This window comes from Vreelandella lutescens, from assembly GCF_014640815.1.
GTDB lineage: Bacteria > Pseudomonadota > Gammaproteobacteria > Pseudomonadales > Halomonadaceae > Vreelandella > Vreelandella lutescens.
This window is the reverse complement of record NZ_BMHM01000004.1, coordinates 283760-341243: the sequence shown is the minus strand read 5'-3', so window position 1 is coordinate 341243 and position 57484 is coordinate 283760. Positions and strand designations below refer to the sequence as shown.

Below are 57484 nucleotides of genomic sequence, written 5' to 3'. Positions count from 1 at the left end.
CACCGCCCCCTGATCCAGTAATTCCCGCGCCTGGCGTTTTGACCTTACCAAACTGCCTTTTACCAGCACCGCGTCCATGGATTCTTCGGGCGAGACTGCCACGCAAGGCAGGCCATCAAGCGCTAACTGCTCCAGCTCATCCAGCGTAAGCGTCGCGACCTTGCCGCTAAACAGCGCTTGAGAGATACGCCGAGCGGCAGTAGGGCCTTCTTCGCCATGCACAAAACGAGTGATCGACTCCGCCAGTATGCGCTGCGCCTGTGGTTTTGCGGTTGAAAGCGTGTCGCTCGCCTCAATCGCCGCTATCTCCTCGCAGCCTAAAAAGGTGTAGTAACGCAGAAAACGGTAAACGTCGCTGTCGTCGGTATTTAGCCAAAACTGGTAAAAGTGATAGGGAGAAGTGTGCTCCGGGTCGAGCCACACGGTGCCACTTTCGGTTTTGCCGAACTTAGTGCCATCCGACTTGGTGATAAGCGGCAGCGTCATACCCATCACCTGCTCACCGTTCAGGCGGCGGGTTAAATCGATACCACTGACAATGTTTCCCCATTGGTCATTACCGCCAATTTGTAGACGGCAGCCCAGCGTGCGGTTGAGGTGAGCAAAATCGTAGGATTGCAGCAGAGCGTAGCTAAACTCGGTAAACGACATTCCTTGGTCGGGTCGTTCCAAGCGCTGTTTCACGGACTCGCGATTGATCATGGCATTCATGGAAAAGTGCTTGCCTACATCGCGGAAGAAGTCGATCACATTGATCTCACCGATCCACTCTGCGTTATTGACCACGCTAAACGGCGCGTCTAAATGGGGTGCCATTAGCCAGTAGATCTGTTCGTGCAGCGCTTGTACCCAACCTTCTACCGTTGCCGATGAGTTCAACGAGCGCTCAGTGGCTTTGAAACTTGGGTCACCAATCATCCCAGTCGCGCCGCCTACCAGCGCCACGCCTTGATGGCCCGCATCCTGAAAGCGTTTGAGCATCAGCAGCGGCACGAGATGGCCAATATGCAGGCTCCCTGCAGTGGGGTCGAAACCGCAGTAAACCGTTTGCGGCGTGCTGAGCAGCTCGCAGAGTTCTTGCTCGTGGGTGGATTGGGCGATTAACCCGCGTTGTTGCAAGTCGTTAAGTAATGCCGTTGCCTTCATGGTGCTCTCCCTTAGCCTTGAGGTGATGCTGTGGGCGTAAGGCTAAGGGGCGCAAAGGAACAGCGCGATATCCCTAAAGGGATAGAGAGGAACATCAATGGGCAGCGGGCGGAGTGCCTGCGGCCATGCTGTGAGTAAGAAACACACCGAACAGCCCACTTAAGGAGTTAACGCCTAGCGCGGCATAGATGCGCTTACGATGATTTTTCACGGTGCCGTGACCAATGCCTAGATGTTCGGCAATCTCATGAGAATCCAGCCCTTGCACCATCAACGCAGCCACCTGCTGTTCGCGTTCGGTTAACAACATTTTGCCAAAGTTTGCCACCGTCTGACGCAGGTGCTCCCCCATACCGCTATCAAGCGGCAGCAAAGACACATGCAGCGGCGCTTGGCCCCAGTGCTGGCGGCAAAGCGCTGCAGCAACATTCAAATAGCGCATTAACGTATCGCGATGGTCATCGGAAAAACGTGTTTGGTCTTGAAGCATGCCAAGATACACCACGATCCAGCGCTCCTCAGTCAGACGCAGCGTGAGGCATAGCTCGTCTCGCCAACCGGTTTGTTGATAAAAATCTTGAAGGTATCGCTGGCTCACCTCGTCCATCGATTGGGCATGCCCAATGTGAAATACACCCTCTTCTCGCTGCTGTTCCAACTGCACTAAAAAAGGGTCTTGTTGATAGGCATACAGCAAATAACGCTGAAACAGCAGCTCCCGCTGTTGTTGAAGAGAGTCGTAAAGATAAATAGGGTGCTTACCAGGGCGATAGCCAACGATGACCGCACAGTCAAATGCCACCAGCGAATGCAACAGCTTGATTAAACGAGAGGTGAAGTGGGCAGCGCCCAACGAATCAATACAATCGGCAAGCATCTGAGGGGTCAGCGAATGGGCTGGCGTGATCGTGGTGGTTGTCATTGGACTACTCTATGTTTCAGCACGCTTTAAACATTTTTAGCAGGGAACGCTTGCGGGGAAGCAGGATGACTTCCAGGCCTAGCGGTCGGTAGACACGGTTTTTCACCTCTAGGGGCAACATTACTCTTGTCGCCTTCTATGTCCGACAGGGTCCGTCGGCTAATGCCCACCAAAGTGGCATAGCGGGTTTAGTTTACCCTACACGCCGCACCGTCAGGCACGTAGCAGCTGTCCGCCGGTTAGCTCGCCCGCATAAAAACGTTTCACCAGCGCTTGAACCGAGCATCAAGAGTACGCAGGCCTACGCATCGCACGTCGGATATTCTGGGGCAGGTAAAAATAATTCAGTAGCATCGTGTCCAGTCTGATCACAATGAATCTTTACCGTCAATTTCAAGAGCCACCTGTGCGCAGAATAGTGCTTAAAATATCTAGATAGATATCCAACATGGGCAGCTTAGCGCACAAAACAAACCCTCGTCACTTCAAAGCGCTAAATGCTATTTAACGCTTATAACCGCGCTTTTATTCACTCAATAAAGGGTTTAAACTTATGCAGGCCAGCAATATATTCTAGGTAGGCCATATAGCAAGCGTACTGACGGCTCAGTGAGAATAGCAACGCTGCGTATTAATCCGACACTTGTTTCGATAAACTCATGGTGCAGACCACTGCTGAATGGTAACGTCGCTTGCATACTGAACGACTTCAGGCATATTGCTATTCCCCTCCTGACTAAGCTGTAAGCTACTTCCCCCCATCTGAATAATAGTGGCCTGGTTTGCGTTACCCGCCTGCTGCAGGTTCGCTGCATTGTCGTTACCATACTGCTGCACATCTGCTGTGTTATAACTTCCAAACTGGCCAACCGTCGTTATGTTGTTAACGCCGTACTGAGTAAGCGACATAGCGTTTTCCAAGCCCTGCTGGCTAACAAAAGCGTGATTGCGCACTCCTTCCTGATCAATAAACATCCAATTAGCGTCCCCAGACTGCAAAGCGGGGCCTTCATCAAGTCCAACAATCATATTATTGGAACCTAGCTGTTGGAAACGTGCACTATTGCCGTCACTCTCTTGATAAAGCTCTGCCTTCAACCCTGAACCTTTCTGCATCATCCAAGCATTGTTATCCTCTCCAACCTGTTCAATATGCGCCAGATTGTTGTCGGCCTGAGTCGTGGCGCTTGCCATCAAAGACATGAATGCACTGTATATTATCAGTGTCTTAGCATTCATCGTCACTCTCCTTACCGAACGACTTCGTCTACACAATACGGGAGGGGCTAACGCCCCTCCCGAAGTGGCAAATTTTATATTGCCATCGACTTTTGATTACTTTAGTACTGGACCTGGGTGCCAGTATTGTTATTGCCCGTCTGAACCATAGTGGCAGTGTTACTGGATTGATACTGAGAAATAGAACCCGTATTGCCAGTACCAGTCTGTGTGAGGGTAGCAAGATGATAATAGCCCTCTTGAGTGACAGTGGCCGTATTACCATCGCCATACTGGCTGACGTAAGCAGTGTTATCGACCCCATCTTGCATAACGGTCGATACGTTGCTATCGCCTTCTTGGTACTGCTCTGACACATTCCCGTAACCAGACTGGGTAGCCATCGCATTATTCCAGTCACCCACTTGTTCTTGCGTAGCCGTGTTGCCGAATGTGACATCAGAACTGAACCATCCTGCGTCACTCACCTGAGTAATGCTGGCAATATTGGCATCGCCAGTTTGAGTCTGCTCAGCGGTATTGAGAGTAGTCAAAGCTCCAGAGAAGATTCCTTGGGCGCTGGAGTTTTGCTCGATCATAGCGTCGTTATCATCACCCATCTGGTCTTGGGTGGCTGTATTAAACGACGTGACTGCTCCTGTGAAAAGGCCAGAAGCATCGCTATTTTGTTGGATATTCGCAGTGTTATCATCGCCTACTTGGTCTTGCGTGGCGCTATTATTGAAGGAGGCCGCTGAACCAGAGCCTATCTGCTCAATGTCCGCGACGTTCACATTACCGTCTTGAAACTGGTTTGCGGTATTAAGATCGCCTTGCTGCATGATGTCAGCAAGGTTGTCATTAGCAAAAGCCGAACCCGCGGCCAGTGTAAATCCTGCTGCGATGCTTGCTGCCAGTAGTGTTTTGTTCAATTTCATGATACACCTCACCATTGCAGTGTCCCTTGGGACTTGGGTTTGGTTACGGCCCTATGCCGCAGCCAACTTGGATGTGACGGCGTTCATCCCGCCAAGGTGGTCCGTCACGCCCAATTCTTGAGCTCAAGCGGTTGTGCCCTGTCTTGCGTCAGCCCGCTGTAGATGAGCTTGCTATAACAGCTGCCATGCCAGGAATGGCCTCATCGGTTTGGCCGGAGCGCTTATTGCACCAGCACACCTTGCTTATCACGGTAGGCAGCTAGCGCTGCTGCCCCCTCTGCTGCGTTAGCGAAATTCCACAACCCACGTTCAGAGCCTTCCATAATCATGGCATGTACCGCCTGCTCAACCGCTTCGCGCAGAGCTACTAATCGAGGTTCGTTGCGGGAAAAACCCGCTTCCAATTCGAGAATCTCATCGGCATCGACGAAGCGAAATACATCGCCCTGGGCTTGCACAGAATAAATGCGCTTAGAGGCAACCACGGTTCTCCACACTTCGCCCGTTTGGCTACTAATGGCACGTAGAAACACGGTGATTACATCCTCGCGGTACCGAGAACTCGCGCCAATGCCGAGAAAGCGTGCCCCGGCCCCACCGGTCAGTGTGTTAGTGTCGTAACCGATAATGCCACCTTCCAAAATAACACCCGCATAGAGCAGTGGAGACGGCGGTGGAAGCGGGCGACCATTCGCATCGGCATAACTTTGACGCTGGTCGCGAATGATCTGCCGCTCGGTAAGCACACTGGAGAGCCGGTTACGCTCAAGCACCCTGAACCACCTGCCTCCGCCTGCGTCCTGTAGCGCACGAATGAGCACCGCCGCTCCGCCCTGGGAGACGGCCTTGGAGTAGTGAGGTGCTCCGGCTTCCGTTTCGCGGTGCTGTCCGGTCATGTCAGGAAAGTCATAGACCGCGGCAACCACAGGCTCAGCGGGAAGCGGGAGCGAGGCAAGACTGGGGGTTGTGCGAGTCTCAGGATTAAAGGGCTGTGAACGTTGCGGCGAAGCGCAACCAGCAAGCGCGACGGTCAGCGCCAATGCCAGCATGAACCCTGGTGTCAGTTGCAATTTCGACATGTTGACGTCCTGTTCCTTTCGCACTCGGCTGAATGATCGGGGCCGCTAAGCGGCTCACTGCCGTTGTTTTATTTTTATGATTACTGCACTTGGAGTGTCGGAACCGTGATTTCGGTTTGACTACCGTCAGCAGTGTTCTCGATTACAAGATGAACACCTTCTAAGCCACGATTGAAAGAAATCACTTGATCACCAAAGACAATTCTTCCGGCTTCCGCCGCATTTTCACCGAAGATTGCTTCGTTAACCTGCTGGGAAAGGCTGCTTAACATACGATTTTGGAGCTGACGCACAAACTGATCCGCAGGGGTATTGCCGTACCGAGAAGCGGCGGAGGAGCCGGTATCCTTGTGCTTGTTTTGTCGTTCGGCTAGGCCCAATAGATGAGCCGAATTGAACGCATCTCCACCGAATGAGGGGTTATTAGGACGATATACAAAATCTGAACTCTTAGCGCTAACTCCCCAAAGCATCGTGGCTAAACTAAAGACAACAAGCCAAGCGGGGCGCTTACTGAGTTTTTTTGGTAACTTGGAAAAAATATTATTACTCACGCTCACACCCTCATGGTAATTATATTTTTATACTGCATTACTAATAGTGTTGGCATAATAACAACCTCCACGATTAGGGCTCATGACGCCCCCACAACTTCCACCATCATAGACAAGGGCTTAGCTCACAGAAGAGCCGCCGCTTTTCATGTGCCAGAATCAATAATGCTATCTAGCTGAGATATTAAGAAACGACCATTTAAATAGGCATTTATCTATTCAAATAACGGCAACATCCAAAAATTCACCGCAGCCATATTATTTTCAACAGACATCACCTGCCTAAAGCCTAGTAATGTTCAAAATATCTCAACTTGAAACAATTTGTATTTTTTTGTTTACGATGTTTATTTTGGATAATTTGAGAATTTTAACTATAAGGCTTAATTATTATTCTAGGCGTTCATTTTCACCGCACTTGAGCACATAAAAATAATTAAAAAAACAATCAAACTAAATTAACCAGCTACTCTCTCATAGACAAATCGAGCATCATCTCCACAAATTCTCAGCACTTTACCTAAGACCAAACATGCTTCTCAATTAACCTATAGTTAAACCAATGTCTTTATTAGCAATAAATATAAAGATGGGTGACAGAATGCCCCATCCCAAGTGAACACAAAAAAGGGCCTGCGATTTCTCGCAGGCCCTTTTCAACACAAATTCTGGCGCGCCCGGCAGGAATTGAACCTGCGACCTTCGGCTTCGGAGGCCGACACTCTATCCAACTGAGCTACGGGCGCTTTGGGTGCGTATCGTACCCGTGTGGGCGGGCTGTGTCTAGCGGCGGGGCGGTTTTAGGCCGCCTTGTGATTGACCGTTTTCCCTGCGGTGGTGCATGCTCTGGGGGCACTTTTGCACCTCTTAACCACCCTTGGTTCGATTGGGAACATAATAAATGAAAACATTTGCACGTAGTACGCTGGCACTGGGCATCTCACTGGCGCTGGTTAGCGCCGCGAACGCCAACGATTTTGCGGATATGGACCCCGTTACTCTGCGTTTGGCACACGTAGTCAACGAGCAGGATGGCTTCCATATTGCGGCCACCAAGTTTGAAGAGCTGGTGGAAGCACGCACCGATGGCAAGGTGAATATCGAGATCTTCCCCAACGCCTCATTGGGCGATGAGCGCACGCTGCTGGAAGGCATGCAGATCGGCACCGTGGATATGGGCGTGATCACCAACGGGCCGGTGGCCAACTTTGTCGAAGAGATGGCGGTGTTTGAACTGCCGTTCCTGTTCCCCTCCCCGGAAGCCGCTTATAGCGTGTTGGATGGCCCCATCGGCCAGGAGCTTTTAGATAAGCTGGCGGACGTAAACCTGAAAGGCTTGGCTTACGCCGAACGCGGCTTCCGTAACCTGACCAACAGCGAGCGGGCGGTGAACTCCCCAGAAGATCTGGATGGCCTGCGCATTCGCGTGATGGAAAACCCGGTGTACACCGATACCTTCCGCGAGCTGGGTGCCAACGCGATTCCCATGGCATGGACCGAAGCGCTCACCGCCATGCAGCAGGGCACCATCGACGGCCAGGAAAACCCAGTGAACGTGATTCACTCGTTCAAGCTGGATGAAACCCAGGGCTACATGACGCTCTCTCGCCACACCTACGCGCCAGCGATTTTTGTGGTGGGTATGCCCGCCTGGAACCAGCTCCCCGAAGCCGCCCAGGCGGTACTGGAAGAAGCCGCCCAGGAAGCTGCCGAGCATGAGCGCCAGGTGAACGCGGATATGGAAGCCGAGCAACTGGCAGCTCTGCGCGAAGCAGGCATGGAAATTAACGACACCCCGGATATGGAAGCCTTCCAAGCCGCCGTTGCGCCGGTATACGAGAAGTACGGCGAGCAGTTCGGTGACTACCTGCCGCGTATCCAGGAGGCGCTGCAACAGTGATGTCGTTTGCACAGCCTCTTTTGACGCTGCTGCAACGCATTGAACGCGGGCTGGATGCCATCATTCAGCCCGTGGTGTTTGCGGGCATGGCGGCTTTAATTGGCGTAATCACGCTACAGATCGTCTCGCGGGTGCTGTTCAGCGCCGTGGGCTGGACCGAAGAGGTCGCGCGGTTTCTGCTGGTGTGGATCACCTTTTTAGCGGGCACACTGGCGTTTCAGCGTGGGCGGCATATCGCGGTTACCTTTGCGGTGGATGCCCTACCGCTGCCGCTGCGTAAGCTGGCCAGGCTTGCAGCGCTGGCCATTGTGGTGGCGTTTATGATCACGCTGGTGGTGATTGGCTACCGCTATATGCAGGTACAGAGTTTCCAGAAATCCGCCTCGCTGCGGCTCTCGATGACCTATGTGTACGCGGTGATTCCGCTCGCGGCGGGCATCATGGCGTGGTACGCCCTGGTAGATATGCTGGAAGTGCTGGTGAACGGTGAGCCCACTGCCGCCGCCCAGGAGGAGCCGCTATGACGCTGGTACTCTTTGGGCTGTTCTTCCTGTTTATGCTGCTGGGCGTGCCGATTGCCTTTGCGATTGGGGCAAGCTCGCTGTACGCGCTGTATCAATCCGGCGTGCCGCTGATGGTGGTCACCCAGCAGATGTTCCAGGGCATTAACTCGTTTGCCTTGGTGGCTATTCCGATGTTTATCCTGGCCGGGGATTTAATGGCCCAGGGTAAAGTCAGCGAGCGGCTGGTGAGCTTTGCCGATTCGCTGGTGGGCTTTATGCGCGGCGGGCTTTCCGTGGTTTCGGTGATGGCGGGTATGTTCTTTGCGGCCATTTCCGGCTCCGGCGCGGCTACTACCGCAGCGGTGGGTTCAAGCCTAGTGCCAGAGCTTAAGCGCAAAGGCTACGACCCTGCTTCAGCAGCCAGCCTTATTGCCGCCAGCGGTACCATTGGAGTGGTGATTCCCCCGTCGGTGCCGATGATTATTTACGCGGTCATTGCCCAGCAGTCGGTATCGTCGCTGTTCTTGAACGGCTTTTTGCCGGGGCTGGCGATGGGTATAGCACTCATGGCCATTGCGATTACTCAGGCATATAAACGCCAGTACCCGAAAGGTACGCCGCTCTCACTGGCCACTATTTGGCGCACGTTAAAAGCGGCCAGCTGGGGGCTGATGACGCCGGTGATTATTCTGGGGGGTATCTTCTCGGGGATTTTCACGCCGTCGGAAGCGGCCGTGGTGGCAGTGAACTACGCGCTGCTGGTGTCGCTGTTTGTGTATCGGGATTTAACCCTGCCTCAGGTGTATAAGCTGTTGATTCGCTCGGCGATGACCACAGCGGTAATCATGCTGGTGATTGCCATGTCGGCGGTGCTGAGCTGGACGCTCTCTAGCTGGCAGGTGCCCGGCGCGATTGCCCAGGCGGTGCTGTCGCTCTCCACCAACCCTTACGTGATTATGCTGCTGGTGGTGGCGGTGATTCTGCTGACCGGGGTATTTATCGAAACGGCCAGCGCTTTGATCATTCTGACCCCAGTGCTGCTGCCGCTGGTGCTGCAGCTGGGCATCGACCCGATCCACTTCGGGCTGATCATTGTGGTGGGGCTATCGATTGGCATGATTACCCCACCCGTGGCGATCAACCTCTACGTGGCGTCGTCCGTCACCCAACTGCCGCTAGAGCGGATTACCCGCGCCATTATCCCCTACCTGCTAGGGCTAATTGGCGTGCTGCTACTGGTGGTTTACGTGCCCATACTGCTGGGCTGGTCGGGCTGACGCGCCGCGTTAATCACCTCGCGGGCCGTGCGTAGCCCATCTATCGCGGCAGGGAAGCCGCAATAGGGCACGCACTGCAGCAGCACCTCGCGGATTTGCTCTTCGCTACAGCCGTTATTCAGCGCCCCACGTACGTGCACTTTGAGCTCGTGGGGCCTGTTGAGCGCCACCAGCATGGCAATGTTAATTAGGCTGCGGGTGTGCCGCTCAAGGCCAGGACGATTCCAGATATCGTTCCAACACTGCTGCGTCACTAGCTCTTGCATCGGCCAGCCAAACTCATCGGCTTGGGCCAGCGCAGCGTCGACGTACTCATCCCCTAACACTTCCCGGCGGGTGGCTAACCCATCGGGGTTTAACGCCTGCCGTTTGCTCTCTAAAGAACGCTCTGCGTCACTGAGTGAGGTCATGGCTTAGCCCTCCTCCGCCAAGTTACGCCCTGGCGTGCCTGCGTCAAACGCCAGCACGTTCTCAAACGCATCGCCAAAGTAGAGCTCGTAGCTATCTTTCTCTACGTAGCCCAGGTGCGGCGTGGCCAGGAAGTTGGGCAGCGCCAGCAGCGTATGTTCAAGCACTGGCTCCTCATCAAACACATCGACCGCCGCCATGCCGGGGTGCCCGGCTTTTAGCGCGGCCTCTAACGCACCCGCCTCCACTAACGGCGCGCGGCTGGTGTTCACCAGCACCGCCGTGGGCTTCATGCTGGCTAAATTCGCCGCTGTGACGATGCCGCGGGTTTCCGGGTTTAGGCGCAGGTGTAGGCTTAACACGTCGCTGCGTTTGAAGAACTCCTCTTGCGAGGCCGCGACCTCAAGTCCTGCCGCTGCGGCCCGCTGGCGGGTGCCTTCGCGGCCCCATACCAGTACGTTCATTTCAAACGCTTGGCCGTAGCGGGCGACTAACTGGCCAATTTTGCCGTAGCCAAATACGCCCAGCGTGCGCCCTTTCAGGCCGGTGCCCAAGGTGCGCTGCCAGCGGCCTGCTTTAAGGTTTTCCACCTCTTCAGGAATGCGCCGCATGGCAGAGAGCACCAGCCCCCAGGTGAGTTCCGCCGCCGCATAGGGCGAACCGGTGCCTGCCAGCACCACCACGCCGTGCTCGCGGCAGGCAGCCATGTCCACATGCGCCGCGCCGCCGCCGGTTTGGCTGATCAGCTTGAGCTTGGGCAACCGCGCCAGCAAAGACGCGGTGATCGGCGTGCGCTCACGAATCAGCACTAGCGCATCGGCGTCTTTGAAGCGTTCGACCAGTTCGTCTTCATCGCTCACGGTGTCGGTGTAAATCGTGACCTGGTGCCCCGCCAGCTTGGCGAAGGCATCGAGTTCACGCACGCAGTCCTGGTAATCATCGGGGATGACAATGTGCATTAAAGCGGCTCCTTGCTCGGTGAGCGCGCTAAAGGGCGGCCCCCTTTAGCAGCGTGGCTGAAAAACCGCTGCCAGGCGAAGATCCCTACGATCACGGCAATGCCCACCACGTCCGTAATGGCTTGGCCGTTAATCAGCATTAACGCGGCAAACAGCAGCAGGCCGCGCTCTACCCAGGAACAGGGGCGGGCAAAGTAGCCTATCGTAGAGGCCGCCAAGGCAATAATACCCAGCACGCCCGAGGCCACCGCCATGGCGATTTCCAGCGTGGTGCCCTGCCCGAGCAGCGGCGGATGATAGACAAACATAAACGGAATCAGGAAGCCGCCCAAGGAAATTTTCGTCGCCGTCAGTGCGGTACGGAACCAGTGGGAGCCCGCAATCGCGCCGCCAATATAGGCCGCCAGTGCCACCGGAGGCGTTACCCCCGAAAGGATCGCAAAGTAGAGAATAAACAGGTGGGCAGAAAGGCTGGGCAAGCCTGCCTCAACAAACGCCGCCGCCACCACCGATGCCGCCAGCATGTACGCCGCCACGGTGGGTAAGCCCATGCCGAGAATAATCGCCACCACCATCGCCAGCAGCAGAGTCACCAGTACATCACCACCGCTTACCATCAGAATCAGCGAGGACACTTTCAAGCCCAGGCCGGTCAGGCTGATCACGGCCGCGATAATCGCCACGCTGCCGATAATCACCGCAATCATCGCGGCGGTCATTGCGCCTGCTTCCAGCGCGGCCGGTAGCGACTTCACCCGCTCCCAAAGCGTGCCTGGGCTGCGCGGCGACACCAGATACAGCACCATCGCAGTAAAGTACGCTGCCACGGCTGCCGTGGTCGGCGTGTAGCGCAGTACCAGCATGGTAATCAGCACCACCAGCGGCAGCAGCAGGGTTTCCACATTCAGCAGCCCCTCGCGCAGCGTCGGGCGCTGGTCTTTCGGAATCGGATTCAACCCCAGGCGTTTGGCTTCAAAGTGAACGCTCATCCAAATGGCAAGGTAGAACAGCAGCGCAGGGATCAGCGCGGCGCTGATGATATCCAGGTAGCTGGTAGAGATAACATCGGCCATCACGAACGCTGCGGCGCCCATAATCGGTGGCAGAATTTGCCCACCGGTTGAGGCAGAGGCCTCGGTGGCGGCGGCAAAGCGTGCGCTGTAGCCGTTTTTCTTCATCAACGGAATGGTGAAGACGCCCGTGGTCGCAACGTTGGCGGCGGTGCTGCCGCTAATGCTGCCAAACATGGCGCTACACAGCGTGGCCGCTTTTGCAGGGCCGCCCGCCATACCGCCCGTGGCGGCCGTCGAGAGACGCATAAAGGTGTCGCCACCACCAGTGGTCACCAGCAGCGCGCCAAACATAATAAACACCACAATCACGGTGGACGAGGTGCGCATTAAGCTGCCGAAAATGCCGGTTGGGCCTAAATAGAAGGTGGCGACCAGGTCATCCCAGCGGAACCCACCGTGACCCCATACGCCGGGCAGGTGTTGCCCAAAGGCTGCATAAGCCAGCGCAATCAGCACCAGAATCGGAAACGCTAAGCCAATCGCTCGGCGGCAGGCTTCCAGCAGCAGTAGAATCGCGCTAACGCCCAGCACTAAATCCAAGGTGGTGGGCATTAAGTAGCCCAGCTGATAAATGATGCGGTCGAAGTGATAAACGTAATAGGCGCTGATCACCACGCTTAATAGAATCGGGATGATATCGAACCACGGAATGCGCTGGGTATCCCGTACGCGGCAGTGGTAAGCAAGAAAAATCAGTGGCAGTGCAAACAGCAGGTGCACCGCATTTTGGGTATTCACGGGCCCAGTGACGGCGGTATAGAGGTGGAAAATGGCCATTGCCACCGCCGCCGTGCGGGCCACCATAAACCAGAAGCCGGTAAGCTGCCGCTTGCCTGCATCCTCCTGGTATTTTTCAACAACAGACTCTTTTGCGGTTTCCATGGGGGGACTCCCGCGCCGCCTATCAAGGGGAGGCTAGGCAGCGCGTCAGGCTAATAGCAAACCGCCCCGCCGAGCACATCGGCGGGGCGCACGGTCGGGTTACTGCGCTTCAGGCGGAATAATCTCGGCGGGGATCTCCAGCCCTAATTCCTGGTAGTAGCGCAGCGCGCCAGCATGCAGCGGGAAGGTCGCGGTATCGATCACAGTTTGGGGGTCGACACTGCCCGCAGGTTTGAAAGAGGCGGCCACTTGGTCGTGGTTTTCCCAATACGCTTTGGTGAGTTCATACACGGTGTCAGCATCTAGGTCGGTGGTAGCCGCGATGCCCATGTAAATACCCAGCGACTGCGCTTCACTCATGCCGGTGTAGGTGTCGGCAGGAATCACGGTTGGCGAGAGAAACGGCAGTTCAGCAGTCACGCTCGCTACCTGCTCATCAGACAGCGACAGCAGCTGCAGCGGGCGCGAGGAGTGCACTTCCGTAAAGAGTGGAATCGGCGGCACGCCGTTGTAGCTGAAGCCCACGAGTCGGCCATCGGTGACCCCTTCCGCCGCATCGTTCACACGCATGCGCTGGAAATCGGGTTCAATGCCCAGGATGCCAAACACCTGCTCGGTGATGTACTCGCCGCCACCGCCGATGCTGCTGGGGTTAAAGCGCTCACCGTTGAGGTCTTCAAAGGTCTCAATATCGCTATCCTGGCGTACCGCCCAGTGCATGGTGGAAGGCGCAATCCAATACACCAAGCGCACGTTGGGGTTGGGCATATCGGCAAAACGACCTTCACCGTTGTACTGCTCGTAGCCCACCAGCGCTTCGGTAAAGGCCAGGTCTAGCTCGCCGTTGGTGAGGCGAATAGCGTTTTCGCGGGTGCCGCCGGTTTCACGTACGGTAATTTCGTAGGGCGTATTGGCACTGATAACCCGAGCGCCTTCAGAGATACCGAAAAACCAGCCTGTGCCTGTGGGCACCGAGCCCATGTTCAGTGCGGTTTGCGCCTGGGCAGTGGCGGCTGTCAGGGCGCTGACGGCCAGGATTGAAGCGGGAAGCAAGTGGCGTAGTGTTAATTTAGTCATTGTTAGTCCTCAACGCGTCGGGAAGCATGTTGTGATGTTGTGTGCTGTGGGAGGCCTTACCTGCACCTCTCCCGATAACCGAGTAAGCAAGGGGAGTCGCTTAGCGGTGACTAAAGTGATAACGCCAAACCGGAGAGCTGTATATTGGTGATTGATGAACCTGCCTTCTCCAATCGCGAAAGCAGCGCAAGCGGTGTCGCTTTAAGACGGTGAAGAAGCGCCGCTGGCGGCCTGAATAAAATGCTCCACCAGCACCCGCGCCGCCATAGAAAGCCGGTCTAAATCTTTGACATAAATGCTCAGTTTGCGCCGCGCCCACTCGTCTTGAATCGATAGCACATTCACGTTGAGGCCATCCACGTACTGACGAATCGCCCCACGGGGCAGCACGCCTACGCCCAGCCCCGCCTGCACCATCAGGCACAGGGCATCGTAACTGGTGACCTGAATACGAATCCGCAGGGTTTTGTTGGCCATGCTGGCCGCCCGCATAATTTCAAGGTTAATCGCGCTGGCGGTGTGCAGCCCCACGTGGGGGTAGTCTAAGCACTCGCGGAAGAACACCCTCTCCCGTTGCGCCAGCGGGTGCTGCTGCGGCACTACCAGCACCAGGTCATCCACGTGGTAGGGAAATTCCATCAGGTCATAGCCGTGGTGAAGCTGTGCGCACACGCCGATGTCGGCGTTATTGTTCATCACTTCGCGGGTGATGATCGGGCTGACTTTCTCTTCAAGCTGCACGCCAATATCCGGGTGCTGCTCAAAAAAGGCGCGCATCTCCTGGGGCAGGTATTGGGTGATGGCCGACATATTGGCAAACACCCGCACAATGCCCCGCTGGCCGCTGGCGTAGTCGCGCATTTGCAGGTCGAGGTCTTCTAAATTGTGCAGCACGCCCCGAGAAAGATTCAGCAGCGCACTCCCCGCAGGCGTCAGTTCGATGCCTCGATTATTGCGCTTGAGCAGCGGCGTATTGAAGTACGCCTCCAGCTCGCTGAGGCGCTTACTCACGGCCGAAGTGGCCATAAACGAGGCGTCGGCTGCCCCAGTAATGGTACCCAGCTCGGCCACTTTCACGAACAGCTTGAGAGAGGTGGGGTCGAGTTTCATGAGAGCTGCCGCGCCAAGTCGAGGAGGTCTTCTGCGACGAAGTCAAAGCAGGGGTCGATGCTTAAATCTGGCGTGGCGTCTGGCCCAAACTCCAGCGGGCGCTTCACAAAAGCGGTGCGCATGCCCTCCCGGTGGGCAGCCTGTAAATCATCTTGATGGGCGGCCACCATCAGTATTTGCGACGGCTTCAGGCTGAGGAGATTGGCCGCCATGTGGTACACCTGCGGGTCGCGCTTGTAGTGCCCGGCAAGCTCAGAGGAGAGCACGCAGTCCCAGGGCAGCTCGGCATGGCGTGCCATGTTCACCAGCAGCGAGACGTTGCCATTGGAGAGCGTTGCCAATATAAAGCGCTGTTTTAGCTGCAATAGGCCTTCTACGCTGTCTGACCAGGGCGTTAAGCGGTGCCACACGCGGTTCAGGTGCGCTGTTTCATCCTCGTCTAGCTGCTCGGCTATCCCAAAGCTGATCAGCAGCCGGTCGAGGGTCATACGGTGCAGGTCATCCAGCTTGGTCCAGGGCAGCTCCCCCTGGCGCACGCGGTTCATCGCTGGGGCATAGCCTGCCCGCCACTCGTCGGCAAACCGTGCCCAATCGACGCTCAGCCCTTTGGCTTGGCTCAGCTGTTCGCCTTCGCGAATCACGCTGCTGCGCCAGTCTACTACCGTGCCAAACACATCAAAGGTGAGCGCTTTTATTTCGTGGGCGATGCCTGTTGTCATGGGGTCTCTCCTGTTGGGCCTGAGGGGGTTAGCAAGTGGTCGACCAAGTGGCGGGCGACCACGGGCAGAGCCGCGTAGTGGCGCATACCAATCACCAGTTCACGGGTGGCCCACTCGTCAGCGAGCGGGATCATGCGTAATTTGAGGTCGTTCAAGTCGCGGTACAGCGTGCGCTGCGGCAGCACGCCGATGCCCATACCGAAATGAATCATGCGGCAAATAGCGTCGAAGCTGCGCACTTGAATGCGCATGCGCAGGGTTCGGCCCGCCTGGCTTGCCTGCTCATGGAGCAGGGATTGCAGCGAAGTATCCTGCTGCAAGCCGACAAAGTCGTACTCGGCCGCCTGGTGTAAGTAGAGCTTGTCATGCACCGCCAGCGGGTGATCGTAAGGGGTCACTAGCACCAACTGATCACGCCGATAGGGACGCACTTCCAGCTCATCGGCGGCGACATGGCTGGCAAAGATGCCGATATCCGCCACTCCATCGCGCACGGCGGTGATCGCTTCACTGCTGGTGCGCTCCTGCAAATCGATTTTGATTTGCGGGTACTCGACGGCAAAGGCGCTTAAATCCTGGGGCAAAAACGCAATAATGGCCGAGGTGTTGGAGTGAATGCGCACATGCCCGCGCACCCCTTCGCCATACTCGCTGAGCTCCGCCTGTAGCCGCGCCACGTCTTCCAGAATACGCCGGGCGTGGTGCAAAAAAGCGCGCCCCGCCGGGGTTAGCTCTACGCCGCGCGGCCGCCGATACAGAAGCTCGGTACCCACCAGCGTTTCTAAATCGCTCACCCGCTTACTCACCGCTGCCAGCGCCAAATGCTCACGCTCGGCTGCGGCGGTTAAACGCCCTTCGTCGGCAATCGCCACAAACAGTCTCAGCGTTACAAAATCAAATCGCAGCATCGTGGTACCCACATAGTGGTTAGGGTTCGCCACTGACGAACGCGTGGTTCCTGATTGCCTAATTGTGGTGGTGCGCTTGCTCACTGATGCTAAATGGCAAACAAAGCATCCCACCTGCTTGGATGATGGGCGTTACCAGGAGCTTTTATTATGACCACCCGCCAGCTTCCCCTCGATGGACTTAAAGTCGTAGAGCTAGGCCAGCTCATTGCCGGCCCGTTTGCCACCAAACTGCTGGGTGAATTTGGTGCCGATGTGATCAAAATCGAGCCGCCCGGCACTGGCGACCCGCTTCGCAAGTGGCGCATTCTCGAAGAAGGCACCTCGCTGTGGTGGCATGTACAAAGTCGCACAAAACGCTCGGTGACGCTTGATCTTCGCAGCCAAGAGGGCCAAGACGTGGTGCGCCGCTTAGCCGCCGAAGCCGATGTGGTGGTCGAAAATTTCCGCCCTGGCACCCTGGAAAACTGGGGGCTGGGCTATGAGGCGCTGGCGGCGATTAACCCCAAGCTGATCATGGTGCACGTGTCAGGCTTTGGCCAAACCGGACCCTATCGCAATAAACCCGGTTTTGGGGTGATTGGTGAAGCCATGGGCGGGCTGCGCTATTTGACCGGCCACGCGGGCGAGCCTTCGGTACGCGTGGGGGTCAGCATTGGCGATTCGCTCTCGGCGCTCTACGCGGTGATTGGCACGCTGCTGGCCCTGCAAGAGCGCCAGCGCAGCGGTTTAGGGCAAGAGATTGATGTCGCCCTGTATGAATCCGTGTTCGCCATGATGGAGAGCCTGCTGCCAGAGTTTGATGCCACCGGCCACGTGCGCGAGCCCAGCGGCAGCGCCCTGCCCGGCATCACGCCCTCGAATGCTTACCGCACCCGCGAAGGCGAGTACGTGCTGATTGCCGGTAATGGCGACAGCATCTTCAAGCGCTTGATGGGTGTGATTGGCCGAGAGGATTTAGCCAACCACCCCGCCATGGCCCACAACGATGGCCGCAGCCAACACGCCAATGAAATAGACGCTGCTATTGAGGCCTGGACCCAAACCCGCCACCGGGACGACATCCTTAGCGCTTTAGACGACGCCCGCGTACCGGCAGGCTACCCCTACACCGCTGCCGATATTGCCAACGACCCCCACTACCTTGCCCGCGAGATGATTCAAACCGTTACCCGCGCCGATGGCCGCCCGCTCAAAGTGCCGGGCGTGCTGCCTAAACTGAGCGCCACCCCCGGCAGGCTTGGGCAAGGCGGGCCACAGCTGGGCGCGCACACCGATGACGTGCTGGAGGAGCTGGGCATTGATGCCGCCACCCGCGACAAGCTGCGTCAGGCAGGCATTATTTAAGTGGAGAACCCCATGACGACGTTACAAATCAACGAAGTAGCCCCCCGCGATGGCTTTCAGAGCGAAGAGCGCTTTATCCCCACCGAGCCGAAAATCGCGCTGATCGATGCGTTAACCACCACCGGCATTGCCCGTATCGAAGCGACCTCGTTTGTCTCTCCTAAAGCCATACCCAACCTACGCGACGCCGCTGAGGTGGTAAGCGCCATTCAGCGCCGCGAGGGTGTGGACGTCACGGTGCTGGTACCCAACCTAAAAGGTGCCGAGCGGGCGCTGGCCTGCGGCGTGGATGAGATCAATCTGGTGATGTCGGCCAGCAACGCCCACGGCCGTGCGAACCTGCGCATGACACCGGAGGAGTCGCTGACACAGTTTGCCGCCATTATTCAGGCGGTGCGCGGTAGCGGCGTCTTTATCAATGCCTCGCTCTCCACCGCCTTTGGCTGCCCGTTTGAAGGGCAGGTGCCTGAAGCGCGTGTGCTCACCCTCATTGAGCAGCAGCTGGCGCTGGGGGTGGAAGGCGTCACGCTGTGCGATACCACCGGCGTGGCAAACCCCGCCCAGGTAGAGGCGCTGTGCCGCCAAGTGCTGGAACGCTTTCCCGACGTGCCGTTTACGCTGCATTTCCACAACACCCGTGGCATGGGGCTGGCGAATGCTCTTGCGGCGTGGCAAGCGGGCATTACCCGCTTTGACGCCTCGCTAGGTGGCTTGGGCGGCTGCCCGTTTGCCCCCGGTGCCACGGGCAATGTGTGCACCGAAGACTTAGTGCATATGTTCGAACAAATGGGCGTTGCCACCGGCGTAAACCTGCCTGCGCTACTGGACATTTCCGCCACCCTGCCCGAGCTGATCGGCCATGAGACGCCGGGCCAAGTGGTGAAAGCGGGCAGCGCGGACCGCTGTTACGCCCTTCCCTGAAAACGTGTTTCCCGCATCCCTGCATAACCGTGTGATCCATAACAACGATAATCTGGTGATTAACCATGTCTAACTCCTCCCCTGTTCCACCGTTAAACCTTGCCCAGCAATTAATTCAGCGCCATTTGGTCAGCGGCGAGCTAACCCCCGGCAGTGAAATTGCCCTGCGCATTAACCAAGCCCTGCTGCAAGACGTGTTAGGCACCCTCGTGATGCTAGAGCTAGAAGCCATGGGGCTTGACCGGGTGCATACCGAGCCCAGCGTGCAGTACATCGACCATGGCCTTGTACAGGCCGATAACCTAAATGCCGAAACCTACCTGTTTTTAAAGAGCGCCTGCGAGCGCTTTGGGGTGTGGTACTCCGGCCCAGGCAACGGCATTAGCCACCCGGTGCATATGGAAAACTTTGGCGTGCCCGGTGAATCCATCGTGGGTTGCGATAGCCACACCACGGCGGCGGGCGCACTCGGCATGCTGGCGATTGGTGCAGGCGGCATTGAAGTGGCCATGGCGATGGCGGGCGAGCCGCTGTACATCACCATGCCGAAAATCTGGGGTATTAAGCTTGAAGGGCAACTGCCTGACTGGGTCTCAGCCAAGGATATTGTGCTGGAGCTTTTGCGCCGCCACGGCGTGGCAGGCGGCAAAAACACCATGATTGAGTATTACGGGCCGGGGCTTGCGCACCTTTCCGCCATGGACCGCCATGTGCTGGCCAACATGGGCACTGAAATGGGGGCCACGGCCACGGTGTTCCCCAGTGATGACGAGACCCGGCGCTTTTTAGCCTCCCGGGGCCGGGAAGCCGATTGGGTCGCGCTGGCCGCCGAGCCCGGCTGCCACTACGACCTTCACGAGACGCTCGATCTCAGCAAGCTGGAGCCCATGATTGCGCTGCCTTCCAGCCCCGATAACGTGGTCACCGTGCGGGAGGCAGCAGGCCAGCCACTGCATCAGGCGTACATCGGTTCATCAGGCAACCCAGGCTTTCGTGACTTTGCCGTGGTGGCCGAAATCGTGCGCGGCAAGCAGGTGGCCGATGGGGTCTCGCTGGACATCAACCCCTCTTCCCGCCAAGTGCTAACCACGCTGATTGAGCAAGGCTATTTAGCCGACTTGGTCGCCAGCGGCGCACGGCTGCACCAGGCAGGCTGTAACGGCTGTATTGGTATGGGCCAGGCCCCGGCGGTGGGGCTCAACAGCCTGCGCACCGTGCCGCGCAACTTCCCAGGGCGCTCCGGCACGCGGGAGGACAGCGTGTTTTTGTGCAGCCCAGAAACCGCGGCGGCTTCAGCACTGGCGGGGGAGATTACCGACCCGCGCACTCTCGACATGCCCTACCCGCGCCCCCAGGAGCCCGCCAACATCGAAGTGAACCGCGCGCTGTTTAATGCGCCGCTGCCGCCCCATGAGGCAAAGCTAAAAGCGCTGCAAAAAACCGAGAACACCCCGGCCCTGCCAGAGCTTTCCCCTCTGCCTAACCATTTGGATGTACCCGTGCTGCTGGTGGCGGGCGATAACATCTCCACCGACGACATTATGCCTGCCGGGCAGCGGGTGCTGCCGTATTGGAGCAGCGTGTATGCGTCGGCACCGTTCACGTTTGAAGCGGTCGACCCAAGCTATGCCGAGCGCGCAGAAAGCACCCGTACTCAGGGCGGGCACGTGATTATTGGCGGGGCCAACTATGGGCAAGGCTCCAGCCGAGAAAATGCCGCGCTGGTGCCGCGTTACTTAGGGCTACAGGTGGTGGTGGCGAAGAGTTTTGCGCGTATTCACTGGCAAAATTTGATCTGCTTTGGTGCGCTGCCGTTAACCTTTACCCGTGATGAAGATGTCGCACAGCTAGCGCAAGGTGACCGCGTAGTGATCGAGGATCTCTACGCGCAGTTGGAAAGTGGGGCGACGCTCACCGCGCATATCCCCGGTAAGGGGGAGATAACGCTGCATCATGGGCTCAGCTCCCGCCAGCGGGAGCTGATTACCCAAGGTGGTGTGATCAACCACCTGCGTCAGCGTCAGGCTTAAAACGCTTCCCAGTCGTCTTCGCTGCCTTTGGCGGGTGCCGGTTTAGAGGAGAGCGCCGGGCGCTTTAGCTCTTGGCTTGCACCCGCGCTGCTGGTGGGCAGCGCTTGGCGCGATGGGCTTTTTGATTGACGCGGAGCGGGCGCACCTTCCCCCAGCACAAACGAGTTGATCAGCTCGTTCAGATGCTCGGCATGGCGGCGCATATCTGCCGCAGCGGTGGTGGATTCCTGCACCATGGCCGCGTTCTGCTGCGTCATGGTGTCCATTTCGGCAACGGCGGTATTGATCTGCCCGATACCGCTGCTCTGCTCTTTGGCCCCAGCGCTAATTTCTCCAATCACGTCAGTTACTTTCGAGACGCTTTCGACGATCTCACGCATGGTGGCTCCGGCGTTGCGCACCAGCTCCGTGCCGTTATGGGTATGCTGCACCGAGGCATCAATCAGCCCACGGATCTCTTTAGAGGCGTTGCTTGAGCGGCTGGCCAGCGTGCGGACTTCTTCCGCCACCACCGCAAAGCCACGGCCATGTTCACCCGCGCGAGCGGCTTCTACCGAGGCGTTCAAGGCAAGGATATTGGTCTGGAAGGCAATCGCATCAATCATGGTGATGATTTCACTGATGCGCGTGGCAGAGTCGTTGATATCGCGCATGGTGCGCTCAACCTGCTCCATCGCCGCTTCGCCCTGATGGGCCACTTCAGCGGTGGACTGCACTAACTTATTCGCCTGCTGGGCGTTATCCGCGCTGTGGCTCACGGTAGAGGTAATCTCTTCCATCGAGGCCGAGGTTTGCTGCAAATTCGCGGCGGCCTGCTCGGTGCGGGTCGCCAGCTCTTCGGAGCTGTGAGAGATCTCACCCGCCGAGTGATAAACGCTCACCGTGCTGCGACGTACGTCGAGCAGGGTATCCTGCATACGGCCAACGAAGGCGTTGAACTGAACGGCTAGGTTGCCCACTTCATCGTTGCTTTCCACCGAGAGGCGGCGGGTTAAATCACCCCGGCCTTGGGCAATATCGTTCATTGCGCTGGCGGTACGCTTAATGGGCCCAACAATGCGGCGCACGACGCCCACTGCTAACAGAGCGACCACTGCAAACAGAACAGCGCCTAACAGCGCGGCAAAGATAATCGAGTCTCGTAGGTCCGCATTTGCCGCGGCCTCAAGCTCAGCTACCGCGGCGTCTACGTCCGTGACATAAACACCTGCCCCAAGCATCCAGCCCCATTTTTCGAGGCGGTCAATGTAGGAGTGCTTCGGCTCCACATCGCTGGTACCGGGGTACTCCCAGGGGTATTCATAGAAACCACCGCCTGACTGGGCAATACGGATCATATCGCGAATCAGGTAGTCGCCATTGGGGGTTTGCAGGTCGATTAAATTGGTGCCCTGGCGGTCAGGCGAAAACGGCAGCACGATATTGGTGCCGTCGTATTCATAAACAAAGACATAGTTATTGCCTTCAAAGCGCATGGCGCGAAGCATATCCGCCGCCTGCGCTTTGGCGTCGGCGTCATTAGCGCCCGCTTGGTCGTAAATAGGTGCAATCGCGGTGGTCGCCATCTGGACGATATCGCGCACAGCGTTGCGACGCTCTTCAATCAGCATCTCGCGCTGCTCAACAAGCGTTTCTTGGGTATCTTGAATACGACTGTAGGCATCGAAAGCTACCAGTGCCACCGTGACGAGCAGCAAAGGGAGTAGCACGAGCATCAACACTTTCATCTGGAGACTTAAACTGCGTTTTTTCATCGTAGAGGGAGGGCTCGCCATTGCGTATCTTCCAGTGGGTCGTGGTCAGATGTTTGAATTTTTGTAAATTTATTATCGACCTAGGCGCCACTAGCTTTAGCCATCTGGGGGCATTTTTTTGCTTTATGAACAACTCATTAACTCAATAAACGCGGTTTCATAACCTAGGTTAAGGTTATCAATCGGTTATCAGTTCATGGTAGCGAAGTGGTGGCCAGGGACGGCCCGTTTTGGCACGCTGCCATCCACAAAACAATGCTGCCCAGCTTCGCTAACGCGAAGCTGGGCAGCTTTTTTATGCGGCGAGGTTTGAGCAGCCTAAAGGTTACGCCGTTGCCGCCTGGGGGCGGCGCTCGTCCAGCATGCCTTTATCTAGGATAAAGCGAATAATCTCTTCAAGGCCTACACCGTCGTAGAGGTTGGTGAAGACGAAGGGACGCTCACCGCGCATTTTTTTCGAATCGCGTTCCATCACCTCAAGCGAGGCGTGAACCTGCTCGGCAATGTCGATTTTATTGATAATCAACAGGTCCGATTTGGTAATGCCGGGGCCGCCTTTGCGGGGAATTTTGTCGCCTGCCGAGACGTCGATCACGTAGAGCGTTAAATCAGACAGCTCGGGGCTGAAGGTGGCCGAGAGGTTGTCGCCACCGGACTCCACCAGCACTAGCTCAAGCTTGGGATGACGGGCGTGCAGTTCGTCAATTGCCGCCAGGTTCATGGAGGCATCTTCACGAATCGCCGTGTGCGGGCAGCCGCCGGTTTCAACACCCAAGATGCGATCCGCGGGCAGCGCATCGTGCTTGAGCAGGAAGTCGGCGTCTTCGCGGGTATAGATGTCGTTGGTGACCACGGCGATATCGTAGTAGTCCCGCAGCGCTGAACAAAGCTGCTTGAGCAGCGCGGTTTTGCCTGAACCAACCGGGCCACCCACGCCAACGCGTAAACAGTGAGTCATTCTTTTCTCCTAAATAACAGCGCTCATTAACTTCTAAACAAGCGGGAATATTGGGTTTCGTGTAGGGCGCTGGCCAGCGCAACGCCGGGCAGCGCGGGGCCGAGTTCGTCATCGTCAAGCTGTAGCGCTTGGTCAACCGCAGAGACCAGCTCACCGCGCCGCTGTTCAATAATGCGCTGCGCCGCCGTATGGCCTAAGGGTAAGGCTTTACAGGCGACTGCCAACTGATTTTCCAACCACGCCCAGACAAAGCCGAGCAATGCTTGGCGAACGGGTATGCCACGTTGGTAAGCCGCCCATGAAAACAGCGTGACATAGCCTGCATGAGGCGGTAGCAAGGGCGTCAGTGAGTCTTCACTGGGCAGCCCTTCATTTTTGGGTAATAGGTCGAGACTGCCCAGCAGCCGCTTCAGCGATGCACCCAAGCGGCTGTCTTCGGCGGCCAGCTCCGCGGTTTCACGGGTGGCGGCCAGCCACTCGTCCCACGCCGCAACCGCAGCACCATCCTGCTGCTCAAATGCGCAATACAGCCGCTCGATCAGCGGCAGCTCGCAGCGGCTCAGGCCATCCTCCAACACGCCGGATAGCCACTGAGAGAGGCTTGGCTCATCACTCACCCAGCCTAGTTCAAAGGCGCTCTCTAGCCCTTGGGAAAAGGCGAAAGCCCCAATGGGCAGTGCGGGGCTGACGAGCTGCATCAGCCCTAGCAGGGCGAGGTCTGAGCGCTGCTCAGTGGGCATGGTGGTGCTCATGCGCGTGGTCGTGGTCTTGGTCGTGGGAGTGAGAATGGCTGTGCGAATGCCCACCACCCACTTGGTTGTAGGCTCCCGGTTCGGGGTCGAAGGTGGCGTTATGGTGCTCAAGTGTGGCACCCAGCAGCTCGGCCAGCTCTTCGAGGACGTGGTCGGGTGGGAAGCGTACCCAGCCGCCTTTCGCATCTTCACCCAGTGCGAGCTGCACATGACGGTTGCCGAGGTGGTAAGCAAGCCGTGCCAGCGGTAAGCCAGTGCTCACTCGCGCGGTCACCACGGGTTCGATCGCGGCGCAAATGCGCACGATCTCACCATTTTCGGCTTTCAGGCCTTCGCCATCGCGCAGCACGGGGCCACGATCCAGAAACAGCCCTAGCGGCTGGCCGCTGTCGCTCTCGGCTTTTAAGCGGCCGCGAATGCGCAGCTCGAAGGGCAGTGTCAGCGTGTCGCTGGCGGTGTCCTCATCTACGGGGCCGAGGCGTTCAATCAGTTTCAACATCGATATCGTCCTGTTATAGCCTTGGGGGGCTCGCCGGGAGCAGCCCTACGAGAGGGCGCTGTGAATACCTCCCTGTACGCTACTTTTGCCATCCCTGGCAAAAGACCCTCTCTACGGGCTGCCCCCGGCTCTCGTGTCACGTGGGGTATGTCCTACATTCAAAACAAGTGATACCGCTGCGCCAGCGGCAGCTCGGTCGCGGGCTCGCAGGTGAGCAGTTCGCCGTCGCAGCGCACTTCGTAGGTTTGCGGGTCGACGGTGAGCTCAGGGCAGGCATCGTTGAGCTTCATATCTTTTTTACGCACGCCGCGCACGTTTTTACAGGCGGAAAGCGTGCTTTGTAGACCCAGTCGCTCTTTAATGCCTGCGTCTATCGCCGCTTGGCTGACAAAGTTGAGCCGGGTCTGGCTGGCGGCGCGGCCAAAGGTGCCAAACATGGGGCGGTAGTGCACCGGCTGCGGCGTGGGGATGGAGGCGTTGGGGTCGCCCATCGGCGCACCGGCAATCATGCCGCCTTTCAGAATCAGCGCGGGTTTGACGCCGAAGAAGGCAGGCTTCCACAGCACCAAATCCGCCAGCTTACCCACTTCAATGGAGCCTACTTCGTGGGCGATGCCGTGGGTAATGGCGGGGTTAATGGTGTACTTAGCGATATAGCGCTTGGCGCGCAGGTTATCGGCCCCCAACGCTTCATCTTCCGGCAACAGGCCGCGCTGCACCTTCATTTTGTGGGCGGTTTGCCAGGTGCGGCAGACCACTTCACCCACGCGCCCCATGGCCTGGGAGTCGGAGGCGATCATCGAGATCACGCCCAGGTCGTGGAGGATATCCTCGGCGGCGATGGTTTCGCGGCGAATACGTGAATCGGCAAAGGCCACGTCTTCGGGAATATTGGGGTCCAGGTGGTGGCAAACCATGAGCATGTCCAGGTGCTCGTCGATGGTGTTCACCGTGTAGGGCCGTGTGGGGTTGGTGGAGGACGGCAGCACGTACTCTTTGGAGCAGGCGGTGAGGATATCCGGGGCGTGTCCGCCGCCTGCACCTTCGGTGTGGTAGGTGTGAATGCCGCGCTCTTTAAACGCCGCCAGAGTGTCTTCGACAAAGCCGGATTCGTTAAGCGTATCGGTGTGAATGGCGATCTGCACATCGTACTTTTCCGCCACGCTCAGGCAGGTATCAATCGAGGCGGGGGTGGTGCCCCAATCCTCGTGGAGCTTGAGACCCATCGCGCCCGCTTCCAACTGCGCTTCGAGCCCTTCCGGCAGGCTGGCGTTGCCTTTGCCGAGCAGGCCGATGTTCATGGGCAGGTCGTCCACGGCCTGGAGCATCTTGCCAATGTGCCAAGCGCCGGGGGTGCAGGTGGTGGCGTTGGAGCCCGTGGCGGGGCCAGTGCCGCCGCCCAGCATAGTGGTGACACCGCTCATCAGCGCTTCTTCTACCTGCTGAGGGCAGATAAAGTGAATATGCGCGTCGATGCCACCGGCGGTGAGGATTTTGCCTTCGCCTGCAATCACTTCGGTGCCGGGGCCAATCACGATCTCCACATCGGGCTGGGTATCGGGGTTGCCTGCTTTACCAATGGCGGCAATGCGGCCGTTTTGCAGCCCCACATCGGCTTTGACGATGCCCCACCAGTCTAGAATCAGCGCGTTGGTGATCACGGTATCCATCACCGTGGCATCCTGGCGCTGGCTTTGGCCCATGCCATCGCGGATGACTTTGCCGCCACCGAACTTCACTTCTTCACCGTAGTGGGTGGCGTCTTTTTCGACTTGGATCCAGAGTTCGGTGTCGCCCAGACGCACGCGGTCGCCTACCGTGGGGCCGTACATATCGGAGTAGGCTTGCCGACTGATTTTGTTTACCGGTTTCATATTTGCCTCTGCCTCAAGCGTTGAGTCCAGTGCTGGGCGGCCATCGTCTGTGTGACACGCTGTGGATACATCCCTGTACGCTTGACTGCGCCATCCATGGCGCAGACAGTCACCCAGCCGATGCCCGCCCTACCGTCGGTTGTTCTTTATTAAGCCGTTGGCTAATCCAGCGCACCCATCACATCGCCGCGGAAGCCGTAGATTTCACGCTTGCCGACAAACGGAATCAGCGTGACTTCGCGGGTTTGGCCGGGTTCGAAGCGGATGGCGGTTCCGGCGGCGACGTCCAGGCGATAGCCACGGGTTTTATCTCGGTCAAACACCAACGCAGGGTTGGCTTCGGCAAAGTGGTAGTGGGAGCCAAGCTGAATGGGTCGGTCGCCGGTGTTGGCCACCTCTACGGTGATACGCTCGCGACCCGCGCACAGCTCGATATCACCCTCTTGTAACTGATACTGTCCTGGAATCATTGGGCCGGACATCATGGCGCTCTCCTAGTGGGGGACGGTTAGTTGATCGGCGTGTGGACGGTGACCAGCTTGGTGCCATCTGGGAAAGTGGCTTCTACCTGCACTTCATCGACCATCTCCGCCACGCCTTCCATCACGTCGTCTCGGGTCAGGATCTCGCGGCCATAGCTCATTAAATCCGCTACGCTGCGGCCATCCCGTGCGCCTTCCATAATCTCAAAGCTGATCAGCGCTACCGCTTCGGGGTAGTTCAGTTTTAAACCACGCGCTTTGCGGCGCTCGGCAAGCTGGGCGGCGGTAAACAGCATCAGCTTGTCTTTGTCTCGTGGGGTCAGTTCCATGAAGTGTCTCCAGCGTTATCAGCGTGTTGCTTATTAGGTTAGCCAAATGCGCGGCGTATGCGCTTCGCGCTCAATCCAGCGCGGCCGCAGCAGGTGCCAGGCCTGTTCACACAGCGCCCAGGCTTCGTTACGAGAAGTGCCTAGATAGCGCAGCAGCAGTACGCCGTGGCGCACGGTTACCGCCCAGCGTGGGTTATCCGGCAGCGCTTCGCGCAGTGCTTCAATGGCCGCAGCGGCATCGTCAATGCCCACCGCCCAGAGCGTGGCCTGCACCGTTGCGCCGCCCTGCCCCCAGCGGCCCGCAAAGCGAGGGTGCGCGGGGTCTAGCGGCTGGCGTTCAAGCCACAGCGGTTTGCCATCTAGGGTTAAGCGAAAGTGCTGTTCAATACGCCCAGAGACATAGGGCAGGTCGCTGGCCGGGCGGCCGAGCGCCATCACTTCCCAGCCTAGGCAGCGGGCATTGCCCTGCAGCGCGATATGAGTGCGCTGAGCGCCCTTTGAGCCGTTAAACGCAATGGTTTCCTGGGGCAGCCACTCTAAGGTGCCGTCCTCTTCTACCGTCAGCTCGGTGTGCTGTGTCCAGGCCACGCCTTGGCTGTCGGCTTTGTAGAGTTTATTGGCAGCGGGCGTAGTGAGCAGCGCATGGGCATCGCGCTCGATATGGGCGCGGATGGTCAGCGCATCACCGCTCACGAGTCCGCCGGGCGGGTGCAATACGTAAACGTGGCACGCTTCCTGGTTGCCTTCCGGGTAGAAGGGGCGCTGTACCCGTAACGGCCCTTGGTGGCGCGCTTGCACTAACCGGGTCACGCCATCGCGGTTGGCAAAGCGCAGGGCCAGCGAGGCGGCCCAGCGGCGCTCGGCGTCAAAGCGGTGGCCGGAACCAGCAGCGGGTGGGGCGAGTTCGCTCAACATCATGGGGCGCTGTCGCTTCCTTGTGGATAAATCATTGCCTTACAAATGCAAAGAATGCGCCAAAATGGTGAAAGGCGATACTTCCTAGTCGCTGCGGGTACTCGCTCGCCCCATTGCTGACAGATCAAGCTGAACCAAGCACCAAAAGAGCTCACCGAAAGATCAATTTGCACCAAATTGGAACACTCATGACGATATACACAGCGCCTGGGCATACGCTTTTCGCCACAAATCATTCTTTGCTTAAAAATAAAAGGTTGGGGTAAAGTCAGTGAATCCGCCATTACGCGCTCTTGAGAAGCACACCCATGACCCTATCCGCTCGTCTTTCTGCCCCGTTTTTATTCAGCCTACTGAGCAGCCATGTCGCCGCACAATCGTTACCCAGCGGTGCGCTTCAGGAGGGCACTCTCTCTAACCAGCAGTTGATTCAGGATGCGATGCTGGGCGTGGCGGCCAAAGTGGCTACGCTGGGTTGCCAGCAGCCTGAGTCGTTTCAACCCTACGTGCTGGCGATGCCTCAGGGGAGTGAAGGTTCTCGGTACTGGCGGGAGCTGTGGGTGGTTCAGGGCTGCAATTCGGAATTTCCTGTAGAAATTCGCTTTAGTGAGGCGGGCCTTGGGGCAGCTAACTATACGATTGAGTAACGGCTGATTCCGCTGCGGTGCGGGCCCTCTACGGTTAAGCAACACAGAGTGACGTGTCACGTGTCAATTAACCGCACAATGGTGCGTTAACCACGGGGCACTTTCAGATACTATGACGCCGTTATTTCGTTAAGAAACGAACATGAAGCCCACAATGCGTATCCCGTAGATGCATTACTTCCGCTCAGCAGACTCTTTTTGGTATCGCACAGCGCTCTACTTAGCGTTCGCTGCGATTTACCTGCTATTTGCGGGGCCGCTACTGTCTCAATGGCAGGCGCAAGCTAGCTCTTTAGATCACTCCTCAGAACACTCTTCAAAACACGCGCTAGAGCACTTATCAGAGCACTCCCCAGCTCACGCGCACGGTCATGACGGCACTGACCTGTGTGAGACGCCTGCTCCGTCATCTCACGCCAATAACCCGCTGCACCACTGGTATCACCAGTGTGACTATTGCGGTATATGGCAAAACACGCCGACCGCCCCCCATCATTTACCCGCCATTGGCAGCGTGGCCTTTATCACTCGTACGCCGCTGCCAACGGCCTTTACCCAGCACGCTGCTGCGGTACAAGCCTACCCCCACGCTTATCCTCGCGCTCCACCCTCGTTAAACGTCATTTAACTAAGCGGGTTTACCACTCAAATGGTTTACCTAACTGGCCAGCTAAAAACGGGCTTGGCTGGCAAATAAATATCGCGTCTTAAACGCCGTGTGAGCGCCGCCGCGTGCGGGTAACACGGTGCTTTGAGCGCTTGGAGCGTGTGCATGACGACAATGAGTTCCACACAGACAGCGCGCAAAGCGTCGCTTGATCTGTATCGCGCTGTTTGGCGCTGGCATTTTTATGCAGGCCTGTTAGTCCTGCCTTTTTTAATCGCGCTCTCGCTGACCGGGGCACTCTATTTGTTTGATGACGAGCTGGATGCGCTGATCCACTCTGACCTCAAGCGCGTAGAAGTTCAGCAGGCCACCCAGCCTGCCGCCTCACTCGTGAGCTCGGCGCTGCGGGAGCACCCCGGCACGGCGGTGAAATACACCTCACCCGCTACGCCGGAAAGTTCGGCTGAAATTACCGTTAACGCCCTGACCGGCGAACGATTGGCGGTGTATGTAAACCCTTACACCGCCGAGGTACTGGGCGCGCTGGACGACCGGGGCACGGTGATGTGGACCGTGCGCTACCTGCATAGCTTCAAGTTCTTCGGGCAAACCCCGCGCAAGCTGATCGAGATAGCGGCGGGCTGGTCGATCCTGCTGGTCGCCACCGGCATTTATCTCTGGTGGCCGCGCAACGGTAGGGGCGGCGTGGTGAGCGTGCGCGGCAAACCCAAAAGCCGAGTGTTCTGGCGCGACCTGCACGCGGTGCTGGGGATCTTTATCGGTGGGTTTATCGTGTTTCTGGCCATTACCGGCATGCCGTGGTCGGGCGTATGGGGCGGGCAGGTCAACCAGTGGGCCAACGGCAACAACTTTGGCTACCCCACGGGGGTTCGCGTGGAAGTGCCGATGTCCAACGCTTACTTAAGCGACCAGGGCAGCACCAGTTGGTCGCTGGAGCAGGCGCGAGTGCCGGAATCAACGCCACCTGCCGTGCCTGCCCCGCGCATTGGGTTGAACAACGCAGTGGCTCAGTTAGAAGCGCTGGGCCTACAGCAGGGCTACAGCGTCAATCTGCCAACTACGGCCGCCGGGGTGTATACAGGCTCGATTTATCCCGATGACTTAACCCAGCAGCGCGTGATTCACCTCGATCAATACAGCGGTGAGCCGCTGCTCGACATGAGCTACGCCGACTATGGCGCGCTAGGCCGCTGGCTGGAATTTGGGATTAACGTTCACTTGGGGCAGGAGTTTGGGCTCATCAACCAGCTCTTCCTGCTGGCGGTATGCATCGCCATCATCGTGATGTGCGTGTCCGCAGGCGTGATGTGGTGGAAGCGTCGCCCATCAGGGGCCATGGGCGTGCCGCCCTTGCCCGCTGATAAACGCGTGTTTCGTGGGCTGATCGCCCTTCTCGTGATTGGCGGCGTGCTGTTTCCGCTGGTAGGCGCGTCGCTGCTAGTGATGTTGATGATTGACTGGCTGATCGTGCGGCCACTTCAGGAACGCCGCCCCGCTCGCCAAGGCTAACGGGGCGGTAGGCTGACGCAGTGGGCTGGCTCAGTGCGCGGAGTGACCGTGGCCACCCTCATGGTGGCCACCTTCCGGAGACTCCCCTACGGGCAGCACCTGAAGCTCAATCTCAATGGGCTCGGCGTGCTGGAACTCCAGCGTCACGGGTACGGGCTCACCCTCAACAATGGGTGAGCCCAGTTCCATAAACATCAAGTGCAAACCGCCCGGCGCGAGCGTCACGCTCTCGCCCGCCGGTATCTCAATGCCACCGGTTAGCTGCGCCATGCGCATCACATCGCCATCCATCTCCATGGTGTGAATCTCGACACGCTCAGTCAGCGGACTGGTCGCTCCCACTAACGTGTCATCCCCCTCACCGTGATTAGTGAGCGTGACAAAACCACCGCCTGCGCCAGCCCCGGGGGGTGTAGCGCGAGTCCAGGGTTGCACTACCTCAATAGAGGAGTGGCCTGCCATTTCCCCAGAATGATCGCCGCCATGGTGAGCAGCTACCAGCGGTGGACACATCAAAAACAGTGCGGTTAACAGCGTAAAGCGGCGCATCAGCATAGCGTTCTCCATCGGTAAAAAAGCCAAAGCCTATCTCTGATCACGATATTACTCAGCGGAAGCCGCCACCACCACCCGATTTCGCCCACTGCGTTTCGCTTGGTACAGCGCTTGGTCGGCGCGCTGCATGGAACGCTGGTAGTCTGGGTGACCATCATGAAGCGTTAACCCTACACTCACCGTGACATTCAACAGTGTATCTGCTGCCGCCAGCATCGGCTCTTTGGCCACGGCTTGGCGTAGCCGCTCGGCGAACAAGCGGCTACCGTCTTGATCCGTATCCACCAGAATTATCAAAAACTCTTCACCGCCCATCCGAAACACGTAGTCGCCGCCTCGGGTAGAGCGGTCCAGAATGCTGGCGACCTGCTGCAGTACGTTATCGCCCGCGTCATGGCCGTGGGTATCGTTGATCGACTTGAAGTGATCGATATCCACCATCAGCAGCGCAAAACACTTCTCCGAGCGCCTTGCGAGTTCGATTTCACGGTTCAACACGACCGAGAGAAATTTACGATTCAGCAAGCGCGTCAAGCTATCGCGGCCAGCCTCAAGCCCCGAGGCGCGATCCAGAATATCGTCCAACAGCATCAGTATTGTGCGGGCCGCATCGCGAATATTACCCAGTGCAGCAAGGCGGTGCTGACGGTCTGGATGCGCTAACTGAGTGAGCCACTCCTCATCCACCAAGTGAACATGCCGAGAGATGGTGGCTATTTCCGGCGCGCCCTCAAAGGCGTGGCACGCTTTATGGTGATACCAGAGCCCAAACTCAGAGCTGGCTAACCGGGGCAGTGCGCTGGTTGCCTGTTGAGCCGCAACGGCGAACATAAGCGCGTTTTCCCAATTCAACAGCGCGGAACGCTGCCGCTCGCGCTCATCGCCAATACTCTGGGTTAACGAGAACAGCTTATACGCCTCCTCTGTACGGGCATTACGATTATTCGCCACGGAGTAGGCATGGCTCATTATTTCCATCGCCATATCAATATGATCAGATACGTAAACCGCTGCATCACCAGAAGAGAGTTCAGCGCTAAAGGTGTTATTAATCTGCTCATAAAGCGCCTGCTTTAACTGCCGTGCGCCGTTAAGTACCAAGTTAACTGGAATATCGATACGCGCATGCACCTGCCCCACTTTTTCCTGCTGCTCGACCAAAGATTCAAAGTCGGCGTGCTCGACAGTAAACATAGCGCTCAACCAGCGCTGCATGGAGGGGTGCAGACGTTTTTGCACTTGGTCGTTGGAGAGAAATAGCGAGGCATGGGGGTCTTCCAGCATGACTCGGTAGAAGCGATCCGCAAAATAGTCGCGGCGAGATTCCACCAACCTCTCCACCGCTTGGCGAAGTGCCGCCGGCGTACGCTCTAAGAGTGCTTGCCACTCAGCGGCGAGCTGATGTTTATCTTTATAACGCATACCCCACCCAACGATTATTGTTGAAACCCACCATGTTACACATAAAACCAAAGTGCCAATGCGAACCTAGCGCAGGGTTTTAAGCAATAAGCCCTCCTTGATATATAAAAGGAGGGCTTTGGTATAGATAGTGCACAAGCAAAACGCAGCAATAGCGGGTGTGGATAACTTAAACCGTTAAGTGCTGCTTAATCAGCTCGTTAGAGAGTTCACTGATTTCACCTTTGGCGACCGGACGGCCGCGATCCATGATCACGAAGCGGTCAGCGTACTTGCGGGCGAAGGGTAGCTTCTGTTCTACCAGCAGCACCGTCAGGCCGTCCTCTTTGATCAGTTGGCGAATCACCTGGCCAATCTGGGCGACAATATTGGGCTGAATACCCTCCCCTGGCTCATCAAGAATCAATAGCTTCGGTTCGATCACCAGCGCGCGACCAATGGCGAGCTGCTGCTGTTGCCCGCCGGATAAATCGCCGCCCCGGCGGTGCTTCATCTCTTTGAGCACCGGAAACAGCTCGTAGATGCGCTCGGGGATTTTTTTCAGCCCGTCGCCCCGGGCAGCCAGCCCAGTGCGCAGGTTCTCCTCCACCGTCAGTAGCGGGAAGATTTGCCGCCCTTGGGGCACAAAACCGATGCCCATGCGCGAGCGTGCTTCCACGGCTTTTTTGGTGAGTTCGATCTCGCTGCCATCACCCTGGTAGCGCAGCTGGCCGCTTTTGACCGCCACTTCCCCCATGATGGCTTTCATCAGGGTGGTTTTCCCCACCCCGTTGCGACCCATTACGCAGGTGCACTGCCCGGCGGGCACGTCTAGGTCTAAGTCCCACAGCGTATGGCTCTCGCCGTAGAACTGGTTGAGCTTTTCAATCGCTAGCATCAGGCGCTCTCCTCTTCATCCGACCCTAAATACACCTCGACCACTTTGGGGTCATTGGAGACCTGATCCATGCTGCCTTCGGCCAGCACGCTGCCCTGGTGCAGCACGGTTACCTTGCGCGCAATCGAGCGTACAAAGCCCATGTCGTGCTCTACCACCACCACCGACTGCTTGCCAGCCAGCCCCGTGAGCAGCTCGGCGGTGCGTTCCATCTCCTGTTCGGTCATCCCGGCCACCGGCTCATCTACCAGTAGCAGGCGTGGGCGCTGCATCAGCAGCATGCCAATTTCCAGCCACTGCTTTTGGCCGTGGGAGAGAATCCCGGCGGGCTGAAAGCGCAGGGCGGTCAGGCCGATGGTTTCCAGCACGTCATCAATGCGGTCTTTAATCTCCCCGGTCATGCGGGCGGTCAGCGTGGGGAAGATGCGCTTGTCGGCAGCCATCGCCAATTCCAGGTTCTCGAATACGCTGAGCGCTTCGAACACCGTGGGCTTCTGGAATTTGCGGCCAATCCCGAGGCTGGCGATTTCCGGTTCATTCATATGCAGCAGGTTGTGGCGGCTGCCGAACCACACGCTGCCTTCGGTGGGCCGGGTTTTGCCGGTGATGATGTCCATCATGGTGGTTTTACCGGCCCCGTTGGGGCCGATAATGCAGCGCAGCTCGCCGTCGTCGATGGTCAGGTTGAGATTGTTGATGGCTTTAAAACCGTCGAAGCTGACGGTGACATCTTCCATATACAGAATCGGACCGTGGCGGACATCCACCGGAGATGCTTCAGGTGCCATGAACTCAAACACCCGATCCCGCGCTTTTAGCGACTGTAATAGGCTCATACGGCGGCCTCCTTGGGTAGGTGATCATCCTCTTTACGGCGCTTGAGGTGGCTTAACAGCCCCGCCACGCCTTTCGGCAGTAGCACCGTGACCAGCACGAATAGCGCGCCCAGGGCGAATAACCAGGCGTCGGGCATAATGCCGGTGAAGATGGTTTTGGCGTAGTTGACCAAAATAGCGCCAATCACCGCGCCATACAGCGTGGCCCGGCCGCCCAGCGCGACCCACAATACAATTTCAATCGAGAACAGCGGCGAGAACTCACTGGGGTTGATAATGCCCACCTGCGGCACATAAAGCGCCCCGGCAAGGCCCGCCAGCATGGCCGACACCACAAACACAAACAGCTGGAAGCGCTCGACGCGGTAGCCAATAAAGCGCGTGCGCGCTTCGGCATCCCGCGTGGCCACACATACTCGGCCCAGCTTGCTGGTCACAATCGCCCGGCAGAGGATATAGCCCAGCGCCAGCGCCACGCCGGTGGCGATAAACAACCCCAACCGCGTGGCATCGCTACGCAGGTTAAAACCGAGCAGCTCGCGGAAGTCGGTCAGGCCGTTATTGCCGCCAAAGCCCATCTCGTTACGGAAGAAGGCCAGCATCAGGGCAAACGTGAGCGCCTGGGTAATAATCGAGAGATACACCCCCGTTACCCGTGAGCGGAAGGCTAAAAAGCCAAACACCAGCGCCAGCAGCCCCGGTGCCAGCAGCACCATGGCAAAAGCGAACCAGGCCATATCGAAGCCATGCCAGTACCAGGGCAGGCTTTCCCAGTTCAGGAACACCATAAAGTCCGGCAGTACCGGGTGGCCGTAGGTGCCGCGTTCACCAATTTGGCGCATCAGGTACATGCCCATGGCGTAGCCGCCAATGGCAAAAAACGCCCCATGGCCCAGGCTTAAAATACCCAGATAGCCCCATACCAGATCCACCGCGACGGCGAGCAGCGCGTAGCTCAGGTACTTACCAAACAGGTTAACGGTGTAAGCGTTCACATGCAGCGGGTGCCCCTGGGGCACCGCCAAATGCAGCACGGTGACCAGCAGCAGCGCGGCAAACAGCACGCCTAGAAAGGTCTGGGTGGCCCGCTCACCGAACGGGCGGGTGAGCCAAAACTGGCTGGATGTTGCTTGCGTCATCATAGGTTAGCCCTCCGCAGCCCGGCCCTTCTGCGGGAAGAGTCCACGCGGGCGTTTTTGAATAAACAGAATGATGAAGACCAGCACGATAATCTTGGCCAGCACCGCGCCCGCCCAAGGTTCCAGCACTTGGTTGATAATCCCCAGCGAAAGCCCCGCCACTAGCGTGCCCCACAGGTTACCGACGCCGCCAAACACCACGACCATGAACGAGTCGATGATGTAGTTCTGGCCCAGGTTGGGGCCCACGTTGGTGAGCTGAGAGAGCGCCACGCCCGCCAAGCCCGCCACGCCAGAACCCAAGGCAAAGGTCATGATATCTACGCGAGTGGCGCGAATACCCATCGAGCGCGCCATAGCGCGGTTTTGGGTCACGGCACGCACTTCAAGCCCTAAGCGGGTGCGGCGCATAATCAGCATCAGCCCGGCAAACACCACCAGCGCAAAGCCCAGCACGTACATACGGTTGAGGGTCAGCGAGAGCGCGTCGTTGATCACCAGCGAGCCGCTCATCCACTCCGGCGTGACCACAGTACGGTTGAGCGGAGAAATCACCGTGCGCACCAGCTGCTGAAGAATCAGGCTGATACCGAAAGTGGCCAGCAGGGTTTCCAGCGGGCGGCCTTTGAGGAACTGAATCACACCCCGTTCAATGGCAATGCCCACCAGGGCGGCCACCATAAAGCCCGCCGGAATAGAAAGAATCAGCGCCAACCCAGGCTGGCCGGGCAGCAGTTGCTGCATCATCCAAGTGGTATAAGCGCCCAACATCATCAGCTCGCCATGGGCCATGTTAATCACGCCCATCACGCCAAAGGTAATCGCCAGGCCAATGGCAGCCAGCACCAGCACCGAGCCAAGGCTCAAGCCGAAGTAGAGCGTCTCCAGGCCTCGGTTAATCTTGAGCTGCTGTTCAATGCCTGCCAGCGCCGCTGCTGCTGCATCGGCAACAATCGGGTCGTCGCTGTTCGCCGCACGGCCTAACGCCACGCGGGCGCGGGGGTGGAGGCTGCCGGTGAGGGCTTCTACGCCGGCCATCTCACCCTGCTCAGCGCGGTAAATCGCCACCGCCTGGGTGAGCCGCATGCGCACGTGATCATCTTCTGCCTCGGCAATCACCGGTTCGAGCGTTTCGGCTAGCTCACCGTCGACCTCGCCCAGCAGACGATCCGCAGAGGAGCGACGACGCTCAACGTTAGGCGAGTAGAGATCCACCACGGCGATGGCGCTGCGCAGTTGATTACGCAGCGCGTTATTAATACCGATACGGTCCAGGTCACGGCGTGACATGTCGCCCAGCGACTCTTTGGTCAGCGCATCGGCCACCGGCCAGTCGCGGCCTCGGTTATCAAGTACTAGTACAAAGCGGCCATCGTCGGCGCGCTGTAAGCGCCCATCCAGCAGCGCCTGCAGCCAGTCGCGGGCGCGCTCATCGTCGCTTTGTAAAATAGCGGTAATGGCCTCGCCTTTATCACGATAGGAGTTCACATCCAGCGCGCTGAGTAGCGCTAGCGCCGCTTGGTCATCGGGGGTCGAGGGGTCACTTTGTGCCTGTGCCGTCATGGCGGTGCTCAACAACACCAGACACAGTAGCCCCAAGGAAAGGAAACGCCTCATGGGGTTCTTCCTTTGGTGATCGAATAGGGGGAGATAGCGTGCTCCCCTGCTGCGCCGCTACACAGGCACAGCAGGGGACGAAAGTTACTCGGCGAGTGCTGCTTCGGCTTCTTCTGCTGCGGTGCTGCCACCACAAGAACCGTTCACAACGTTAAAGTTGCCGCACTCCATGGGCTTGCGCCAATCAGCGATCAGGTCACGTGAGCCCGGCAGGTAATCCGACCACGCATCGCCTGCAACGGTAGAGGGCGTTTGCCAAACGATGTCGAACTGGCCGTTATCCTGAACTTCGCCAATCAGTACCGGCTTGGTGATGTGGTGGTTAGGCATCATCGCCGCGTAGCCACCAGAGAGGTTTGGCACGGTCACGCCGATGATCGCGTCTTTAACGGCGTCCACATCGGTGGTGCCCGCTTTACGCACGGCTTCGGCCCACATGTTGAAGCCGATGTAGTGCGCTTCCATGGGGTCGTTAGTCACCGCTTCTTCGTCACCGGTATGTTCAATCCAGGCGTCGATAAAGTCGTAGTTAGCGTCGGTGTCCACGCTCATAAAGTAGTTCCAGGCGGCCAGGTGGCCCACCAGCGGTGCGGTGTCGATCCCGGAAAGCTCCTGCTCACCCACCGAGAAGGCGATGACGGGGATATCCGCCGCATCAATGCCTTGGTTAGCCAGTTCGCGGTAGAACGGCACGTTGGCGTCGCCGTTAATGGTGGAGATCACGGCGGTGGGTTTGCCCTCTTCGCCAAAGCGGCGGATTTCAGAAACGATGTTCTGCCAGTCCGAGTGACCAAACGGCGTGTAGTTGACCATGATGTCTTCTTCGGCCACGCCGTGCTCATCTTTCAGGAACGCTTCTAAGATACGGTTGGTGGTGCGCGGGTAGACATAGTCAGTGCCGATCAGCGCGAAGCGCTCAATGCCCACTTCGTTGATTAAATACTCAACGGCAGGAATGGCCTGCTGGTTAGGCGCGGCACCGGTGTAGAAGACGTTTTCAGACGACTCTTCGCCTTCATACTGCACCGGGTAGAACAGTAAGCCGTTGAGCTCTTCCACGACTGGCAGCACCGCTTTACGAGAAACGGAGGTCCAGTTGCCGAAGATCACATCCACTTCTTCCTGGGCCAGCAGTTCGCGGGCACGCTCGGCAAACAGCGGCCAGTTGGAAGCGGGGTCTACCACCACGGCTTCCAGCTGACGACCCAGCAGGCCACCGGCTTCATTCTGCTGTTCGATCAGCATTTCCACGGTATCTTTCAGGGTGGATTCACTGATGGCCATGGTGCCGGAGAGCGAGTGCAGAATACCGACTTTGATCGGATCATCTTCTTGGGCCACCGCTTGCGCGCTGGCGCCCATCACGGCGGCAGCGATGAGGGCAGTGGCGAAACGGCTAAGAGTACGTGGGTGTGTCTTGCGCTGCAGTGTGGTCACTTGAACCTCCTTGCGCCCCTTATGGTTGGGGCTCGTTATTGGGGTACCGCGACCAAGCGTTGTCGTTATTGAGGCGACGGGGCACTTGGTGCGTCCACTCGTGGGTCGCGAGTTACAACTCGTATTCACACGTCGCTATACACACTGCAAGGGGTGCGCCAATGTGGAACAAAGGCCACTATTAAAAATATAATCAATCACTTAGCTGTGTACAAAAAACACAACTCAGGCGACTTAGCACCAAGATGGCGCAACGCAGTGGCTCGCATGCACGATATTCATGCACCAACACGGCGCTTTGCACCATTGGCTGGGATGCACCATAAAAAAAGCGCCCTAGCAGACGCTAGGGCGCTTTGGGGGTACCGCACTGAGCGTTAGTTAGCGGCAGCAGCGGCTTTGTTACGACGCTTCTTAAGCAACGGCAGGCCCAGCGACAGAGTCGCAATCACCAGTAGCGACAGCGAAATCGGCTTATCGATAAAGGTGGTCCAATCACCCCCAGAGATCTGCAGCGCCCGGCGCATGGACTCTTCCATGATGTTGCCGAGAATCAGCGCAAGGATCAGCGGTGCGGTGGGGAAGCCAAATAGACGCAAGCCTAAGCCCAGCAGGCCGAAGCCCAATAGCAGCAGCAGGTCGAACACGCTGAAGCTCATGCCGTAGACACCGATCATGCAGAAAATCAGAATCATTGACAGCAGCAGCGGGCGCGGCAAGTCGAGGATTTTGGCAATCAGCGGAATCAGCGGCAGGTTAAGTACCAGCAGGAAGATGTTGCCGATATACATACTGGCAATCACGCCCCAGAACACATCCGGACGCTGCTCCAGCATCATCGGGCCAGGCGTTACACCCATCACCAGTAGCGCACCCAGCAGTACTGCCGTGGTACCCGAACCCGGTACACCCAAGGTTAAAAGCGGTACGAACGAGCCAGTACAGGCCGCATTGTTGGCTGCCTCTGGCGCTGCAACACCTTTGATGTTGCCTTTACCAAACGTATCGCCATCTTTGGCCAGACGCTTTTCCATGCTGTAGCCCAAAAACGAGCCAATGGTGGCACCCGCGCCCGGCAGTACGCCGGTGAAGAAACCAAGCACAGAGCTGCGGCTAATCGGGCCCGCAATTTGCTTCACTTCGCTACGGCTCAGTTTCAGTGAGCCAATCACGTTGCGCGGCACCTCTTTACCACCGCCGCCACGTAGCAGCATGTAGAACACTTCCGCCAGGGCGAAGATACCCAGCGCCACCACGAGGAAGTCGATGCCGTCGAGCAGTTGAATCGAGTTGAAGGTAAAGCGCTCGGTACCGGTTTGGGTATCGATACCTACAATCGAGATCATCACGCCAATAACGGCCGCAATCAGACCTTTGACCAGCGACTTATCCGACAGCGATACCACCGCCGTTAAGCCAAGCACCATCAGGGCGAAGTACTCTGCCGGGCCAAAGCTCACCGCTACTTTAGACAGCAGCGGGGCCACCAGCATCAAAAAGACGACCGATACCGTGCCACCGATAAACGAAGCGTACGCGGCAATGGCCAGCGCTTTACCCGCCATGCCCTGCTTGGCCATTGGATAGCCATCGAAGGAGGTGGCTACCGTACCCGCCACACCCGGGGCGTTGAGCAGGATAGAAGAGGTCGAGCCGCCGAAAATAGCGCCGTAATAGACCCCTGCCATCAGAATCAAGCCGGAAGAGGGTTCCATGGCAAAGGTAATCGGGATCATCAGTGCCAGCGCGCTGATCGGCCCTAGGCCTGGCAGCATACCGATAATGGTGCCGGCAAATACACCAGCGAATACGTAAGCGATATTGATTGGCTCAAGCGCGATGCCAAAGCCGTACATCAGATTATTTAAGGCATCCATGGGAGTGTCTCTCGTTAAAGCCCGCTACAGGTGCAACCGCATGCCGTGTTTAGAACGGCAGTACGCCCGTGGGTAGGTAAACATCCATTACCCGCGTCATGGTCAGGTAAAGGGCCAGCACCACACCCAGCGATGACGCCAGGTTCACGCCGTGGCGTCGGTAGCCGTAATAGGCAGTCAAACCAACGCAAAGGAGCGTTGAGGCCAGCACGAAGCCCAATGGCACCAGCAGAAACGCGTAAGCCGCAATGGCCAGCGACGTTACAATGACACGCGCCCAGGGAGTGAATAGCAGCGGCCCGTTAGTGGCCTCATGATCAATCTCATCCGCCCCAGCAATGGCGCTCGGCTTTTCAAAAAACAGCAGCGTGGCTAGCAGCAGCAGGGAGACGCCCAACACTTTAGGGAACAGGTCGGAGTCCACCGGACGCGGTAGAGGAAACGTAGGAATTTGCCAGGCCATGGCCAAATAAGCAGCCGCTAACAGCGCCAGCACGAGCGCTAGCCACTGGTTCACATTTAATCGAGTCATTGGGATTTCTCCGAAGGAGCCCGCGCTTTAGCGCACTGGCCCTCGCGGTAACAGACGAAGTCCCGGCGGCGGATGCGCCGCCGGGGTATCTCTAACGGGTGCTGACGGTATTAGCGCATCAGGCCCAGGTCGGTCAGGACGCTGCTGAACTGCTCTTGCTGCTGGTCCAGGAACGCGCCAAACTCTTCGCTATCCTGGTAGGCATCAATCCAGCCCAGCTGGTCGCTGGCTTCACGCCATGCGGTCGTTTCCAGCATGTCGGCGAAGAGTTCTTCGTAGTAGGCCACCGCTTCTTCCGGCATTTCCGGTGCACCCATCACGCCACGCCAGATATCGAAGGTGTAGTCGAAACCCTGCTCTTGGTAGGTCGGCACTTCCGCTAAACCGCCGCCCAGACGCTCTTCAGAAGAGACGCCCAGCGCACGCAGCTGGCTGCCTTCGCCCAGTTGGCCAACGGCTTCACCAGCACCGCCGATAACAGCTTCAATATGGCCGCCCATCAGGTTGGTCATGGCATCGCCACCACCGGAGAACGGAATATAGTTCACCGCAGAAGCTTCCATACCCGCTGCCGACGCAAGGCCTGCCATCGAGATATGATCCATAGAGCCCGGTGCACTGCCGCCGCCAACGCTCAGGCCGGGGTTGGCTTTCAGCGCTGTAAACAGGTCTTCTAGATCTTGATATTCAGAATCTGCCGCCACCAGAATGATGGAGTAGTCCGTATTGATACGGGCGATCGGCGTAAAGTCAGTGTGATCAAAGCGCGAAGCGCCGGCCAGCGGCACCAGAATCATGGGCGGGCTAGTGGCGAACAGTTTATGCGGGTTACCGTTGTCGCGAGCTACCTGGGCCCAAGCCACGGCACCGCCGCCGCCAGGTACGTTGATCGCTGCGAAGCTCTCATCGGCCAGGGATTCTTGCTGAATCACGCGAGACATGGTGCGCACCAGCGTGTCCCAGCCACCGCCTGGGTTAGCCGGGGCAATAAATTCGATAGAACGGCTTGGGGTCCACTCTTGCGCTTGGGCAGAGGTCGTCATAGCAAGGGCAGCCATCGGCAGGGCAAGCACGGCGATGCGCTTTAAGGAAAGCGTAGTCATTGGCGTTCTCCACATTATTGTTCAGGCGTTATTGTTAATACGGTGTTTTGGTTGGCGCGGATTATTATGTGCGCCGAATAATGAACCAAAAGCACGACTAACCAGCAGCGCTTGGCGCTCGGTGATTAGCTTTGTGTGGTTACGCAGTGAACGTTAGAAGAGTGCCACCCCTATCGGCAAGCTTATGACCATTAACAACAAACTGTTCTTTTTGTGCGTTTTGTTCATTTTGTTCACGGCCATTACATTACAGCGCTTCCAGCCACCCTTTCGCGGCTTCCAGCAGCCGATAACGGCGCTCGGGGCGGCCTACATCGCCATACCCTAACTCCGCACTCACCGCCTGTTCAGCCACGAGATATTCTAAATAACGCCTTGCGGTTGAACGGCTAGCGCCCATCGTACGCGCCACCTGCATGGCGGTGAGCGAATCAGGCTCCGTTGCCAAGGCATCCAGCACACGGCGCAGCGTTAACCGGTCGATACCTTTCGGTAACGCGCGATGAGTGGCGCGCGTGGGCTCACTGGGCGTCACGCGCGCCAGCACGTGGTCCAGCTCGTCCTGGCTCATCTCGGCACGGTTGGCCAACGCTTCGCGTTCGCGGCGAAAACGGGTCAGCATCTGGTTCATGCGCCCAGCTTCAATGGGTTTGATCAGGTAATCAAACACCCCACCACGCAGCGCCTCACTAATGGTTTCTACCTCTTTGGCGGCCGTCACCATCACAATATCCACATGCACATAGTCCCGTCGGATGGCCCAAAGCAGCTCTAGCCCTTCGACATCCGGCAGGTAGGCATCCAATAAAATCAATTGAATGTCGGCAGCATGCTGCGCCATCAGCGCTTTGGCTTCGCTGCCGTTACGGGCCATGCCGACGACCGCAAAACCGTCGCTCTGCTCGATAAACGCACGGTGGATATCGGCAATGCGAAAATCGTCTTCGACGACCAAAATGCCGTATTGCGTCGCAGACATGGTGTTTCCTCTTATTAGCATCGTTATTATAGGCGGCGTTGTGAAAACGAAGACGGCGTAGCGGGATCAGCACAGAGTGAACGATCCAACACAGCAATAAAGCACGCACCTCCCAGCTCGCTCTCTTCTAACGTTACCGCTCCTCCGTGCTGGCGACAAAGTCTTGCCACCAGCGCCAGCCCAATCCCCCGGTGCTTGCCGGTTTTGGTCGAAAACCCATCCACAAAAATGGCTTCCGCGTGTTCAGCGGGCACGCCAGCACCGTTATCTTCTACTTCTATCAATAGCTGCTCGCCCAAGTCAGTGAAAAACAGCCGCACTTTTGGCTGGTCGCCGCAGGGGCCATTGAGGGCGGCGTGGCAGGCGTTATCCAGTAAGTTGCCCACCACGCTCATCATCACCTCCTGACCGGTGGGTGTCAGCGGACAGGAGAGCGAGCTCTGCTCGTCGATCTCCAGGGCAACGCCCAGCTCGCGGGCGCGGGTAAGTTTGCCCAGCAACGTGCCGCTCAGCACCGCATCCGCCACGTGGCGCATTAAAAAGCTCATTTGCGCCTGGGCGCGCTCGGTTTCCTGATGAATCAGCGCTAGCGCCTCTTCAATCCGCTGTAGCTGCAGCAGCCCCGAGATGGTGTAGAGTTTATTGGAGAATTCGTGGGCTTGTGCGCGCAGCATATCCACATCGCGACTGGCCTGGGTGAGCGCTTGGGAGAGATCGATAATTTCTCGGCGGCTACGGAAAGTGGCCACGGCCCCTTCTATTTCGCCTTCATGCAGAATCGGCACGCGGTTGACCACCACCGGGTGATCCCCAAGCCACATTTCTTGGTCAAACTCTTGCTCGCCGTGCTTTAACACTTCCAGAAGCCGTGAGTTGGGAACAACCTCACGGATCGGTTGGCCCAGCAGCACATGCTCATCGGTCAGTTCTAGAAAGCGCCGGGCCTGCTGGTTAACGAGCGTAATATGGCCATCCCGGTTCACCGCTAAAATTCCTTCGTGAATCGACTGGAGAATGGCTTCTTTCTCCATCGCCAAACGAGCAATTTCATAAGGCTCTAAGCCTAGAATGATCTTTTTAAGGTGCTGCGATAGCCAGTAAGCGCCCGCAAACCCCAGCAAAATCATGAGCGCCACCAGCGCCCAGCCGAGGCTGGTGTAGCGGGCAACGTCCATATCGACGCGGTCGAGCATAAAGCCCACCGAGACCACCCCGATAATATTGCCCTCTTCATCCCATATCGGCGTTTTGCCGCGCATAGCGGTGCCCAGCGTGCCGGTCGCCTCTGAGACATACGACTGCCCATAGATCAGCGCCTGGTCGTTATCGCCACCCACCATGGGCTGGCCGATACGCTCTGGCACGGGGTGGGAGTAGCGGATCGACTGAGCGTTTCCCACGACGACATAACGCGCACCGGTTTCTTGGCGCACGCGCTCGGCCAGCGGCTGAATAATGAAAGAGGGGTCAGGCGTGGCAAAGGCGTTTACAATCTGCGGCATACCGGCCACGGTTTTTGCCACGGCCAGTGCTCGCTCACCCATTTGGTGAGTAATAATTTCAGCTTTACGATGATTGAGGTAGGTGCCCTGGGCCAGCAGCATGCCCGCTAGCAGCAACCCCACCAGCATCATTACTTGCAGGCGGAAGCTGCGCTTGTACCAGCGACGCTTGGCGCGGGTGCGGCGCCAGCGCTGTAATTCAGCCAGCGTTCTAGGGCGTGGGGCGGTCATAAGGGAACTCACAATGCGCGACAGCGTCATTATGGCACGCAGCGCCTAGTGGCGTTAGTTGCGCTTTCGCCTCACTTTGCTTATATAGCAGCCACTTACTGTTCTCACACTCATGGAGGAGTTACGTGCGACACTTTTTACGCTCAATGGCCATCACTGGCAGCACCCTATGGGCAAGCGGTGTGTTGGCCTCGCCGTTTTATGCGCCACCGCCACCTAAAGACGACACACCGGTGTTTAGCGGTGATGCGGAGCTTGGCTTTACCCAACTGTCAGGCAATACCGATAGCCGAACACTGATCGGCAAAACCCGCCTAACATGGCTAACGGGGGAGCTTACACACTCGTTACGAGGCGAAGTTCGCAATGTGAGCAAGGATGGCGAGACCAGTGCCGAGCAGTACTTATTGGCCGGGCGGGAGCGCTACGATTTTAGTGGCCCTCACTACCTATTTGGCTTCGCCCGCTGGGAAAAGGATCGCTTTGCTGGTTACGACCAGCAGCTTTCCGTCATTGGTGGCTATGGCCGGCAACTGCTGGAAAATAAGCAGCATACGCTCTCGTTGGAAGCAGGGCCGGGTTACCGCCATGACCGCCTACGGGACGCAGATAACCAGCAGTTAGCCGTGGCTTATACCGCATTGGATTATCGCTACCGGTTTTCGGAGTACGCCGATATCGCTCAGGAAATGTCGGTGGAGTACACCGATGAGAACACCACCGCCCGCTCGCTGACGGCGCTGACCGCTCGGCTGAACGCCAAGCTGTCGCTGCGCCTCTCTTATGAAGTGAAGCACAACTCCCAGCCCCCGGAAGACGCAAGCGAGCGCACCGACACCACCACCAGCGCCTCGCTGCTGTATCGCTGGTAAGCCGCGGTGGCGGCTAGCGGTTCTGCCCTCGATGAGCCCACCCGGTCATGCGTTTTTCTAACAGGGCAAATAGCTCATACATCACCATGGCCATGGCGCTGATCACCAGCAGCCCGGCGAACACGAGGCCCATGCGCATCTGCGAGCCCGCGCTCATCATCAGGTAGCCAATGCCTTGGTTGGACGCCACGGTTTCCGACACCACCGTGCCCACAAACGCCAGAGTGATGGCAATTTTGAGCGAGGCAAAAAAGTACGGCAGCGAGCGCGGCAGGCCCACCTTGAGCAGCACATCGATACGCCGCGCCCCCAGCACGCGCAGCACGTCCTCCATTTCAGGCTCCAGCGTCGCTAGGCCCGTGGCCACATTTACCACGATGGGGAAGAAGCAGATGAGAAACGCGGTGAGTATCGCGGGCACCGAGCCAATCCCGAACCAGACCACCAGAATGGGCACAAAAGCGACTTTCGGGATGGCGTTAAATCCCACTAACAGCGGGTAGCAGGCGTTGTAGAGAAAGCGCGACGAGCCAACAATAAAGCCCAGCACCAACCCGACCACTACTCCTAATCCAAACCCAATCAGCGTGGTCCAAAAGGTTTGCCAGGAGTGCATGGCAATCGGCCCTGAATACGTCACCAGCGCCTGCAGGGTGTCTAATGCGCTAGGAAAAATAAAGCTGGGTACGTTGAACAGCCGCACAGAGGCTTCCCACACGACCACGAGAACGGCCACAGCGATCCAGGGCGCGAGCCGTTCAATCAGCTTGCTGTTATGCGTCATATTCGCGTCCATTAAGTACTGCGTACTTCACCAATCTGGGCACGCAGCTCCTGCACCAAATCAATAAAGGGCTTTTCGTAGGTGGTTTCCAGCGCACGAGGACGGGGCAACTCAATGGTGCGCCGTTCAATGACGCGGCCGGGGCGACGGCTCATCACGTAGACCGTATCGGCCAAAAACGCGGCTTCGCGAAGGTCATGAGTCACCAACACCACGGTAAAGCGCTGGGCTTCCCATAAATCCCGCAGCACGCACCAAAGCTCTTCACGGGTGAAGGCATCCAGCGCGCCAAAGGGCTCATCCAGCATTAGCAGGCGCGGCCGATGAATCAGCGCGCGACAAATAGAGGCCCGCTGCTGCATACCCCCCGAGAGCTGCCAGGGGTATTTATCTTCGTGCTCGGCCAGGCCGACCGTGGCAAGCAAATCCCGCGCCCAGCCCACAAACTCCTCGCGGCGCTGACGAAACTGCCGCCGGTAGGGCTCGACGATTTCCAGCGGCAGCAGCACGTTATCTAGGGTGGTGCGCCAGGGCAGCAGGTTAGCGTTTTGAAACGCCATGCCGGAAATTTTCAGCGGCCCGGTCACGGGCGCATCATCCACGCGCACGCTGCCCTGGGTGGGCGCGTGCAGCCCGGTGCATAGCTTCATAAAGGTGGATTTACCGCACCCCGAAGGCCCCACGAAGGCGACGAATTCGCCTTCGTGAATATCGAGATTAATATCCTCAATGGCGTTGCCTGAGCCGTCGTAGGCCAGGCTTACGTCATCAAAGCGGACAAACGCTGCCGACATTACTCGGCCTCCGGCAGCAGCATGCGCTCTTCTACCGGCGGTAGGTAACGGGAATCAAAGACTTGGTCAGGGGATGGCAGTGTCGGCAGGTCATAGGCATCCGCCACCAGTTGGATGGCCTGTCTTAGGCGCTCATCATCCACGCCCCCTACCCCGTTTTCGCGGGCATCGGGCGTGTCTACTACGCTTTCCAGCGCCAGCTTCAAGCGGCGGGTTTCCATCTCCACGTCGATTAAGCCATCGCGGTTTTTCACGTACTCAATGGCGGCTTCCGGGTCGGCCAGTGTCTCACCCAGTGCACGGTTAAAAGCGCGCAAAAATCCTTGAACCGCTTCTGGGTTATCTTGTGCAAAGGCTTCGCTGGCCAGAATGGCGTTGCCGTATAGGGGCACGCCGTACTCAGGGAACGGCATGATGGTGAGGTCATCTTCACTCATCCCACGCTCTTCTAGGTTCAGCAGGCTGGTGAAGTAGAACCCGGTGATGGCATCCACGTCGCCACGGGTCAGCAGCGTTTCACGCAGCGTAGGGTCAACGTTCTGCCACTCCACCGCATCGGCCTCCAGGCCGTTGGCAGCCGCAAAAATCCCCCAAGCGCGGTAGCCGGTATCGAAGGCCGGTGCGGCAATGGTTTTGCCCGCCAGGTCGGCGGGGCTTTCAATACCGCTCTCTTTACGGGCAAATACCGCCGCAGGCGTTCCGTCATAGACGATATACACGCCTTGAATACCCGGCCCCTCGGGGTTTTCGGCCAGGAACTCGACCAGCGCGTTCAAATCGCCAAAGCCCATTTCATACGCCCCAGACGCCACCCGGTTTACCGCACCCGCCGAGCCGCTGCCGGAATCAATCTGTACATCCAGGCCTTCTTCTGCGAAGTAGCCCTTTTCAGCCGCCATCAAAAACGGCGCTGCCGGGCCTTCAAAGCGCCAATCAAGCTGGAAGCGTATCGACGTGGTGTCTGCCAACGCCGTCAGCGGAAGCAAGGTGAAGGCGGGTAGTAAAAAACGTGGCAGTAAAAAACGTGGACGTTGCGGCATGAGTCAAAGCACCTTGTATACAATGTTTGCCTTGCCTTTTGCAGCAATACTGCCACCTTTCATTTTTTATCGACTATTCAGTGACTTATTCAACCTTTACTGCGCACACCCGAAACTTAACTTACCAAAATGGTGCATCCACTCTCTTTTACGCACCAACTTTAAGCGTTTTTCCGTAAATATTAGACTTTGGTCTAAACCATTGGTATACTAAATGCAGTTTCCTGTCCTCGCGCCATTCATTGAATGGCGCTTTTTTTTGTTCTGAAAATGAGCGCTCACCACTCGCTTTCCAGCATGGGCAACTTGAGGCGTTAAGTCTGCTCACGCAGCGGTTTGTTAAGCTAGCGGTTCTGCTCCCGCACTTTCCTGCACACTCCCATCCCAAATAGGTGTTCAACATGAACCAACCTGCTCAACGCGCCGAGGGGCCCTCGCGGTTTTCCCTCGGTGACCCGATTGTGCTGGTGCTCAGCATCGGCTTCATTGTGGCGTTTCTGGCGCTGTCGTTTTACGACATTGAGCTCGTCGCCAACTCCATCAGCGCAGGCTTCGCCTGGACCGCGCTGGTGCTAGGCAGCTATTTTCAGCTGCTGCTTTTATTGACGTTTTTCATTGCCATCGGCGTGGCGTTGACGCCTGCGGCCAAAGCCAAAATCGGCAATCTCGATGCACCAGAAATGAGCACGTTTAAGTGGCTCTCGATCATTCTATGTACGCTGTTAGCCGGTGGCGGGGTGTTTTTTGCCGCGGGCGAGCCGGTGTATCACTTTGTGGTCACCCCACCCGCCTTTGATACCGAAGCTGGCACCGCTGAAGCGGTATCCGGCGCGCTGGCGCAGTCGTTTATGCACTGGGGCTTTATGGCCTGGGCGGTGCTAGGCTCGCTCACCGCCGTGGTGCTGGCACACGCGCACTACGTGAAAGGCCAACCGCTGCAGCCGCGCACGCTGCTCTACCCAGTGTTTGGTGAGCGCTTAATGCGTGGCCCGCTAGGCGGCTTAGTGGATGCCTGCTGCGTGATTGCCTTAGTGGCAGGCACGGTAGGCCCCATCGGCTTTTTGGCGACTCAGGTGAGCTTTGGCCTGCATGAGCTATTCGGCTTGCCGGAAGGCTACACCGGGCAGCTGATGATTCTGGCCGTGCTGGGCACTATTTATGTGCTCTCTTCGATGAGCGGGGTGCATAAAGGCATCCAACTGCTGAGCCGCTTCAACGTGCTGCTGGCATTAGCGATCGGCGCTGTGATTATCGTGTTCGGCCCCACGCTGTTTTTGGTGAACACCTACGTTTCCAGCATGGGCGCGTACGCTAGCGAGTTTTTCACCATGGCCACGATGACCGCTGAAACCGCCCCGGCGTGGTGGATGCAGTGGTGGACGGTGTTCTTCTTTGCTTGGTTTATCGGCTATGCACCGCTGATGGCGATTTTCGTGGCGCGCATTTCACGGGGCCGAAGCATTCGTGAAATGATTTTGGCGGTTGCCGTACTCGCCCCGATTGCCACCACCGTGTGGTTTACGCTACTGGGTGGCTCCGGCATTTACTACCAGTTGACCGGAGCGATTGACCTGACCGAAGCGCTCAATAACTTCCAGTTTGACGTGGCAACCCTCACGGTGGCCCAAGCGCTGCCCGGCGGCACCTGGATGGCACTGGCGATTCTGCTGCTGACCACCATTTTTGTGGCCACCACCGGCGACTCCATGAGTTACGCGATTGCTGTCGTGGGCGCAGGCCATGATGACCCTAGCCCCTACATGCGCGCTTTTTGGGGCATTGCGATGGCCCTGATGGCAGCGGTGCTGCTGTATATGGGTGCAGGTCAAATTGGCGCGCTACAGCAGTTTATCGTGATCACCGCGATCCCAGTATCGCTGATTCTGCTGCCTTCGCTGTGGAACGGCCCGCAGGCGGCTTACGCCATGGCGCGGGAACAGGGCATCATCGACTAACGGTGATGGACTGCTTCTAACTACAGCCCTTCCAACAGTCGTAGAATCATCTGCGGCTGTTGGTTCACCCGGGTCAGCATCGCGATACCCACCTGCTGAAGCAGCTGGGCGCGAATAAGGTTGGAGACTTCTTGTGCGTAATCGGCGTCTTGAATACGCGACTGGGCAGCAGAGGTATTGATGATATTGGTGTTGAGCCCGTCAATCACGCTCTCGAAGCGGTTCTGCACTGCGCCTAAGTAGCTGCGCTGGCGGTCGACTTGCTTCATGGCTTCATCTACAGCGTCCATCGGGTTGAGCGTGGCCGAGCCATCATCTAACACGCTAAAGTTATCCAACCCCAGCGCCTGACGCCCCATGGCAGAAAAGCTCACGCCAATCACATCCCCGGCGTTGGCCCCTACCTGAATATTGAGCGTTTTATCGCTCTCAATCAGCCTAATGCCGTTAAAGTTGCTCTGCTCGGCAACGCGGTCAATCTCTTCTAAACGCTGGTCGATTTCTAACTGAATAGACGCCCGGTCTTGTGAGGAGTTGGTGCCGTTGAGCGCCTGAACGCTGAGTACGCGAATACGCTGCAGGCTATCGTTGATCAAGTCCAACGACCCTTCGGCAGTTTGCACCATCGAGATACCGTCGTTGGTATTGCGAATCGCTTGGTTCATACCGCGAATCTGCGCCCCCATACGATTGGCGATCGCTTGGCCTGCCGGGTCGTCCTTGGCGCTATTAATACGCAGCCCAGACGACAGACGCTCCATGGAGGTCTGCATCGCCTGTTGGCTACTGCGTAGATTATTCATCACCAGTAGCGACGTAATATTAGTCGCAAGGCTGATCAAGGGCGTGGCCTCAACAGTGAACGCACTTTTTGCGGAGTTAGCATCAATATCGGCCTACCACTAGAAAACGTGAGCCTTTATCGAGAAAAAATTCGCTCTCTCTATCAGTGAACATCCCCATGACCACCCGTAGCAAGAGAGCGACCGCTGGCGGCTAGCACCTCATCCACCGGCCCACGTACATAGTCATGCTGATAATAACCATCATCCACCACTTCGCCATCCCACGCCACAATGTCTAAATCCATGGTGCGGGGGCCGGATTTGATCGGCCCGCGAACGCGGCCAAGGCGGTGCTCCACCTCTTTCAGGTAGGCTTTAAAAGCGTCACGCTCCAGCGCTGTACTCACCAGCAGCGCGGCATTCAGAAAGTCGGGCTGGTGCTGAAAGCCTACCGGTGCCGTGCGTACGGCCTTGGAGCTCGCCAGCAGCCCACACTCGCTGTTTAAAATTTCAAGGGCTTGGGCAAAGTGATGCTCTGGCTCGATATTGGTGCCCAGCGAGATCACGCACTCGTGTTGGGCAGGTACTGGCGTTGCATGTGACGACGTTGAAGGCATAGCGACATCCCAGAGTAAGAGGCAAGCATTCTCGTAACGTTTTCCATAACAACCGTGACGCTCCGTTGGCGGACGCTGATTCGCGAATGCGCTCAGATTCAAGTGGGTGATGAACACAATCAGGCCGTCCAACGACAGAGTAGCCTGCTGGTTATTTTGTTCAAGCTCTGTACAAGTTATTGACAAACGCTGCACTCACGCAGAGAGTCTTGCTTATCGCGACATAACAAAACATCACCCAACTAACCATTGCCAGGGACCCACCATGACAACACCTGCTGCACTTGTAACGGGCGGCGCCACACGCCTGGGCCGCTACTTTGCTGAAGCACTTGCCGATAAAGGCTTTGATATTGCCCTGCATGTGAATAGCTCCCGCGGGGAAGCCGAGGAAGTGGCGGCAGTCATTCGCGGCAAGGGGCGTGAGTGTGAAATTCTGCCCTGTAACTTTCTAGAGGATCCGCTGGAGGAATTAATAACACGGGCGAAAAAACGCTTTCCTGGTCTGAACGTGCTGCTAAATAGCGCTTCTGCCTACGAACCAGCACCCATTGCGGGCACCGACATGGCGATGCTAGAGACTCAATTCAGGGTCAATATGTTTACTCCGCTGCTACTCACAAAGTACTTTGCCGAAGCGGTGGAGAACGGCCAGGTGGTCAATATCATCGACAACAAAGTGGCCTACCACCAGTACCCCTATGCGGCCTATCTATTATCCAAGAAAAGCCTGGCAGAGATGACGCGTATGGCAGCGCTGGAGTTTGCGCCGCGCCTGCGGGTTAACGGTATCGCGCCGGGGGTTGTACTGCCTGCTTCGCAGCGTACCAGCGACTATATTCAGTGGCGTATCGAGGGCATTCCGGTGGATCACCAAGGCAACCCGGCCCACCTTGTACAAGCTTTGCACTATTTATTGGATAACGACTTTGTCACCGGGCAAATTCTGTTCGTGGACGGCGGTGAGTCGCTCAACCTAGAGGGGCGTCACTCCGAAAACTACCCGGGCGAGCAGCGCGGCTAACCCAACGCAATGAGGCCGCCCGAAGGCGGCCTCATGGGTTCACGTAAGCGAACGCTTAGGTTTCATCCACATCATCGTGATCTGGCTTGTGATGATCCGGTTCATGCCCAAGCGCGGACTCGCTGCGCTCTGCAATCGGCGCTGTCTCGGTGCGCTTTCTTTCTGCTTTTGCTTCCAGAACGCGTACGTTGGCAGGCGGCGTCTTGCCTCCTTTGGTTTCGCCAAAGTAGAGCGTGGTATGGGGGAACGGGATCTCAATACCGGCTGAATCGAAGCGCAGCTTGACGAGACGATTGTAGGCACGGCCAACGCCCCACTGGTCGCCCGGTGTGGTTTTGATCACCACGCGGATATTCACCGAGCTATCTGCCAGCGCTGTAACACCTGCTACGGTCAGATCTGCCAACAGCTTGTGGCTATGCTCTTCGCTGGCTTTGAGGTCTTCAAAGGCAAGCTGTAGCTGCTCAATGGCTTCATCAATGCTCTCGTTGTAGCCAATGCCGTATTCGCCCACATGGTTGCCGTACTCACGCATGTAGTTAGACACAGTATCGACGCTGGAGAACGGTACGATGTGATAGGTGCCTGACAAATCGCGAATACCCACCGAGCGGATACTCAAACGCTCTGCGGTACCGGTAACACCCCCGACGGTGACGACATCGCCGGTATTCATGGCGTTTTCTACTTGGATAAACACCCCGGTAATCACGTCTTGCACCAGCTTCTGGGCACCAAAACCAATCGCCAAACCCAGCACACCAGCACCGGCAATCAGCGGCCCGATATTGATGCCAATTTCTGACAAAATAATCATGCCGGTAATGGTGACCATGGCAATTGCCAGGGCATTGCGGAACAGGCTCAGCAGCGTTTTGGCGCGGGCGGAAGGCTCGCCATGGCCAGTTTCCGGATTAAGCTTGTGCTCAATCAAGCTTGCCAGGCCCAGCCAGACACCCAGTGCCACAATGAGAATCACCGCTACGCTGATCAGGTTACCGATCAGATTGGCACCGCGCTCGGAGGCGTACCAAGCGGCCATATTAAAGGCACCCCACGCATCTAGCACCATCATGATCACCGCGACCACAATGACCGTGCGCAGTATGCGTAGCGCATTGGGCACATAGCTATTTAAGCGCACTTCCAGCAGCGGCAATTTACGACGCAGGTCATCGGAAAGCTGGATTCGGCGGCCAATGGTTTGGGTCAGGAACGCCGACGCCAACAAGCCAACCACCACCGCGCCTAACGTTTTGAGAGTGGCAAATAGTACAAACGGCAGCGCGTCCCCAGGGCGGGTCAGCGTGAGCACAAACACCATCAAGAAGTAGATCAGTGCAAACAGGTGCCACGTACGGGCAAACAGCTGCAGCGATACGCGGCTCGCCGTTAGCGTTGAGCGTGACCCCATCAGGTTCAGGTTATCGCGCAGGCGCACGCGGTTTTTAAGCACGACACCCACCGCATAAATAAATGCCATGAGCATAATCAGCGTGCCAACTGCTTGCCCCAAGGTGGCGGCGATATAGAAGTTGACCAGTGGGACGACCACCATCAGGCCATAACCCACCATACCAATCAGGCGGGCCAGCCAGCGGTTCCAGTACGACGCCTCTTGGGCTGAAATCGGCAGTAAGCGCAGGCCTTCATAGCGGGAAGAGAACAGCATCCGCACACCGGCTTTCAGCAGCTCAATGATCAAAAACGCATTTAAGAAGAGCGATGCGCGGGTGGAAAGTTCACCTGTTTCGCCCACCGCAAAGGTGGCCACTAAATTACCGCCCACATAGGCCAGTGCCACCAGGAGCACGTCTAGCACCGCGGCAACAGCCACACACAGCACCAAACGCAGCACTGGCGTAAGGCCACTCCCCTGCTGCGACCAGCTGCTTATCTTGGTAAACAGCGACTTCGCAAGGCGGCGGAACACCATAAAGAGCGCAAAGGTGGCAACGATCACGATACCAAGATTAATGGCAGCGCTGATAAATGCAGCCATATCAAAGCTGCTGCTTGCCCCTTGGCCTGTGAACATATTGCCCACAATGGCCACGGCCTGCTCAATCTGGCCGCCTACATCGCCCACCACCCGACTGGTCAGTTCCGCCAGTTGGCGAGGCAACGAGACATCCTCTGGGGCCACATTGCCACCTGCAGCCGCCGCCTCTGGTGAGAGTTCAGCGGCAACGCCAGCGGGCAGTGCCGAGGCCTGATTGCGCAATAGCTCAATTAGCTCTTGGCGCGCCTGCTCATCTTCCAGCAAATCTGCCAGCGCGGAATAAGAGGGCTGCTCTTCAGCGGCAGGCGCTTCGCTTTCAGCGCCGAATGTGGTTTGCGCCATCGCTGGCCCCGCCAGCATGGCCAAAAGCGTCAGCATCCAGACGCCTAGCCAGGGTAGTAAACGTAGTGACGTCACACCATAACCTCCCTTTGGGTGAGTAGTTGCAATCCTGCCATCGCTAAGATTCAGTGCATGAATGTTAAACACAGAATAGTGCATCCGTTAAGAATGCAAGCCTTGTATAACACTCTTAAAGAAAGTGGCTAGGGTAACATGCCTCGATGAAAGAGACGTTAACGCGCCTGCTTTTGGCGCGCCAATGAAAAGAGCCGCCACTTATTGGCAGTAAGGCGCTAGCCACTGCTGCGCCATGACAATGAGTAGCCCATAGCGCGCCCCTTTAGCGAGCACAATCCAGAGCAGCGCTCGCCACCAGGCTAAGCGCATAACGCCAGCGAGCACCGTGAGCGGGTCGCCGATAATGGGTAGCCAAGAGAGCAGCAGGCTGAACTCACCAAAGCGGTGATACCAGCGTTCAGCGCGGGCAAGCCCTTGAGGCGATGCGGGAAACCAGCGGCGGTGCTGAAACTGGCGGGCATAGCGCCCCATGGCCACGTTGATCAAGCTACCAAGCGTATTACCCGCTGTCGCTACGAACCAAAGCCCCACAGCAGGTTCACCTAAGCACCAAAGCCTTGCCAACCACACTTCAGAGCCACCGGGTAGCAGCGTGGCGCTGGCCAGCGCCACCCAAAACAGGCTAAACACGATGCGTTACCTTACGGATGTTAGCGTGGCAGCTGCCCACCAAGCTGCTGAGTGATCTCGTCGGCAATTTGGCGCACCAGCGCTCCCAAGGCGAGCAGACGCTCTTCGGGAATGCGCGCCATGGGGCCAGAGACGGAAATAGCAGCAAGCGGCGTAGCGTGCTCATCAAAAATACAGGCCGCGACGCAGTGCAGGCCGATGGCGTGCTCTTCTCGGTCGCAGGCAAAGCCCTGGGCGCGAATCGCGGCCATTTCCGCTTCCAGCGCCTCCGGTTGATAAAGCGTGTTTTTAGTGACACGGGCAAGCTCAGCGCCGCTTGTGAGTAGGGCGCTACGCTCGTCATTGTCCATACAGGCCAACAGCGCCTTGCCAACCCCCGAGGCGTGAAGCGGTGCACGCGACCCCAGCCGCGTAATCATGCGCATCATCTGCGGGGATTCGTTTTGTGCCAGAAACACCGCCGTGGCGCCATCGCGAATACCCAGGTTCGCCGTCTCACCCGTCTCTGCGGTTAAGCGGCGCAAAAACGGGCGGCTTTTGGCCACCACATCGCGAGCTTCTAAAAAACTGTTGCCAATGCGGAAGGTTTTGACATCAATCCGCCATAGGCCCTGCTCGCTCTCTTGAGTCACAAAGCCCTGACTTTGCAGCGCTTGTAGCAGCCGGTGAGTGGTGGAGGGGGCAAGGTCGGCCATCTCGGCAAGCTCAGAGAGCGCAAGCCCCAAAGGGCTGGCAGATAAATACTCAAGGAGCGTTAGGCCACGTACCAACGATTGGCTATGCCCACCGCTTGCTTTGGTGGCTCCCGCCGGACGTCCGACTGACCTGCGCTTGGCTTCACTCACCTGACGTTCTCCCTGAAGGCGCTTGATGGCGTAAAAAACCAGCAGGATAACGCGCCGCAGGGGCCGCTGTCGCGTTTACGGAAACAAATTCCACCAATGGCTAGCGGCGTGTACTAGCGGTGCTGCCAGTGAGGCGAACGCTTTTCAATAAACGCATCAATGCCTTCAGCCACATCGTCGGCCAGCATATTGCAGGCCATGGTTTCTCCGGCAAATGCGTAGGCGTCTTCCAGTGGCATAGCTAGTTGGCGGGCAAACATGGCCTTTCCGGTGCGCACGGCGACGGCGCTT

The 57484-nt window shown here is 57.6% G+C and carries 54 protein-coding genes and 1 tRNA gene (2 of these 55 cut by a window edge); 12 read left to right on the top strand and 43 right to left on the bottom strand.

What is annotated here, in order from left to right:
• The 7 genes from tyrS to IEW65_RS12225 all read right to left on the bottom strand — a co-directional run.
• Window positions 1-1146, bottom strand: partial view of a tyrosine--tRNA ligase gene (gene tyrS / locus IEW65_RS12255; protein ID WP_188639755.1) — the 5' portion only. Its footprint begins 120 nt before the window's first position; the window shows 1146 of its 1266 coding nt (coding positions 1-1146); it begins with the start codon at window positions 1144-1146; its stop codon lies beyond the left edge, outside the window.
• A gap of 94 nt (window positions 1147-1240) precedes the next feature.
• Window positions 1241-2068, bottom strand: coding sequence for a helix-turn-helix transcriptional regulator (locus tag IEW65_RS12250; RefSeq protein WP_188639754.1), 828 nt, complete (start codon window positions 2066-2068; stop codon window positions 1241-1243).
• A gap of 657 nt (window positions 2069-2725) precedes the next feature.
• Window positions 2726-3307, bottom strand: coding sequence for a hypothetical protein (locus IEW65_RS12245; RefSeq protein ID WP_188639753.1), 582 nt, complete (start codon window positions 3305-3307; stop codon window positions 2726-2728).
• 101 nt (window positions 3308-3408) lie between these two features.
• Window positions 3409-4224 carry a hypothetical protein gene (locus IEW65_RS12240; RefSeq protein ID WP_188639752.1) on the bottom strand — a complete coding sequence of 272 codons (816 nt, stop codon included), beginning with the start codon at window positions 4222-4224 and terminating at the stop codon, window positions 3409-3411.
• Window positions 4225-4445: 221 nt separating this feature from the next.
• Window positions 4446-5303 (bottom strand): CsgG/HfaB family protein, encoded by an 858-nt coding sequence (locus tag IEW65_RS12235; protein ID WP_188639751.1) that lies wholly within the window; start codon window positions 5301-5303, stop codon window positions 4446-4448.
• Between the two features lie 80 nt (window positions 5304-5383).
• A complete protein-coding gene (locus tag IEW65_RS12230; RefSeq protein WP_229755551.1) occupies window positions 5384-5857 on the bottom strand; it encodes a curli assembly protein CsgF in 474 nt (157 codons plus the stop codon).
• 669 nt (window positions 5858-6526) lie between these two features.
• Window positions 6527-6603, bottom strand: a tRNA-Arg gene (locus IEW65_RS12225).
• A gap of 155 nt (window positions 6604-6758) precedes the next feature.
• On the opposite strand from IEW65_RS12225, the gene IEW65_RS12220 reads away from it, so the two are divergent.
• From IEW65_RS12220 to IEW65_RS12210, 3 genes are read left to right on the top strand one after another with little or no spacing between them, the layout of a single operon-like run.
• Window positions 6759-7757, top strand: a complete 999-nt coding sequence (locus IEW65_RS12220) for a TRAP transporter substrate-binding protein (protein WP_188639750.1) — start codon at window positions 6759-6761, stop codon at window positions 7755-7757.
• Window positions 7757-8281, top strand: a complete 525-nt coding sequence (locus IEW65_RS12215) for a TRAP transporter small permease (protein ID WP_188639749.1) — start codon at window positions 7757-7759, stop codon at window positions 8279-8281. Before IEW65_RS12220 ends, IEW65_RS12215 begins: the two co-directional genes overlap by 1 nt.
• On the top strand, window positions 8278-9537 hold the full coding sequence (locus IEW65_RS12210) for a TRAP transporter large permease (protein WP_188639748.1): 1260 nt from the start codon (window positions 8278-8280) through the stop codon (window positions 9535-9537). The genes IEW65_RS12215 and IEW65_RS12210 overlap by 4 nt, the downstream gene beginning before the upstream one ends.
• Here IEW65_RS12210 and IEW65_RS12205 read toward each other — a convergent pair.
• The 7 genes from IEW65_RS12205 to IEW65_RS12175 all read right to left on the bottom strand — a co-directional run bounded on the left by IEW65_RS12205 (window position 9504) and on the right by IEW65_RS12175 (window position 16673).
• Window positions 9504-9947 (bottom strand): carboxymuconolactone decarboxylase family protein, encoded by a 444-nt coding sequence (locus IEW65_RS12205; RefSeq protein WP_188639747.1) that lies wholly within the window; start codon window positions 9945-9947, stop codon window positions 9504-9506. The two genes, IEW65_RS12210 and IEW65_RS12205, sit on opposite strands and share 34 nt — an antisense overlap.
• Before the next feature lie 3 nt (window positions 9948-9950).
• Window positions 9951-10904, bottom strand: coding sequence for a D-2-hydroxyacid dehydrogenase family protein (locus tag IEW65_RS12200; RefSeq protein ID WP_188639746.1), 954 nt, complete (start codon window positions 10902-10904; stop codon window positions 9951-9953).
• A complete protein-coding gene (locus tag IEW65_RS12195) occupies window positions 10904-12859 on the bottom strand; it encodes a TRAP transporter permease (RefSeq protein ID WP_188639745.1) in 1956 nt (651 codons plus the stop codon). Before IEW65_RS12195 ends, IEW65_RS12200 begins: the two co-directional genes overlap by 1 nt.
• Window positions 12860-12958: 99 nt before the next feature.
• Window positions 12959-13936, bottom strand: coding sequence for a TAXI family TRAP transporter solute-binding subunit (locus IEW65_RS12190; protein ID WP_188639744.1), 978 nt, complete (start codon window positions 13934-13936; stop codon window positions 12959-12961).
• Between the two features lie 201 nt (window positions 13937-14137).
• A complete protein-coding gene (locus IEW65_RS12185) occupies window positions 14138-15046 on the bottom strand; it encodes a LysR family transcriptional regulator (protein WP_188639743.1) in 909 nt (302 codons plus the stop codon).
• Window positions 15043-15765, bottom strand: a complete 723-nt coding sequence (locus tag IEW65_RS12180; RefSeq protein ID WP_188639742.1) for a haloacid dehalogenase type II — start codon at window positions 15763-15765, stop codon at window positions 15043-15045. The genes IEW65_RS12185 and IEW65_RS12180 overlap by 4 nt, the downstream gene beginning before the upstream one ends.
• The gene (locus tag IEW65_RS12175) at window positions 15762-16673 is read right to left on the bottom strand and encodes a LysR family transcriptional regulator (RefSeq protein WP_188639741.1); all 912 of its coding nucleotides are present in this window, start codon (window positions 16671-16673) and stop codon (window positions 15762-15764) included. Before IEW65_RS12175 ends, IEW65_RS12180 begins: the two co-directional genes overlap by 4 nt.
• Window positions 16674-16823: 150 nt before the next feature.
• Between IEW65_RS12175 and IEW65_RS12170 the strand changes: the two genes are divergently transcribed.
• The 3 genes from IEW65_RS12170 to IEW65_RS12160 all read left to right on the top strand — a co-directional run bounded on the left by IEW65_RS12170 (window position 16824) and on the right by IEW65_RS12160 (window position 20971).
• Window positions 16824-18020 (top strand): CaiB/BaiF CoA transferase family protein, encoded by a 1197-nt coding sequence (locus tag IEW65_RS12170; RefSeq protein WP_188639740.1) that lies wholly within the window; start codon window positions 16824-16826, stop codon window positions 18018-18020.
• A 12-nt stretch (window positions 18021-18032) separates the two neighbouring features.
• A complete protein-coding gene (locus IEW65_RS12165; RefSeq protein ID WP_188639739.1) occupies window positions 18033-18941 on the top strand; it encodes a hydroxymethylglutaryl-CoA lyase in 909 nt (302 codons plus the stop codon).
• Between the two features lie 65 nt (window positions 18942-19006).
• Window positions 19007-20971, top strand: coding sequence for an aconitate hydratase (locus IEW65_RS12160; RefSeq protein WP_188639738.1), 1965 nt, complete (start codon window positions 19007-19009; stop codon window positions 20969-20971).
• On the opposite strand, the gene IEW65_RS12155 is transcribed toward IEW65_RS12160, so the two are convergent.
• The 8 genes from IEW65_RS12155 to IEW65_RS12120 form a co-directional block, all read right to left on the bottom strand.
• Complete coding sequence (locus IEW65_RS12155; protein ID WP_229755550.1) at window positions 20968-22686, bottom strand: methyl-accepting chemotaxis protein; 1719 nt, start codon at window positions 22684-22686, stop codon at window positions 20968-20970. The genes IEW65_RS12160 and IEW65_RS12155 overlap by 4 nt on opposite strands.
• 364 nt (window positions 22687-23050) lie before the next feature.
• A complete protein-coding gene (gene ureG / locus IEW65_RS12150; RefSeq protein ID WP_038479289.1) occupies window positions 23051-23683 on the bottom strand; it encodes an urease accessory protein UreG in 633 nt (210 codons plus the stop codon).
• Window positions 23684-23709: 26 nt separating this feature from the next.
• Window positions 23710-24435, bottom strand: coding sequence for an urease accessory protein UreF (locus tag IEW65_RS12145; RefSeq protein WP_229755549.1), 726 nt, complete (start codon window positions 24433-24435; stop codon window positions 23710-23712).
• Window positions 24413-24934 carry an urease accessory protein UreE gene (gene ureE, locus IEW65_RS12140; RefSeq protein ID WP_188639736.1) on the bottom strand — a complete coding sequence of 174 codons (522 nt, stop codon included), beginning with the start codon at window positions 24932-24934 and terminating at the stop codon, window positions 24413-24415. Before ureE ends, IEW65_RS12145 begins: the two co-directional genes overlap by 23 nt.
• 158 nt (window positions 24935-25092) lie before the next feature.
• Window positions 25093-26808 carry an urease subunit alpha gene (ureC, locus tag IEW65_RS12135; protein ID WP_188639735.1) on the bottom strand — a complete coding sequence of 572 codons (1716 nt, stop codon included), beginning with the start codon at window positions 26806-26808 and terminating at the stop codon, window positions 25093-25095.
• 161 nt (window positions 26809-26969) lie between these two features.
• Window positions 26970-27278 carry an urease subunit beta gene (locus IEW65_RS12130; RefSeq protein WP_096921858.1) on the bottom strand — a complete coding sequence of 103 codons (309 nt, stop codon included), beginning with the start codon at window positions 27276-27278 and terminating at the stop codon, window positions 26970-26972.
• A gap of 38 nt (window positions 27279-27316) precedes the next feature.
• Window positions 27317-27619: an urease subunit gamma gene (ureA, locus tag IEW65_RS12125; RefSeq protein WP_016915359.1), complete on the bottom strand. Its 303-nt coding sequence runs from the start codon at window positions 27617-27619 to the stop codon at window positions 27317-27319.
• A gap of 33 nt (window positions 27620-27652) precedes the next feature.
• Window positions 27653-28537, bottom strand: a complete 885-nt coding sequence (locus IEW65_RS12120; RefSeq protein WP_188639734.1) for an urease accessory protein UreD — start codon at window positions 28535-28537, stop codon at window positions 27653-27655.
• Between the two features lie 305 nt (window positions 28538-28842).
• Between IEW65_RS12120 and IEW65_RS12115 the strand changes: the two genes are divergently transcribed.
• From IEW65_RS12115 to IEW65_RS12105, 3 genes are all read left to right on the top strand, one after another.
• Complete coding sequence (locus tag IEW65_RS12115) at window positions 28843-29181, top strand: hypothetical protein (RefSeq protein ID WP_188639733.1); 339 nt, start codon at window positions 28843-28845, stop codon at window positions 29179-29181.
• A gap of 169 nt (window positions 29182-29350) precedes the next feature.
• Complete coding sequence (locus tag IEW65_RS12110; protein WP_188639732.1) at window positions 29351-29809, top strand: DUF2946 domain-containing protein; 459 nt, start codon at window positions 29351-29353, stop codon at window positions 29807-29809.
• Between the two features lie 144 nt (window positions 29810-29953).
• Window positions 29954-31318: a PepSY-associated TM helix domain-containing protein gene (locus IEW65_RS12105; RefSeq protein WP_188639731.1), complete on the top strand. Its 1365-nt coding sequence runs from the start codon at window positions 29954-29956 to the stop codon at window positions 31316-31318.
• 30 nt (window positions 31319-31348) lie between these two features.
• Here IEW65_RS12105 and IEW65_RS12100 read toward each other — a convergent pair whose 3' ends face one another.
• From IEW65_RS12100 to IEW65_RS12045, 12 genes are all read right to left on the bottom strand, one after another.
• Window positions 31349-31873 (bottom strand): copper chaperone PCu(A)C, encoded by a 525-nt coding sequence (locus tag IEW65_RS12100; RefSeq protein WP_188639730.1) that lies wholly within the window; start codon window positions 31871-31873, stop codon window positions 31349-31351.
• Between the two features lie 48 nt (window positions 31874-31921).
• Complete coding sequence (locus IEW65_RS12095) at window positions 31922-33295, bottom strand: diguanylate cyclase (RefSeq protein ID WP_188639729.1); 1374 nt, start codon at window positions 33293-33295, stop codon at window positions 31922-31924.
• Between the two features lie 169 nt (window positions 33296-33464).
• A complete protein-coding gene (gene urtE / locus IEW65_RS12090; protein ID WP_188639728.1) occupies window positions 33465-34172 on the bottom strand; it encodes an urea ABC transporter ATP-binding subunit UrtE in 708 nt (235 codons plus the stop codon).
• Window positions 34172-35008, bottom strand: coding sequence for an urea ABC transporter ATP-binding protein UrtD (urtD, locus tag IEW65_RS12085; RefSeq protein WP_188639727.1), 837 nt, complete (start codon window positions 35006-35008; stop codon window positions 34172-34174). The genes urtE and urtD overlap by 1 nt, the downstream gene beginning before the upstream one ends.
• Complete coding sequence (urtC, locus tag IEW65_RS12080) at window positions 35005-36150, bottom strand: urea ABC transporter permease subunit UrtC (protein ID WP_188639726.1); 1146 nt, start codon at window positions 36148-36150, stop codon at window positions 35005-35007. The genes urtD and urtC overlap by 4 nt, the downstream gene beginning before the upstream one ends.
• 3 nt (window positions 36151-36153) lie before the next feature.
• Window positions 36154-37764 (bottom strand): urea ABC transporter permease subunit UrtB, encoded by a 1611-nt coding sequence (urtB, locus tag IEW65_RS12075; RefSeq protein WP_188639725.1) that lies wholly within the window; start codon window positions 37762-37764, stop codon window positions 36154-36156.
• 84 nt (window positions 37765-37848) lie between these two features.
• On the bottom strand, window positions 37849-39201 hold the full coding sequence (urtA, locus tag IEW65_RS12070) for an urea ABC transporter substrate-binding protein (protein WP_188639724.1): 1353 nt from the start codon (window positions 39199-39201) through the stop codon (window positions 37849-37851).
• A 377-nt stretch (window positions 39202-39578) separates the two neighbouring features.
• A complete protein-coding gene (locus tag IEW65_RS12065) occupies window positions 39579-41078 on the bottom strand; it encodes a tripartite tricarboxylate transporter permease (protein WP_188639723.1) in 1500 nt (499 codons plus the stop codon).
• A gap of 49 nt (window positions 41079-41127) precedes the next feature.
• Window positions 41128-41610 (bottom strand): tripartite tricarboxylate transporter TctB family protein, encoded by a 483-nt coding sequence (locus IEW65_RS12060; RefSeq protein WP_188639722.1) that lies wholly within the window; start codon window positions 41608-41610, stop codon window positions 41128-41130.
• A 110-nt stretch (window positions 41611-41720) separates the two neighbouring features.
• The gene (locus IEW65_RS12055) at window positions 41721-42713 is read right to left on the bottom strand and encodes a Bug family tripartite tricarboxylate transporter substrate binding protein (RefSeq protein ID WP_188639721.1); all 993 of its coding nucleotides are present in this window, start codon (window positions 42711-42713) and stop codon (window positions 41721-41723) included.
• A gap of 247 nt (window positions 42714-42960) precedes the next feature.
• Entirely contained in the window at window positions 42961-43692 is a 732-nt protein-coding gene (locus IEW65_RS12050; protein ID WP_188639720.1) for a response regulator, read from the bottom strand.
• Window positions 43693-43718: 26 nt separating this feature from the next.
• Window positions 43719-45425 carry an ATP-binding protein gene (locus IEW65_RS12045; protein WP_188639719.1) on the bottom strand — a complete coding sequence of 569 codons (1707 nt, stop codon included), beginning with the start codon at window positions 45423-45425 and terminating at the stop codon, window positions 43719-43721.
• A gap of 146 nt (window positions 45426-45571) precedes the next feature.
• On the opposite strand from IEW65_RS12045, the gene IEW65_RS12040 reads away from it, so the two are divergent.
• The gene (locus IEW65_RS12040) at window positions 45572-46297 is read left to right on the top strand and encodes a DUF481 domain-containing protein (RefSeq protein ID WP_188639916.1); all 726 of its coding nucleotides are present in this window, start codon (window positions 45572-45574) and stop codon (window positions 46295-46297) included.
• Between the two features lie 13 nt (window positions 46298-46310).
• On the opposite strand, the gene IEW65_RS12035 is transcribed toward IEW65_RS12040, so the two are convergent.
• From IEW65_RS12035 to IEW65_RS12025, 3 genes are read right to left on the bottom strand one after another with little or no spacing between them, the layout of a single operon-like run.
• The gene (locus IEW65_RS12035; RefSeq protein ID WP_188639718.1) at window positions 46311-47081 is read right to left on the bottom strand and encodes an ABC transporter permease; all 771 of its coding nucleotides are present in this window, start codon (window positions 47079-47081) and stop codon (window positions 46311-46313) included.
• An 11-nt stretch (window positions 47082-47092) separates the two neighbouring features.
• Window positions 47093-47875, bottom strand: a complete 783-nt coding sequence (locus IEW65_RS12030; protein ID WP_188639717.1) for an ABC transporter ATP-binding protein — start codon at window positions 47873-47875, stop codon at window positions 47093-47095.
• Window positions 47875-48915, bottom strand: a complete 1041-nt coding sequence (locus IEW65_RS12025) for an ABC transporter substrate-binding protein (protein ID WP_229755548.1) — start codon at window positions 48913-48915, stop codon at window positions 47875-47877. Before IEW65_RS12025 ends, IEW65_RS12030 begins: the two co-directional genes overlap by 1 nt.
• A 401-nt stretch (window positions 48916-49316) precedes the next feature.
• Here IEW65_RS12025 and IEW65_RS12020 point away from each other — a divergent pair, with 401 nt between their 5' ends.
• Window positions 49317-50870 carry a BCCT family transporter gene (locus IEW65_RS12020; RefSeq protein WP_188639716.1) on the top strand — a complete coding sequence of 518 codons (1554 nt, stop codon included), beginning with the start codon at window positions 49317-49319 and terminating at the stop codon, window positions 50868-50870.
• A gap of 20 nt (window positions 50871-50890) precedes the next feature.
• On the opposite strand, the gene IEW65_RS12015 is transcribed toward IEW65_RS12020, so the two are convergent.
• Both IEW65_RS12015 and folK read right to left on the bottom strand, forming a co-directional pair.
• Entirely contained in the window at window positions 50891-51712 is an 822-nt protein-coding gene (locus tag IEW65_RS12015; RefSeq protein ID WP_188639715.1) for a flagellin N-terminal helical domain-containing protein, read from the bottom strand.
• 104 nt (window positions 51713-51816) lie between these two features.
• A complete protein-coding gene (folK, locus tag IEW65_RS12010; protein ID WP_188639714.1) occupies window positions 51817-52272 on the bottom strand; it encodes a 2-amino-4-hydroxy-6-hydroxymethyldihydropteridine diphosphokinase in 456 nt (151 codons plus the stop codon).
• A 265-nt stretch (window positions 52273-52537) separates the two neighbouring features.
• Here folK and IEW65_RS12005 point away from each other — a divergent pair, with 265 nt between their 5' ends.
• Window positions 52538-53296, top strand: coding sequence for an SDR family oxidoreductase (locus tag IEW65_RS12005; RefSeq protein ID WP_188639713.1), 759 nt, complete (start codon window positions 52538-52540; stop codon window positions 53294-53296).
• Between the two features lie 55 nt (window positions 53297-53351).
• On the opposite strand, the gene ybiO is transcribed toward IEW65_RS12005, so the two are convergent.
• The 4 genes from ybiO to IEW65_RS11985 form a co-directional block, all read right to left on the bottom strand.
• Entirely contained in the window at window positions 53352-55715 is a 2364-nt protein-coding gene (gene ybiO, locus IEW65_RS12000) for a mechanosensitive channel protein (protein WP_188639712.1), read from the bottom strand.
• A 201-nt stretch (window positions 55716-55916) separates the two neighbouring features.
• Window positions 55917-56348, bottom strand: coding sequence for a YqaA family protein (locus tag IEW65_RS11995; protein WP_188639711.1), 432 nt, complete (start codon window positions 56346-56348; stop codon window positions 55917-55919).
• Between the two features lie 20 nt (window positions 56349-56368).
• Complete coding sequence (locus IEW65_RS11990; RefSeq protein WP_188639710.1) at window positions 56369-57193, bottom strand: IclR family transcriptional regulator domain-containing protein; 825 nt, start codon at window positions 57191-57193, stop codon at window positions 56369-56371.
• A 113-nt stretch (window positions 57194-57306) separates the two neighbouring features.
• A protein-coding gene (locus IEW65_RS11985; RefSeq protein ID WP_188639709.1) for an enoyl-CoA hydratase crosses the window boundary here: on the bottom strand, window positions 57307-57484 show its 3' end. It continues 623 nt past the right edge of the window; 178 of the gene's 801 nt are visible here — the last part of the coding sequence; the start codon falls outside the window, past its right edge — the gene reads right to left on this strand; the stop codon is at window positions 57307-57309.

Coding starts and splice junctions, on each gene's coding strand:
- IEW65_RS12105 (WP_188639731.1), top strand. CDS start 29,954: ATGACGACAATGAGTTCCACACAGACAGCGCGCAAAGCGTCGCTTGAT.
- IEW65_RS12200 (WP_188639746.1), bottom strand. CDS start 10,904: ATGCACATTGTCATCCCCGATGATTACCAGGACTGCGTGCGTGAACTC.
- IEW65_RS12210 (WP_188639748.1), top strand. CDS start 8,278: ATGACGCTGGTACTCTTTGGGCTGTTCTTCCTGTTTATGCTGCTGGGC.
- IEW65_RS12245 (WP_188639753.1), bottom strand. CDS start 3,307: ATGAATGCTAAGACACTGATAATATACAGTGCATTCATGTCTTTGATG.
- IEW65_RS12235 (WP_188639751.1), bottom strand. CDS start 5,303: ATGTCGAAATTGCAACTGACACCAGGGTTCATGCTGGCATTGGCGCTG.
- IEW65_RS12220 (WP_188639750.1), top strand. CDS start 6,759: ATGAAAACATTTGCACGTAGTACGCTGGCACTGGGCATCTCACTGGCG.
- IEW65_RS12120 (WP_188639734.1), bottom strand. CDS start 28,537: ATGATGTTGAGCGAACTCGCCCCACCCGCTGCTGGTTCCGGCCACCGC.
- IEW65_RS12155 (WP_229755550.1), bottom strand. CDS start 22,686: ATGCTCGTGCTACTCCCTTTGCTGCTCGTCACGGTGGCACTGGTAGCT.
- IEW65_RS12050 (WP_188639720.1), bottom strand. CDS start 43,692: ATGTCTGCGACGCAATACGGCATTTTGGTCGTCGAAGACGATTTTCGC.
- IEW65_RS12215 (WP_188639749.1), top strand. CDS start 7,757: ATGTCGTTTGCACAGCCTCTTTTGACGCTGCTGCAACGCATTGAACGC.
- IEW65_RS12035 (WP_188639718.1), bottom strand. CDS start 47,081: ATGACGCATAACAGCAAGCTGATTGAACGGCTCGCGCCCTGGATCGCT.
- ureG (WP_038479289.1), bottom strand. CDS start 23,683: ATGACTCACTGTTTACGCGTTGGCGTGGGTGGCCCGGTTGGTTCAGGC.
- IEW65_RS12250 (WP_188639754.1), bottom strand. CDS start 2,068: ATGACAACCACCACGATCACGCCAGCCCATTCGCTGACCCCTCAGATG.
- IEW65_RS12045 (WP_188639719.1), bottom strand. CDS start 45,425: ATGACCGCCCCACGCCCTAGAACGCTGGCTGAATTACAGCGCTGGCGC.
- ureA (WP_016915359.1), bottom strand. CDS start 27,619: ATGGAACTGACCCCACGAGACAAAGACAAGCTGATGCTGTTTACCGCC.
- IEW65_RS12145 (WP_229755549.1), bottom strand. CDS start 24,435: ATGAGCACCACCATGCCCACTGAGCAGCGCTCAGACCTCGCCCTGCTA.
- IEW65_RS12115 (WP_188639733.1), top strand. CDS start 28,843: ATGACCCTATCCGCTCGTCTTTCTGCCCCGTTTTTATTCAGCCTACTG.
- IEW65_RS12055 (WP_188639721.1), bottom strand. CDS start 42,713: ATGACTACGCTTTCCTTAAAGCGCATCGCCGTGCTTGCCCTGCCGATG.
- IEW65_RS12100 (WP_188639730.1), bottom strand. CDS start 31,873: ATGCTGATGCGCCGCTTTACGCTGTTAACCGCACTGTTTTTGATGTGT.
- IEW65_RS12040 (WP_188639916.1), top strand. CDS start 45,572: ATGGCCATCACTGGCAGCACCCTATGGGCAAGCGGTGTGTTGGCCTCG.
- IEW65_RS12205 (WP_188639747.1), bottom strand. CDS start 9,947: ATGACCTCACTCAGTGACGCAGAGCGTTCTTTAGAGAGCAAACGGCAG.
- urtD (WP_188639727.1), bottom strand. CDS start 35,008: ATGAGCCTATTACAGTCGCTAAAAGCGCGGGATCGGGTGTTTGAGTTC.
- IEW65_RS12195 (WP_188639745.1), bottom strand. CDS start 12,859: ATGGAAACCGCAAAAGAGTCTGTTGTTGAAAAATACCAGGAGGATGCA.
- IEW65_RS12025 (WP_229755548.1), bottom strand. CDS start 48,915: ATGCCGCAACGTCCACGTTTTTTACTGCCACGTTTTTTACTACCCGCC.
- ureC (WP_188639735.1), bottom strand. CDS start 26,808: ATGAAACCGGTAAACAAAATCAGTCGGCAAGCCTACTCCGATATGTAC.
- IEW65_RS12060 (WP_188639722.1), bottom strand. CDS start 41,610: ATGACTCGATTAAATGTGAACCAGTGGCTAGCGCTCGTGCTGGCGCTG.
- IEW65_RS12165 (WP_188639739.1), top strand. CDS start 18,033: ATGACGACGTTACAAATCAACGAAGTAGCCCCCCGCGATGGCTTTCAG.
- urtC (WP_188639726.1), bottom strand. CDS start 36,150: ATGATGACGCAAGCAACATCCAGCCAGTTTTGGCTCACCCGCCCGTTC.
- IEW65_RS12130 (WP_096921858.1), bottom strand. CDS start 27,278: ATGATTCCAGGACAGTATCAGTTACAAGAGGGTGATATCGAGCTGTGC.
- IEW65_RS12095 (WP_188639729.1), bottom strand. CDS start 33,295: ATGCGTTATAAAGATAAACATCAGCTCGCCGCTGAGTGGCAAGCACTC.
- IEW65_RS12185 (WP_188639743.1), bottom strand. CDS start 15,046: ATGAAACTCGACCCCACCTCTCTCAAGCTGTTCGTGAAAGTGGCCGAG.
- IEW65_RS12020 (WP_188639716.1), top strand. CDS start 49,317: ATGAACCAACCTGCTCAACGCGCCGAGGGGCCCTCGCGGTTTTCCCTC.
- IEW65_RS12065 (WP_188639723.1), bottom strand. CDS start 41,078: ATGGATGCCTTAAATAATCTGATGTACGGCTTTGGCATCGCGCTTGAG.
- urtE (WP_188639728.1), bottom strand. CDS start 34,172: ATGCTAGCGATTGAAAAGCTCAACCAGTTCTACGGCGAGAGCCATACG.
- IEW65_RS12170 (WP_188639740.1), top strand. CDS start 16,824: ATGACCACCCGCCAGCTTCCCCTCGATGGACTTAAAGTCGTAGAGCTA.
- IEW65_RS12190 (WP_188639744.1), bottom strand. CDS start 13,936: ATGACTAAATTAACACTACGCCACTTGCTTCCCGCTTCAATCCTGGCC.
- IEW65_RS12030 (WP_188639717.1), bottom strand. CDS start 47,875: ATGTCGGCAGCGTTTGTCCGCTTTGATGACGTAAGCCTGGCCTACGAC.
- ureE (WP_188639736.1), bottom strand. CDS start 24,934: ATGTTGAAACTGATTGAACGCCTCGGCCCCGTAGATGAGGACACCGCC.
- IEW65_RS12180 (WP_188639742.1), bottom strand. CDS start 15,765: ATGACAACAGGCATCGCCCACGAAATAAAAGCGCTCACCTTTGATGTG.
- IEW65_RS12160 (WP_188639738.1), top strand. CDS start 19,007: ATGTCTAACTCCTCCCCTGTTCCACCGTTAAACCTTGCCCAGCAATTA.
- IEW65_RS12005 (WP_188639713.1), top strand. CDS start 52,538: ATGACAACACCTGCTGCACTTGTAACGGGCGGCGCCACACGCCTGGGC.
- folK (WP_188639714.1), bottom strand. CDS start 52,272: ATGCCTTCAACGTCGTCACATGCAACGCCAGTACCTGCCCAACACGAG.
- IEW65_RS12110 (WP_188639732.1), top strand. CDS start 29,351: ATGCATTACTTCCGCTCAGCAGACTCTTTTTGGTATCGCACAGCGCTC.
- IEW65_RS12175 (WP_188639741.1), bottom strand. CDS start 16,673: ATGCTGCGATTTGATTTTGTAACGCTGAGACTGTTTGTGGCGATTGCC.
- urtB (WP_188639725.1), bottom strand. CDS start 37,764: ATGAGGCGTTTCCTTTCCTTGGGGCTACTGTGTCTGGTGTTGTTGAGC.
- IEW65_RS12240 (WP_188639752.1), bottom strand. CDS start 4,224: ATGAAATTGAACAAAACACTACTGGCAGCAAGCATCGCAGCAGGATTT.